Annotated in this window: 38 protein-coding genes and 4 pseudogenes; 26 read left to right on the top strand and 16 right to left on the bottom strand. The window is 65.2% G+C overall.

Annotation, left to right across the window (positions count from 1 at the left end):
* Nucleotides 1-136: 136 nt before the first annotated feature.
* A complete protein-coding gene (gene rnhA, locus FV242_RS17545) occupies nucleotides 137-802 on the bottom strand; it encodes a ribonuclease HI (protein WP_147910381.1) in 666 nt (221 codons plus the stop codon).
* Nucleotides 803-1386: 584 nt separating this feature from the next.
* On the opposite strand from rnhA, the gene FV242_RS17540 reads away from it, so the two are divergent.
* The 8 genes from FV242_RS17540 (at nucleotide 1387) to FV242_RS17510 (ending at nucleotide 9800) form a co-directional block, all read left to right on the top strand.
* Nucleotides 1387-2325, top strand: coding sequence for a MurR/RpiR family transcriptional regulator (locus FV242_RS17540; RefSeq protein ID WP_147939809.1), 939 nt, complete (start codon nucleotides 1387-1389; stop codon nucleotides 2323-2325).
* Nucleotides 2322-3299, top strand: coding sequence for an isoaspartyl peptidase/L-asparaginase family protein (locus FV242_RS17535; protein ID WP_147910379.1), 978 nt, complete (start codon nucleotides 2322-2324; stop codon nucleotides 3297-3299). Before FV242_RS17540 ends, FV242_RS17535 begins: the two co-directional genes overlap by 4 nt.
* A gap of 8 nt (nucleotides 3300-3307) precedes the next feature.
* Entirely contained in the window at nucleotides 3308-5209 is a 1902-nt protein-coding gene (locus FV242_RS17530) for a dipeptide ABC transporter ATP-binding protein (protein WP_147939808.1), read from the top strand.
* Nucleotides 5210-5242: 33 nt separating this feature from the next.
* Nucleotides 5243-6397 carry an ABC transporter substrate-binding protein gene (locus tag FV242_RS17525; RefSeq protein ID WP_246692752.1) on the top strand — a complete coding sequence of 385 codons (1155 nt, stop codon included), beginning with the start codon at nucleotides 5243-5245 and terminating at the stop codon, nucleotides 6395-6397.
* Nucleotides 6378-6791 carry a hypothetical protein gene (locus FV242_RS35530; RefSeq protein ID WP_246692751.1) on the top strand — a complete coding sequence of 138 codons (414 nt, stop codon included), beginning with the start codon at nucleotides 6378-6380 and terminating at the stop codon, nucleotides 6789-6791. Before FV242_RS17525 ends, FV242_RS35530 begins: the two co-directional genes overlap by 20 nt.
* A 108-nt stretch (nucleotides 6792-6899) precedes the next feature.
* A complete protein-coding gene (gene gsiC, locus FV242_RS17520; RefSeq protein WP_147910377.1) occupies nucleotides 6900-7820 on the top strand; it encodes a glutathione ABC transporter permease GsiC in 921 nt (306 codons plus the stop codon).
* Between the two features lie 7 nt (nucleotides 7821-7827).
* Entirely contained in the window at nucleotides 7828-8724 is an 897-nt protein-coding gene (gene gsiD, locus FV242_RS17515; protein ID WP_147939807.1) for a glutathione ABC transporter permease GsiD, read from the top strand.
* Nucleotides 8721-9800: a P1 family peptidase gene (locus tag FV242_RS17510; RefSeq protein WP_147939806.1), complete on the top strand. Its 1080-nt coding sequence runs from the start codon at nucleotides 8721-8723 to the stop codon at nucleotides 9798-9800. Before gsiD ends, FV242_RS17510 begins: the two co-directional genes overlap by 4 nt.
* Before the next feature lie 115 nt (nucleotides 9801-9915).
* Here the strand turns inward: FV242_RS17510 and FV242_RS17505 are convergent, their stop codons facing one another.
* From FV242_RS17505 to FV242_RS17485, 5 genes and pseudogenes are all read right to left on the bottom strand, one after another.
* Nucleotides 9916-10836 (bottom strand): acetamidase/formamidase family protein, encoded by a 921-nt coding sequence (locus FV242_RS17505; RefSeq protein WP_147939805.1) that lies wholly within the window; start codon nucleotides 10834-10836, stop codon nucleotides 9916-9918.
* Nucleotides 10837-10880: 44 nt separating this feature from the next.
* Nucleotides 10881-11726, bottom strand: a complete 846-nt coding sequence (locus FV242_RS17500) for an ABC transporter permease (protein WP_147910373.1) — start codon at nucleotides 11724-11726, stop codon at nucleotides 10881-10883.
* A gap of 1 nt (nucleotide 11727) precedes the next feature.
* A complete protein-coding gene (locus FV242_RS17495; RefSeq protein ID WP_246692331.1) occupies nucleotides 11728-12588 on the bottom strand; it encodes an ABC transporter ATP-binding protein in 861 nt (286 codons plus the stop codon).
* Nucleotides 12589-12598: 10 nt separating this feature from the next.
* A complete protein-coding gene (locus FV242_RS17490; RefSeq protein WP_147939804.1) occupies nucleotides 12599-13612 on the bottom strand; it encodes an ABC transporter substrate-binding protein in 1014 nt (337 codons plus the stop codon).
* A 351-nt stretch (nucleotides 13613-13963) separates the two neighbouring features.
* A pseudogene (locus FV242_RS17485) lies at nucleotides 13964-14974 on the bottom strand (integrase core domain-containing protein).
* 182 nt (nucleotides 14975-15156) lie between these two features.
* Here FV242_RS17485 and FV242_RS17480 point away from each other — a divergent pair.
* Both FV242_RS17480 and FV242_RS17475 read left to right on the top strand, forming a co-directional pair.
* Nucleotides 15157-16785: an inorganic phosphate transporter gene (locus FV242_RS17480; protein WP_147939803.1), complete on the top strand. Its 1629-nt coding sequence runs from the start codon at nucleotides 15157-15159 to the stop codon at nucleotides 16783-16785.
* Between the two features lie 5 nt (nucleotides 16786-16790).
* Nucleotides 16791-17834, top strand: coding sequence for a transporter (locus FV242_RS17475; RefSeq protein ID WP_246692750.1), 1044 nt, complete (start codon nucleotides 16791-16793; stop codon nucleotides 17832-17834).
* Between the two features lie 20 nt (nucleotides 17835-17854).
* On the opposite strand, the gene FV242_RS17470 is transcribed toward FV242_RS17475, so the two are convergent.
* Nucleotides 17855-19378, bottom strand: a complete 1524-nt coding sequence (locus tag FV242_RS17470; protein ID WP_147939802.1) for a carbohydrate porin — start codon at nucleotides 19376-19378, stop codon at nucleotides 17855-17857.
* Nucleotides 19379-19527: 149 nt separating this feature from the next.
* Here FV242_RS17470 and FV242_RS17465 point away from each other — a divergent pair, with 149 nt between their 5' ends.
* Nucleotides 19528-19782, top strand: a complete 255-nt coding sequence (locus tag FV242_RS17465) for a hypothetical protein (RefSeq protein ID WP_147939801.1) — start codon at nucleotides 19528-19530, stop codon at nucleotides 19780-19782.
* 177 nt (nucleotides 19783-19959) lie between these two features.
* Here the strand turns inward: FV242_RS17465 and FV242_RS17460 are convergent, their stop codons facing one another.
* The 4 genes and pseudogenes from FV242_RS17460 to rclC form a co-directional block, all read right to left on the bottom strand.
* A complete protein-coding gene (locus tag FV242_RS17460; RefSeq protein WP_187278463.1) occupies nucleotides 19960-20301 on the bottom strand; it encodes a hypothetical protein in 342 nt (113 codons plus the stop codon).
* Nucleotides 20302-20513: 212 nt separating this feature from the next.
* Nucleotides 20514-21350, bottom strand: a pseudogene (locus FV242_RS17455) (alpha/beta fold hydrolase).
* Between the two features lie 28 nt (nucleotides 21351-21378).
* Complete coding sequence (locus FV242_RS17450) at nucleotides 21379-22374, bottom strand: MBL fold metallo-hydrolase (RefSeq protein ID WP_147939800.1); 996 nt, start codon at nucleotides 22372-22374, stop codon at nucleotides 21379-21381.
* Nucleotides 22375-22498: 124 nt separating this feature from the next.
* Complete coding sequence (rclC, locus tag FV242_RS17445) at nucleotides 22499-23134, bottom strand: reactive chlorine resistance membrane protein RclC (RefSeq protein ID WP_281407075.1); 636 nt, start codon at nucleotides 23132-23134, stop codon at nucleotides 22499-22501.
* 218 nt (nucleotides 23135-23352) lie between these two features.
* Between rclC and FV242_RS17440 the strand changes: the two genes are divergently transcribed.
* The 3 genes from FV242_RS17440 to FV242_RS34625 all read left to right on the top strand — a co-directional run bounded on the left by FV242_RS17440 (nucleotide 23353) and on the right by FV242_RS34625 (nucleotide 25711).
* Entirely contained in the window at nucleotides 23353-24324 is a 972-nt protein-coding gene (locus tag FV242_RS17440) for an AraC family transcriptional regulator (protein ID WP_147939799.1), read from the top strand.
* Nucleotides 24325-24408: 84 nt separating this feature from the next.
* Nucleotides 24409-25191 (top strand): SDR family NAD(P)-dependent oxidoreductase, encoded by a 783-nt coding sequence (locus FV242_RS17435; RefSeq protein WP_147939798.1) that lies wholly within the window; start codon nucleotides 24409-24411, stop codon nucleotides 25189-25191.
* A 358-nt stretch (nucleotides 25192-25549) separates the two neighbouring features.
* Nucleotides 25550-25711, top strand: coding sequence for a hypothetical protein (locus tag FV242_RS34625; RefSeq protein WP_187278462.1), 162 nt, complete (start codon nucleotides 25550-25552; stop codon nucleotides 25709-25711).
* 295 nt (nucleotides 25712-26006) lie between these two features.
* Here FV242_RS34625 and FV242_RS17430 read toward each other — a convergent pair whose 3' ends face one another.
* A complete protein-coding gene (locus tag FV242_RS17430) occupies nucleotides 26007-26594 on the bottom strand; it encodes a hypothetical protein (RefSeq protein ID WP_147939797.1) in 588 nt (195 codons plus the stop codon).
* A 133-nt stretch (nucleotides 26595-26727) separates the two neighbouring features.
* Between FV242_RS17430 and FV242_RS17425 the strand changes: the two genes are divergently transcribed.
* The 4 genes from FV242_RS17425 (at nucleotide 26728) to FV242_RS17410 (ending at nucleotide 31794) form a co-directional block, all read left to right on the top strand.
* Nucleotides 26728-27198, top strand: coding sequence for a (2Fe-2S)-binding protein (locus FV242_RS17425; protein ID WP_147939796.1), 471 nt, complete (start codon nucleotides 26728-26730; stop codon nucleotides 27196-27198).
* A gap of 14 nt (nucleotides 27199-27212) precedes the next feature.
* Complete coding sequence (locus tag FV242_RS17420) at nucleotides 27213-29435, top strand: xanthine dehydrogenase family protein molybdopterin-binding subunit (RefSeq protein ID WP_147939795.1); 2223 nt, start codon at nucleotides 27213-27215, stop codon at nucleotides 29433-29435.
* 171 nt (nucleotides 29436-29606) lie between these two features.
* Nucleotides 29607-30722, top strand: coding sequence for an alpha/beta fold hydrolase (locus FV242_RS17415; protein ID WP_147939794.1), 1116 nt, complete (start codon nucleotides 29607-29609; stop codon nucleotides 30720-30722).
* Nucleotides 30723-30741: 19 nt separating this feature from the next.
* Complete coding sequence (locus FV242_RS17410) at nucleotides 30742-31794, top strand: alpha/beta hydrolase (protein ID WP_147939793.1); 1053 nt, start codon at nucleotides 30742-30744, stop codon at nucleotides 31792-31794.
* Nucleotides 31795-31988: 194 nt separating this feature from the next.
* Here FV242_RS17410 and FV242_RS17405 read toward each other — a convergent pair whose 3' ends face one another.
* Nucleotides 31989-32915, bottom strand: coding sequence for a LysR substrate-binding domain-containing protein (locus FV242_RS17405; protein WP_147939792.1), 927 nt, complete (start codon nucleotides 32913-32915; stop codon nucleotides 31989-31991).
* Between the two features lie 138 nt (nucleotides 32916-33053).
* Here FV242_RS17405 and FV242_RS17400 point away from each other — a divergent pair, with 138 nt between their 5' ends.
* The 3 genes from FV242_RS17400 (at nucleotide 33054) to FV242_RS17390 (ending at nucleotide 35849) form a co-directional block, all read left to right on the top strand.
* A complete protein-coding gene (locus FV242_RS17400) occupies nucleotides 33054-33968 on the top strand; it encodes an amino acid ABC transporter substrate-binding protein (protein ID WP_147939791.1) in 915 nt (304 codons plus the stop codon).
* Nucleotides 33969-33983: 15 nt separating this feature from the next.
* Nucleotides 33984-35051 carry a low specificity L-threonine aldolase gene (locus tag FV242_RS17395; RefSeq protein WP_147939790.1) on the top strand — a complete coding sequence of 356 codons (1068 nt, stop codon included), beginning with the start codon at nucleotides 33984-33986 and terminating at the stop codon, nucleotides 35049-35051.
* A gap of 417 nt (nucleotides 35052-35468) precedes the next feature.
* Nucleotides 35469-35849: a nuclear transport factor 2 family protein gene (locus FV242_RS17390; RefSeq protein ID WP_147939789.1), complete on the top strand. Its 381-nt coding sequence runs from the start codon at nucleotides 35469-35471 to the stop codon at nucleotides 35847-35849.
* A 267-nt stretch (nucleotides 35850-36116) separates the two neighbouring features.
* Here FV242_RS17390 and FV242_RS17385 read toward each other — a convergent pair whose 3' ends face one another.
* Nucleotides 36117-36329 (bottom strand): 4-oxalocrotonate tautomerase family protein, encoded by a 213-nt coding sequence (locus FV242_RS17385; protein ID WP_147939788.1) that lies wholly within the window; start codon nucleotides 36327-36329, stop codon nucleotides 36117-36119.
* 61 nt (nucleotides 36330-36390) lie between these two features.
* Nucleotides 36391-37161, bottom strand: coding sequence for an SDR family oxidoreductase (locus tag FV242_RS17380; protein ID WP_147939787.1), 771 nt, complete (start codon nucleotides 37159-37161; stop codon nucleotides 36391-36393).
* 102 nt (nucleotides 37162-37263) lie between these two features.
* On the opposite strand from FV242_RS17380, the gene FV242_RS17375 reads away from it, so the two are divergent.
* Together FV242_RS17375 and FV242_RS17370 are read left to right on the top strand one after the other, a co-directional pair.
* Entirely contained in the window at nucleotides 37264-37713 is a 450-nt protein-coding gene (locus tag FV242_RS17375; RefSeq protein ID WP_147939786.1) for a helix-turn-helix domain-containing protein, read from the top strand.
* A gap of 210 nt (nucleotides 37714-37923) precedes the next feature.
* A complete protein-coding gene (locus FV242_RS17370; RefSeq protein ID WP_147939785.1) occupies nucleotides 37924-38445 on the top strand; it encodes a DUF1993 family protein in 522 nt (173 codons plus the stop codon).
* A 783-nt stretch (nucleotides 38446-39228) separates the two neighbouring features.
* Here the strand turns inward: FV242_RS17370 and FV242_RS17365 are convergent.
* Nucleotides 39229-39876 (bottom strand): DUF2157 domain-containing protein, encoded by a 648-nt coding sequence (locus FV242_RS17365; RefSeq protein ID WP_147939784.1) that lies wholly within the window; start codon nucleotides 39874-39876, stop codon nucleotides 39229-39231.
* Between the two features lie 408 nt (nucleotides 39877-40284).
* On the opposite strand from FV242_RS17365, the gene FV242_RS17360 reads away from it, so the two are divergent.
* The 3 genes and pseudogenes from FV242_RS17360 to FV242_RS17350 all read left to right on the top strand — a co-directional run.
* The gene (locus FV242_RS17360; RefSeq protein WP_147939783.1) at nucleotides 40285-42186 is read left to right on the top strand and encodes an adenylate/guanylate cyclase domain-containing protein; all 1902 of its coding nucleotides are present in this window, start codon (nucleotides 40285-40287) and stop codon (nucleotides 42184-42186) included.
* Nucleotides 42187-42472: 286 nt separating this feature from the next.
* Nucleotides 42473-43113: pseudogene (locus FV242_RS17355) on the top strand (transposase); the annotation flags it as partial.
* Between the two features lie 66 nt (nucleotides 43114-43179).
* Nucleotides 43180-43351 (top strand): annotated as a pseudogene (locus FV242_RS17350) (IS256 family transposase); the annotation flags it as partial.

Below are 43351 nucleotides of genomic sequence, written 5' to 3'. Positions count from 1 at the left end.
ACATGCAGCAGCCCCTCATGGAAGCTTCGCCGACTGGCCGCTACTTGCCCAAAAAGCTTCTGGTGTCCGAGCGGCCGACGCATGTGATAAAGTCGGGATCGAGCCGGCGACCAATCGGCGTCGCAACCGGCCTCGTCTACTTTGCTCGGCTCGATCGCAGGCGGGCGACCTCGCTCGGTCCGATTTCGAGGTAGAACCGGATCGCATCGTCGATCAGAGCGTCGGGCGTAACACCCGCCGCCTTCGCGGCCTGAGCGACCTGGAGGCCGAGCGCCAGATCGACGCGCAGGGCGGCGCCTTGGCTCGGCGACGCTGGTGCGGCCGCAGGGGCAGGTATGGGCGCAGCACTGTTCCGCGACTCGAGCTTGCCGAGCTTCGCTTCGCGACGGCCCCGGTGGACGAGAGCGTCTGCGCGCTCATTAAGACGGTCGCCGGCATGCCCCCGGACCCAGGTCCATTTCACGTCGCGCGCCGCGTTCAGTTCGTCGAGGCGCTTCATGAGGTCGACGTTCTTCACGTCACCCGTCGTCGTGCGCCAGCCCTTCGCCTTCCAACCGCGCATCCACTCGGTCACCGATTTGACGACGTACTGGCTGTCGCACCGCATCTCGATCGCGGCCCCGGCCGGGAAATGCTCAAGACCCTTGATCGCAGCCGTCAGCTCCATGCGGTTGTTGGTCGTTGTGCCGGGCTCTCCGCCGCACAGCTCGACCGTGCCGTCCGGAGCGGCGACGACGACCCCCCAACCGCCTGGCCCGGGGTTAGGGTCGCAACCGCCATCGGCATAAACGATCGTTCGCATCGTAGCATCAGTCCTTCCGTATTGGGTGGTCGATCGCAGACTACCATCGCTTCGAGGCGCGCCGATGGCTGTCCAATCGCAGCGTTGTTCATTGCCGCGATGCGGTTGAAGCGAAATTCATAGCAGTGGATGTCAGGGTATGAGTTGGGGCAGCGCCCATGACGGATACTGATATTATAAAATAGTACAACTTTTATTCGTCTATATCTTATCGTTCAATCGCTAAATAAGCATTATGATGAGTTGCGGATATTTTTGTCGGCTGATGTTTGGGGGTAAACCAAGGTTTTAGCTAGAAAATTTCTTTTTTTCCAAGATGTTAGAACCCAGTGTCTGATCCGTGCGAGCCGATACCCCTAGATTGCGATGATGGACCGATCGATGGTCACCTGAACGCAGCCCACCGGCATCCGGTTGGCACTTGGAAAGTCATGTCTTCAAGTGTCAGGCGCGTTCGCCCTGCCCTCGACAGCGCGAAGATTTGTGCATCCGGCGCACTCAAAAGCGGCAGACGGCCGCTTGCGTATGATCGGAAAATTTCTCAAAAACGCAACGGAAGAGAATTTTTGATCGGTTGAGACGCCGTGGCCCTACAATCTGAGGACGCGTCCGTAACACACCGCATCGCGAAGGCTTTCCCGGCGCTCAGCGCGGCCCATCGGCAGGTCGCACGATTCGTCCTGGATCATCCGTTGAAGGTGGCTACCCTGCCGGTGAACGAGCTTGCCGACCTCGTCGGCGTCTCCGTCGCCACGGCTAACCGGTTCGCCCGCGCCGTCGGCTACGAGGGCTATGCGAAGTTCCGCGCTGCCCTGGTCCTCAGTTACGAAAAGGCCCTGGCACCGGTCGAGAAGCTGCGCGTCGGCCGGGATCAGCCTGCGACCGTACCTGAAATCCTCGACGGAGCCCTCGCCGAAATCATCCGCAACATCGAAGCGACCCGGCGGACGCTCGACGGCGCGACGTGTACCCAAGCGGTCCAGGCGATCCATCAGGCCCGGAGGGTGTACGTCGTAGGTTTGGGCAGCAGCAGCTGGCCGGCCGGGATCCTCGCGCGCAACCTCGACGTCAACCGCGAGGACGTCCATCTGCTGGCGACGCTGGAAGGCCCCGGCTTCGCCGCGCGGACCCTGCGCCGACTGACCCCCGATGACCTCGTCGTCGTCCTCGCCACGCCGCGATACTTCGCCGATACGGTGAGGCTGGCCCAGATCGCCCGGAGGCACGGGGCCACGGTGCTGGCGCTGACCGACGGGCCGCATTCCCCCCTCGTCGCGACCGCCACACTCGCGCTCTACGCGCAGACCGACTGCCATTACTTCGCTGCCTCGGATGCCAGCCTGACAGCGCTCGTGGAGGCCTTGGCAAGCGCCTTCGCGTTCGCCGCCGGGGACCTCGTCCCGGCCGCGACGCGGGTCACGGAAGCGGTGCTGCCCTGGCTCGATCGCGACTATGCCGCTTGGCCGCCCCAGGGTGGAGCCGACGACCTGTCAGAGACCCCGCAATCCGGAGCTGCCTCATGAGCGACCGCCGCCCCGTTCTCGTGATCCACGGTGGTGCTGGGACGATCGCGCAGGGCCAGGCAGATGCTGGCGCGGCACACTATCACGCGGCCCTCGCCGGCATCCTGGCGGCTGGAGCGGACTGCCTCGCGCGCGGTGGCAGCGCCCTCGATGTCGTGGGCCTCGCCGTCGACCTCTTGGAAGAGTGTCCGCTCTTCAACGCGGGCCACGGCGCCGTCTTCACCAGCGCCGGCACGCACGAGCTCGACGCCGCCGTCATGGACGGCGCCACGCTGCGCGCGGGCGCCGTCGCGAGTGTCACGCGGGTGCGCCGGCCCGGTCGGGCGGCCCGGGCCGTGATGGATGGGGGCGAGCACGTCCTCATAGCCGGTGGCGGTGCCGATGCATTTGCTGAGGGGCGAGGCCTTGAGATGGTCGAACCGGACTTCTTCTCCACGGATGCCCGCCGCGACCAGCTCCACCGCGCCCAGGCCGCCGGAAAGGTCGCCCTCGACCATGACGTGGCGTCCGGCCCGCTCGACGAGACGCGCAAGTTCGGGACGATCGGCGCCGTTGCGCTCGACCGGAACGGCCATCTCGCTGCCATGACCTCGACCGGGGGCATGACCAACAAGCGTCCCGGCCGGGTCGGCGACTCACCCCTGATCGGCGCGGGGACCTATGCGGATGACCGGACCGCCGCCGTGTCCTGCACCGGCACGGGCGAGGCTTTCATTCGCATCGCGGCGGCGCACGACGTCTGCGCGCGCATGGCCTACGGGGGGCAAGATCTCGAGACGGCGGCCCGTGCGGTGGTCCACGAGGCCCTTGCGGCGGTCGGTGGCCGTGGCGGGCTGATCGCGGTCGACGCCCATGGGCAAGTCGCGATGCCGTTCAATACTGAGGGCATGTATCGTGGCCTTGTCCATCCGGGCGAGACGCCGGTCACGGCGATCTTCAGTGATTCCCGTCACATATCGCCCCCCTTGCGCTGAGGTCCGTCATGCTGGCCACCGCATCCGGGACCGCTTCCCATTCCGTTCTGCCGGACCGCCAAGTCGTCGCCGTCGAGGGCCTGACAGTCCGCTTCGCCACCTCCGAACGCGTCGTGGAGGCGGTCCGCGACCTATCGTTCCATGTCGACGCGGGCGAGACCTTGGCGATCGTCGGCGAGTCCGGCTCCGGTAAGTCCGTGACCTCGCTGAGCTTGATGCGTCTCGTCGAACACGGCGGCGGCCGGATCGCGGCCGGGCGGATGCCGTTTCGGCGGCGCTCGGGCGAAATCGTCGACTTGGCGGGTGCTTCGAACGCTCGGATGCGCGCGATCCGCGGCGCCGAGATCGCGATGATCTTCCAGGAACCGATGACCTCGCTGAACCCGGTCTTCACGGCTGGGGATCAGATCGCGGAGTCGATTCGCGTCCATCAAGGGAAGAGCGCGTCAGCTGCTCGGGCCGAGGCGCTGCGCATGCTCGATCTCGTGCGTATCCCCGAGGCGCGCAACGTGCTCGGGCGCTATCCGCATCAGCTCTCCGGCGGGATGCGCCAACGCGTGATGATCGCCATGGCCCTGGCCTGCAAGCCCCAGTTGCTCATCGCCGACGAGCCGACCACCGCCCTCGACGTCACCATCCAAGCGCAGATCCTCGAACTTATCCGCAGCCTTCAGGCCGAGATGAAGATGGGTGTCGTCTTCATCACCCATGACATGGGCGTCGTGGCCGAGATCGCCGACCGCGTGCTGGTGATGTACCGCGGCGACAAGGTCGAGGAGGGGCCGGCCCCGGCACTCTTCGCAGACCCTCGCCACGGCTATACCCGTGCTCTCCTGGCCGCCGTCCCGCGGCTCGGAGCGATGGCAGGAAGCGATCTGCCGAAAAAATTCGATCTGCTGCGAGCCGAGCTTCCGGCGGATATGGCCCCGCCGGACGAGGCGCCGCCCCACGACACCATTCGCCCCGGCGCCGCACCGATCCTGCGGGTGCGCGACCTCGTCACCCGGTTCGACATTCGCGCCGGCCTACTCGACCGCGTTCGCCGCCGGGTCCACGCGGTCGAGCGGGTCAGCTTCGATCTCCATCCCGGAGAGACTCTCGCTCTGGTCGGCGAATCCGGGTGCGGCAAGTCGACGACGGGCCGCTCGCTCCTGCGTCTGGTCGAGAGCCAGAGTGGCCTGATCGAGTTCGATGGCGGAAACGTCCGCGACCTGCCTGCCGGACAGCTGCGCGGCCTGCGGCGGAATATCCAGTTCATCTTTCAGGACCCCTACGCGTCCCTCGACCCACGCCTGACGGTGGGCTTCTCGATCATGGAGCCGCTTCTCGTTCACCGGATCGCGACCCGCCGGGCGGCCGAAGCCCGCGTGGCTTGGCTCCTTGAGCGCGTTGGTCTCACCCCCGACCAAGCCCAGCGCTACCCGCACGAGTTCTCGGGTGGCCAGCGCCAGCGAATCGCCATCGCCCGGGCGCTCGCCCTGAACCCGAAGGTCATCGTCGCCGATGAGGCGGTGTCGGCTCTCGACGTGTCGATCCAAGCCCAGATCGTCAACCTGATGCTCGACCTCCAGCAGGAGTTCGGCCTCGCCTACCTCTTCATCAGCCACGACATGGCCGTAGTCGAGCGGATCAGCCACCGGGTCGCGGTCATGTATCTCGGTCAGATCGTCGAGATCGGCCCGCGCCGGGCGATCTTCGAGAACCCGCAGCATCCCTACACCCGCAAGCTGATGGCGGCGGTACCGGTCGCCGACCCAGCACGCCGCCACCTGCGTGCTGGCCGGCTCATGACCGACGAGATCCCGAGCCCGATCCGGGCGCTTGGCGACGAGCCGCCCGTGGCGCCCCTCGTAGCGGTCGGTCCCGGCCATTTCGTCGCCCGCCACATGGTCGGTGGCCTTGCCGCCTGACCCCGCCTCAATCCCGCCAGTAGGATCGCCCCCATGCCCCGAGGTCTGACCGTGTTCGAGCGTATTCTCCTTGCTTCCACTCTCCTGACCGTAGCGGTATCCCCCGCAGCGGCGGCGGGCGATCCGATCCTGGCGATCAGCGGCCAGCCCGAGACGCTCGACCCGTACAATACGAACACGACGCTCACGACGGCCGTCACCAAGTCGTTCTACGAGGGGCTCTTCGGGTTTGATAAGGACCTCAAGGTCCGCAACGTTCTTGCCCAGAACTACGAGATGTCTCCGGACGGTCTCGTCTACACGTTCACGCTGCGCGAAGGCGTGAAATTCCACGACGGCACGGCGTTCGACGCGGCAGCGGTCAAAGCCAATCTCGACCGTGTCCTCGATCCGGAGAACCACCTCGCCCGCTTCAATCAGTTCAACCGCATCAAGATGGTCGAGGTGCTCTCGCCCGCGAGCCTGCGCATCACCTTGAAGGAGCCCTTCGGGCCGTTCATCAATTCCCTCGCCCACGCCTCGGCGGCGATCATCTCTCCGACGGCCTTGAAGAAATACGGCAAGGACATCGCCTTCCACCCGGTCGGCACCGGACCCTTCACCTTCGTGGACTGGAAGCAGACCGATTACGTCAAGGGCGCAAAGTTCGCCGCGTACTGGCAGGCCGGGCTCCCGAAGGTCGACACCGTCACCTGGAAGCCTGTCCCGGAGAACGGCACCCGCGCGGCCATGCTGCAGACGGGAGAGGCCGACTTCGCCTTCCCGCTCCCCTACGAGCAGGCTAAGATGCTTGAGACCAACAAGAAGCTGAGGGTCGAGGCGCACGCCTCGATCATCGAGAGATACCTCAGCATGAACGTGCTGCAGAAGCCGTTTGACGACCTGCGGGTGCGTCAGGCGATCAACTACGCCATCAACAAGGATGCGCTCGCCAAGGTCGCCTTCAGCGGCTACGCCTTCCCCGCGCAGGGCATCGTCCCGCAGGGCGTGCTCTATGCCCACGCTATGAATCCGTGGCCCTACGACCCCGCCAAGGCGCGCCAGCTGCTCAAGGACGCGGGGCTACCCCAACGGCTTCGAGGCGAGCCTCTGGAGCGCCTACACCACGACCACCGCCCAGAAGGCGATCCAGTTCATCCAGCAGCAGCTCGGTCAGGTCGGCATCAAGGTGCAGACCCAGGCGCTTGAGCCCGGCCAGCGCACCGAGTGGGTTCAAACCGCTCCCGACCCGAAGACGGCCCGGGTCCGTCTGTACTATGCCGGTTGGTCGTCCTCGACAGGTGAGGCCGACTGGGGTCTACGGCCGCTTCTGGCGACGGAGGCCTGGAGGCCCAAGCTCAACAACACGGCCTATTACAGCAACTCTGAATTCGACTCTCTCCTGGCCAAGGCCCTGGTCTCGACCAGCGACGCGGAGAAGACCGACCTGTACGCCAAGGCCCAGGAGATCGTCATGAAGGATGCGCCCTGGGCGCCCCTCGTGACCGAGCAGAACCTCTACGCAACCTCGGCGCGGCTCTCCGGTGTCTACGTCATGCCTGACGGCAACATCGATTCCGGTGAGATCGCCGTCACGCACTAGACGCGTCCGGCCCCGGACCCGACGCGAGGCGGCATTCAAGGCTGACCGCCTCGCGCTGCAGGCGTTCGCGCATTCCTCACGAAAACCTTCGATCGCAGGCGCGAGCCTATGTTGACCTTCCTGCTCAAGCGGCTCCTCGGGCTGCTGCCCACGCTGCTGATCGTCGCGGTGCTGGTCTTCCTGTTCGTCCATCTGCTTCCGGGCGATCCGGCACGCCTGGCGGCCGGACAGGATGCCGACGCCCAGACGGTGGCGCTGGTTCGCACCGAACTCGGCCTTGACCGGTCGCTGCCCGAGCAGTTCGTCCGCTATTTCGCCCACCTCGCGCAGGGCGATTTCGGCGTCTCGATCCGCACTCGCCGCCCGGTCGCCGTCGAGATCGGCGAGCGCTTCATGCCGACGCTGCTGCTGACGCTCACCAGCATGGCCTGGGCCGTCGCCTTCGGCCTCATGATCGGCATCGTCTCCGCGGTCTACCGGAACGAGTGGCCCGACCGATTCGGCATGACGCTCGCCGTCTCCGGCATCTCGTTCCCCGCCTTCGCGCTGGGCATCCTCCTGATGCAGATCTTCTCGGTGGAGCTCGGGTGGCTGCCCACCGTCGGTGCGGCGACGTGGTGGCACTACATCCTGCCTTCGCTGACCCTCGGCGCCGCCGTCGCCGCCGTGATGGCTCGCTTCACGCGCGCCGCCTTCATCGAGGTGATCGGCGAAGATTTCGTGCGCACGGCTCGAGCGAAGGGGCTGAAGGAGCGAAGCGTCATCGCCAAGCACTGCCTGCGCAACGCCCTGATCCCCGTCGTCACCATGATGGGCCTGCAGTTCGGCTTCCTCCTCGGCGGCTCAATCGTCGTGGAGGCGGTGTTCAACTGGCCCGGTATCGGCCGTCTGCTCGTCGATGCCGTAAATCAGCGCGACTATCCGGTGATCCAGGCCTTGGTCCTGCTGTTCTCCCTGGAGTTCATCCTGATCAATCTGGTCGTGGACGTGCTCTACGGTCTCATCAACCCGACCATTCGCTACAGCTGAGCTGGCCGTGATCGAAACCGTCGTCCCCGCCGCGATTGCATCCGTCCCCAGCGGCGTGCGCACGCCGTGGTCCGAGTTCCTGCGCAAGTTCCGGCGCCAGCGTGTCGCCGTCGCTGCGCTCGGCTTCATCGCCCTCTTGGTCGTGATCGCCGTTCTGGCTCCCTGGATCGTCCCCTACGACGCCGTCAACGACTTTGACTACGACCGGATCAACGAGGGCCCCTCGGTCGCACACTGGTTGGGCGTCGATCCCCTCGGGCGGGATATCCTTAGTCGCATCATCGAGGGTGCGCGGATCTCCCTCGCTACAGGCTTCCTTTCGGTCGCCGTCGGCGGCTTCGTCGGTACGCTTCTCGGTCTGCTGGCGGGCTACTACGGCGGCTGGTGGGACCGGCTGGTCATGCGCATGTCAGACGTCCTGTTCGCCTTCCCGGGAATCCTACTCGCCCTCGGCGTCGTGGCGATACTCGGTTCCGGGCTCGTCAACGTCGTCGTAGCCGTGTCCGTTTTCAGCGTTCCGGCCTTCGCGCGGCTCGTGCGCGGCACGACCTTGGTCCTGAAGAACACCACCTATATCGAGGCCGCGCACAGCATCGGTGCTCCGGACCGGACAATCCTCCTTCGGCACATCCTCCCGGGTACGATCTCGGGTATCGTCGTCTACTTCACGATGCGGCTGGGCACCTCGATCATCACGGCGGCGAGCCTGTCCTTCCTCGGGATGGGCGCGCAGCCGCCGACGCCCGAATGGGGGGCCATGCTGAACGAAGCCCGGGCCGACATGGTCTCGGCGCCGCACGTAGCCCTGTTCCCGAGCCTGGCGATCTTCTTCACGGTGCTCGCCTTCAACCTCCTCGGGGATGGTCTTCGGGACGCCCTTGACCCGAAGATCGATCGCCAATGACGGCGCCCGCCTCTCCTCGCACGGCGCCGCGGGTCGGGCGCCTGCCGCGGGGCGCCCGCGACGCCATCACCGATGTGGCGGGCGTGACTGTCGGCCATTGCACGCTGGCCGACGGGGAGGTGCAGACCGGGGTGACGGTCGTCCTGCCGCACGGTGGCGATCTATACCGGGACCGGGTCCCGGCGGCCGGCGTGGTGCTCAACGGATTCGGCAAGTCCGTCGGCCTCATGCAGGTCGAGGAACTCGGTGTGCTGGAGACGCCCGTCGCCCTGACCAACACCTTCAGCGTGCCGGCGGTGGCGGCCGCCCAGATCCGGATCGCGATCACTGCCAATCCTGAGATCGGGCGCGGGTTGCCAACCGTCAACCCGCTCGTGTTCGAGTGCAACGACGGCCATCTCAACGACATCCAGCGCATGGCGGTCGAACCGGCTCATTATCGCGACGCGGTCGGCGCGGCCGGGACCACCGTGGCGGAAGGGTCGGTCGGTGCCGGGCGCGGGATGTCGAGTTTCGGGTTCAAGGGTGGCATCGGTACCGCCTCCCGGCGGATCCGCACGCCAGCGCGCGGCCGATTCACTGTGGGCACGCTCGTCTTGTCGAACTTCGGCAAACTGTCCCAGATCCGAGTCTGCGGCAAGCCGCTTGCCCCCTACCTCAGGACCGCTTCAGAGGACGAGGTAGTAGGCGCGGAAACCCCGGAGAAGGGATCGATCATCATGATCGTCGCCACCGATGCGCCGCTCGACGCGCGCCAGTTGCGTCGGGTCGCCCGGCGCGCCGGCGCGGGCCTTGCCCGGACCGGGTCGGTGTTCGGCCACGGTAGCGGCGACATCGCTCTCGCTTTCACGACCGCCTACACCGTGCCGCACGATCCCACACGCCCAGCGCCCATGCCCGTCCTACTTCACGACGCGGAGCTCGATCCGTTGTTCGAGGCCGCCGCCGACGGAATCGAGCAGGCGATCATCCATGCCCTGTGGCGGGCCGAGACGGTGACGGGTCGAGCCGGCCACATGCGACACGCGCTGACCGAACTTCTGCCCAGCTGGGCCGACATCCTCGGGCCTGATTGATGTGCGACCTGATCTCGACGGACATCGAGGGCGACGCCGGCATCTACAGGCCGAACTGCTTGGCTCGGTAGGATCGGATCCGGCGATTGACCGGATTGCAGGTCTGCGGCTCGACTCACTGGAAAGCCGCGAGGATCGCCTTCGGCACCTTGCAGATGTACGTGTATTTCGGATTGACCATCTGCGTGCAGCGCGCCTCGGCGATCTGTGCGAGCAGAAGGTAACCCTCCGGTTCGGGGATGTTCCACTCGTCCGCAAGCCAGTAGATCATGTCGGCGAACGCGATGCGCATCGCGTCCTCAAGCGGACGGGCGCAGCCGAGCGTGCAGATATGCGTGGGCGTCTCGATCCGCGGGTGGCCGAGCCGCGCCGGCGCGGGCACGAGGCTCACCCGCAGGGTCACGTTCGCACCGATTTCGATCGCCCCCATCCCAACCGCTTCGCCGTCGCCCTGGAGCGCGTGACAATCGCCGATGAAGAAATGCGCGCCGGCCTTCTCGACCCGCAGCATCACCATGTTCCCGGTAGTGACCTCCTGAACGTCGAGGTTGCCGCCATGCGTGCCGTTGTCGACCGTGAGGACTGCACCATGGACGGGCGCGACGCCGATGACGCCGGCCATCGGCTTCACCGGCAGCCGGAGCCGGTCATTCCAGATGACATGACCGTCGTTTACATCGACGATCTTTGTCCGGATGCCCCATTCCTTGCGGCGCACCCAGTCCGGAAACATGCCGTGCCCGGGCCAGAGGGAGCTGTAGCCGCGTTGGCCCAGTTCCATGTCAAGGATTTCGACCTTCAGCATGTCGCCCGGCTTCGCGCCCGCGACTTCGATCGGCCCCGTCGCCCCATTCACGAACGGGAAGGTGACGTCGGCCTCGGTCAGGTTCTGCCCGAGTTCCTTTATGACCCCGTCACCAATGTTGATCACGCATTCAACCGTGACGATCTCGCCGGGTGCGATCGTCGCGACGAAGGGCTCGTCGCCCGAGAGGGCGTATTTGATCGTTCCTTGTTTGCTGATGCGCTGCGTCACATGGAACTCCTTTGGCGATGTCGGTGGTATCGAGGGGGCGTGGGTCAGAGATGATCCCGCCAAGGCATGAGCGCCCGTTCGGCCCGGCCGACTAGGAAAGTCAGAACGAGGGCCAGCGCGATCGTGCCGACCAGCGCGGCGAAGACCTTCGGGATCGCGTAGAGGGATCCCGCTTGGAAGATTGCGTGGCCCAGCCCTACGGACGACGACATGAACTCGCCGACGATGGCGCCGATCAGCGCGAAGCCGACAGTGAGCTTCAAGCCGGCGAAGATGTCGGCGAGGCTCGACGGCACGACGAGCTTGGTGAAGATCTGCGGCTTTCGTGCACCGAGAGTCCGCAGGAGGTTGATCTGGTCCGGGTCGACGCCGAGCGCGCCCTTGTAGGAGGTCACGAGGGCGACCACGACGACGGACAGCGTCGACATCGCGACCTTCGAGGCGAGCCCCGTGCCGAACCAGATGATGATGATCGGGGCGAGCGCGATGATCGGGATCGAGCCTACCGCAACGATGAAGGGCTGGACGACCCGCGAGACGAAGGTCGAGTACCAGAGAGAAAGACCGGCGAGCGTGCCCACGACGTTGCCGATGAGAAACCCGAGCCCCGTTTCGAGGGCGGTGACGCCCGCGTCGCGCAAGAGCGTGCCGTCGGCAAGACCCTGCCAGAGGAACCGGCCGATCGCCGAGGGCGAGCCGAACAGGAAAGACGATTGCGGGCTTTGGCGCGTCTGCCATTCCCAGGCCGCCAACAGGGCCGCGAGCAGTGTGATCTGCACGAGCAGGACGAGCGCGCCCGAGCGCAGGCGTGGACCGTCGCGCAGCGGTGCAGATGGGACAGCCCAGCTCGTCCCGGCCTCCGTTGCCGGTCCGGTCACAGCATCCGACATTTCAGGACCTCGCTGCAGCGCGGCTGATCCCACGACCTGCGCCGCCGATCGTAGTGCGTGGGATATCGAGATCGGCCCAGATCTGGCGGACGTAGTCGCCAAACCCGACGCTCTCCCGGGCCCCGATCATGTCATCGGGCGCGCAGTCGAGGTCGATCGTGTAGGAGGCCTTGACGGTGGTCGGCCGCCCGCTCAGCACGAGGACGCGGTCGGCCACCGAGACGGCTTCCTCAATGTCATGCGTGATCAGAAGCACGGATTTGCCGCCGTCGCGCACGAGCCGCACCGTGTCGGCCTCGATCAGCAGCTTCGTCTGGAAGTCGAGCGCCGCGAAGGGCTCGTCGAACAGCAGGACGTCCGGATCGTTGATCAGTGTGCGTGCGAGGGCCACGCGCTGGCGCATGCCGCCGGATAGGGTCGCGGGATAGGCACCGGCGAACCCGTGCAGACCGAGCTGGTCAAGGAGCGCGCGTGCCCGCTCATCCGCTAACCCACGGGGCATCCCGCGCAGTTCGGTCCCGAGTTTCACGTTGTCGAGGGCCGTGCGCCAGGGCAGCAGGAGATCCTTCTGCAGCATGTAGCCGATCCCGCTCGGCGGCCGACCACGTCGGTCGAGGGGCAAGCCATTCCAGAGGATGCGCCCGGCATCCACCGGTGTCAGACCGCAGACGGCATTGAGGAGCGTGGTCTTCCCGCAGCCAGAGGGCCCGACAATCGCGACGATCTCCCGGCGAGCGAGCGCGAAGGTGAGATCGCCGACGACGGGCAGGACGTGACTGCCCGTCCGATACGCCTTGGCGAGGCGCTCGACGGCGAGAGGAGGCGTGGGGTTGGTCGCGGCGTGCAGGAGGCCTTCGGACACAGGGCACCAGTCAACCGGCGCGCTTCGCGGCCTTGTCGGCAAACGTATTGTCGACGATCTGATCGAAAGAGAGCGTGCCCTTGATATTTCCAAGATACTTTTGCATGTCCATTAGGCTTTCCCAGGCGTCCTTCTCCGTCACGACGCTGGAGGCTGGGATCTTGTACTTCAGCTCGGCATCGATTGCCGCGTCCACTACATCCTCAGGCAGGTCCGGAAACTCCAGCCGCGCGACCTTCTTGGCGTAGTCGGGATCGCTGTAGGTCCTGCGCCCAGCCTCCTCAAAGGCCGTCACTAGGGCCTGGACGGTCGTGGGATCCTTCTGCATGGTTGTGGGTAGGACCATGATCCCGGTGTTGCAGAAGGGCCCGACATAGTTCGAGAAATCGAACACGATCTTGGCGCCCTGCGCCACGGCCTGCGCCACGCCGGGCTGGAAGGCGACCGCGATATCGGCCGCGCCCGCGAGCATGGCGGCGATCTCGGATCCGGGACTTACCGGCACGATCGTCGCGTCGACGCCGAGCTTCATCCCGTTGCTCTCGACGAGACGCTTGGTGACGCTGAAGTTGGTGTTGGGCTCCGGCGATGTGGCGATCCGCTTGCCCTTGAAGCCCTTCGGATCGGTGAAGGCCTCGACCGTCTTCGAGACTGCAAAGTAGTGGGCCCGCTGAACGACGGTGCCGACGACCATCCCGGGACCGCCGTTCTCGCGCGAGATCACCGCCATCGTCGGATCGCCGATGGCGAAATCTGACGAGCCGCCGAGCACGGCCGCGAAGGTCTGCGTGTCGCCGCCGGCAGCACTCACCTGCATGTCGAGGCCGTTCTTCTCGAAGATGCCGGCGTGCATTCCGACGTAGAGATTGATGTAGCCGAGGTTGTGGACGGCCTCGCTGAAGCGGACGGTCTTGAGGCCCGCGGCGCGCGCGGCCGTCGGCGCCAGCGGCGCACCGACCGCTAGGCCGGCCAGACCTTTCAGGATCGAGCGCCTACCAAGCAGTGGCGACCAGGATTGAGGCATACGAACTCCGCGAGACGCGAGGAGGCGATCGGTCGATTGCCGCAGACGTGCGATGGCGTCGGTTCACGATCGTACGATTGCCGCCGCCGGCCACTGTATGAAGCAAGTTAGCTGCCAGACCACGCGAGTGCTCCCGGCAATAGGGGGTACTCGATCTTGGATCTGCTCCGTATGCGTGGGATCCATTGCGCACGTCTGCTCGGCGGCGCTAAGGAAGCCTCACTCGCGTGGTCGATTTGCGTGGTTGTCGCGACAATCGATCGTCGGTCCTGATCGGCCCCCCACAAGGTGGTCCAAGGTTCAGGTTGGTGCGCGGTAGGCCTTGAGTTGACCCCGTTTGTGGTCCACGGCCTAAGCAAGTTCCCGGGCGGTGACAGCTTGGTTGGCGAAGGCTCGGGGCGTCAAGCCGCCCAGGGCCGTGTGGGGTCGATCTTCGTCAAAGTGGCACCTCCATTCCTCGATGCGCTCCCGGGCATCGGCCAGCGACAGGAACCACGAGGCGTTCAGGCATTCCGCCCGTAGGCGGCCGTTGAACGACTCGTTTGTGGCCGTTGTCGGTTGGCTTGCCCGGTCGTGAGAAGTCGATCTCGGCCCGTTCAGGTACGCCCACTGGTCGAGCGTGCGCCCGGCAAACTCCGGCCCATTGTCGACCCGCAGGCTCTTGGGCCGCCCCCGCAGCCTGACCGAGGCGTCCAGAGCCTCGGTTACCTGGAAGGCGCGGAAGTTGGCTCTCGGCGTGAGTGAGAGCGCCTCTCGCGTATGGCAACCGACCACCGTCAGGATCCGGAACGGACGTCCGTCGAAGGTGCGGTCGGACATGAAGTCCATCGCCCAGACCTCGTTGGGTCCGCCGATGGCCGGCCGGCCTTGCCGGTAGCGCCGAGCCCGCTTGCGTTTGGGCCAGCCGGCGGTAGCCGTAGCGCACCCGCGCGGCAGCCAGCTCCTTCAGCCGCACCCGCAGCACCACCTACGGGTCCGAGCGCTTCCTGTAACGCTGGGGCGAGCGACCGAGTCCGGTGGCCTGGCAGGCCCGACGCTCGCTGATGCGGTAGGCCGCCTTAAGGTGGCCGGCGACCTCACGGCGAGCGGCGGGCCTTACCACTTTCGCTTGAGCACATCCTGCAACATGGAGCGGTCCAGCGTCAGATCGGCGACCAGCCTCTTCAGCTTACTGTTCTCGTCCTCTAATTGCTTGAGCCGGCGGATCTCCGGCACGCCCATGCCGACGAACTGCTTCTTCCAGCGGTAAAACGGCGGCTCGGACACGCCCATCTTACGGCAGACCTCATCCACCGTCGCACCGTTCTCCGCCTGCCGCAGGGCGAAGGCGATCTGTTCGTTCGTGAAGCGTTGGCGAGGCATGGCATCCACCCTCCTTCAAGGTTCAGGATGCCCGAAACACTTGCGTTCAGCGCGGACCGGTTTGCTGGGTCAGGGTCACCCGAATTCCGCACGCGGGATAAGCACGAGAACTCTGGACCGTCACCTCATCGTCACGCGGCCAATTTAATCCCCGATCGGCGAAATAAATTCTCAAGGTGTTCATGTCCGACGCAATCCTGGCACCGACCGGTACGGTTGGACATGTGACGGCCGGTAAACCCAAGCTCGATCATGGCATCCATCCCGGTGGCGTGATCGCCTTCCTGCTCGCGCTCGTCGCAGGGCTCGGCTACGCGGTGTTCAGCCTGATCGCCGACATGAACGCCGTCCACCAAGAGCCCCTCGCACTAGGCGCCTTCGCTCTCCTTGGCCTCGCTCTGCTGATCGCCCTGGCCTTCGAGTTCGTGAACGGATTCCACGACACCGCCAACGCGGTGGCCACCGTGATCTACACCCACTCAATGCCGCCCCTGGTGGCGGTGATCTGGTCCGGGACTTTCAACTTCCTGGGCGTTCTGCTGTCCTCAGGCGCCGTCGCCTACGCCATCGTCACCCTGCTGCCGGTGGAACTGATCCTGCAGGTCGGCTCTGGCGCCGGATACGCGATGATCTTCTCCCTGCTCATCGCCGCCATCCTCTGGAACCTCGGAACCTGGGCTCTCGGACTACCGAACTCCTCATCGCACGCGCTGATCGGCTCGGTGCTCGGCGTCGGTCTCGCCAACCAATTGATGGGCGGCCAGGACGGCACCTCTGGGGTCGACTGGACGCAGGCGCTCGGCGTGTTCAAGGCACTCGCTTTCAGCCCGATCTGCGGCTTCGTGGCTGCCGCCTTACTGCTCCTCGCACTCAAGTTCACCGTGCGACGCAAGGACCTGTACGAGGCGCCCAAGGGCGAGGCGCCACCTCCGCTGTGGATCCGCGGCCTCCTAATCCTGACCTGCACGCTGGTGTCGTTCTTCCACGGCGGCAACGACGGTCAGAAGGGCATGGGCCTGATCATGCTGATCCTGATCGGCGCTGCCCCCACCGCGTACGCCCTGAACCGGACCATGAACGCCGACGCGACCCCGGCCTTCGTCCAGACCTCCGAGGCCGCCAGCAAGGTGTTCTCGACCTACGCCGACGGGGCGGCACGTCCCGACGCCGCCCAAGCCCGGAAGACCGTGGCCGAAGCGCTGAAAGCCAAGGCGCTCAACAACCCGGAGGTGTTCGGTGCTCTCTCGACGCTCTCGAGCGACATCGCGGTGTCGGTGAAGGGCTACGGCTCGCTCCAGCAAGTTCCGGCTGGCGCAACCTCGAACGTGCGCAACGACATGTACCTCGCTTCCGACGCGATCCGCCTCCTCCCGAAGTCCGGGGCCGCCCTTTCCGAGGCCGATGCCAAGACGCTGAAGGGCTACACCGAGCTCCTCAACGAAGGCACGCGCTACATCCCGAGTTGGGTGAAGGTCTGCGTCGCCCTGGCGCTCGGCCTCGGCACCATGGTCGGCTGGAAGCGCATCGTCGTCACGGTGGGCGAGAAGATCGGCAAGACCCACCTCACCTACGCCCAGGGCGCCTCGGCCGAGATCGTGGCTGCTGGGACGATCGGGCTCGCTGAACTCTATGGTCTGCCGGTCTCGACCACCCACATCCTATCGTCGGGCGTCGCCGGCACCATGGCGGCCAACGGCTCGGGCCTGCAGATGTCCACGGTGCGCAACATGGCGCTGGCCTGGGTGATGACCCTGCCGGCCGCGATCCTCATTGCTGGGACGCTGTTCTTCATCCTGCGCCACGTGTTCTGAGCCGGATGGAGGCCCGTACCGCGACACCCGCTCGCCGTCTGTGCGACGAGCCGGCGCTTCCAGGACTTCTCTGGGCGATGCGCTTCGACGAGGGTGGCCGCGGTCATCTCGTCGGCCACGGTGAGGCGCTGCCAGCCCCGGGGATTTTCGGTGAGACGTTCACCTGGCTGCACTTCAACCTGAACGACGCGCGCCTGCCGGCCGTAATCGAGGAAGGGCGTCTCGGCCCCTCGCGTCTCGCAGCCGCGGCCTTCGCCAGCGATCCGCACCAGCGCCTCATCGTCGAGGCAAGTTATATCGGCGGCGTCGTGGCCGATCTCGTCCGAAAGGCCGGTGAGAGCCCCAGGATCGACGCCGGCGGGCGCCTGCATTTCGTCATGGGCCCGCGCCTCCTGGCGAGCGGCCGACGACATCCCGTCCTCGGACCGGACCTCGCTCGTGACGCCGCCGTGGAAGGTCGCGGCATCCTGGCCCCGATCCATCTGCTCGATGTCATCGTCGACCGGGTCGTGACATCGATGGCCGATACCGGTGCTCACCTGGCCGACGAGCTCGACGAGATCGAGGACCACATCCTCGACGAGCGTGTGCGCGGCGAGCGACGGCGGCTCGGGCCGATCCGCCGGGACGCGGTCCGGCTGCACCGGCAGTTGCTGGGACTGCGCGCTGTGTTCCATCGCCTGGAGACCGCTTCGGCCGACGAAGAGGTCCCGGATGCGGCCATCGCCGCGGCCACCCGGATCGCGCAGCGGCTCGACGCGCTTGATCGCGACATGGTCCTGCTCGCGGACCGCAGCCGTCTGATGCAGGAGGAACTGTCCTCCTATCTCGCGCAGGCCTCGAACCGGCAGCTCTACATGCTGTCGGTGCTCACCGCGCTGTTCCTGCCGCCGACGCTCGTGACCGGGCTGTTCGGCATGAACACCAAGGGCCTGCCGCTCACGGACAACGAAACCGGCTCCACCGTGGCCATCGCCATCGCCTGCCTCTCGGCGGTCGTCGCCTATGCGCTAATCCGCGTCCTGGGCATCCGGCCGCCGCGAGATTGAGCCGACGAACCGTGCCCAGCTCAGTAGCGGCTGATGGCGCGAAGGCCAAACACCGTGGCGTTGCGCACTCGATTGCCGTCGGGATCGCGGGGGTTGGCGATTCCGCCTCCCGGGTGGACGACGTACTGCACAGTCGGCTGCAGCGCGATGCCGGGAGCGAGCACGGCCTGATACGTCGCCTCTAACAGAAGCTCGGTACTGCGCCGGGGGGTGGGTGCCGAACTTTGGAGCGCGGCAATCGCATCGAGCCGCCTCGCCGTTGGGGAGATGTGCGTGACGCCGAGGCCGAAACCAAGGGTGTCGTCCGAGCGCCCGGGGAATAGGCCGCGATAGGCGATGCCGGCGTCGAGGTAGAAGTCTACGAGGTTGCGGTCGGCAGGAGAGGCCGAGGCCCTCAGGAACACGCTGGCACCGTCGTTGGGATCGTTCGGCTCCTGATAGATCGTCTGGTCGATCACACCGTAGACGCCAGAATCACCGGAGACCCGTCGGCCGAGTCCGCTCACCGGGTCTGGCATGATTGCATCGACGCGACCGAACCGGTGCCAGCCCCCGAATGTCACGGTGCCGGGCAGGCCCGTGTCGCCGGGATGGGCGTTGTAGGCGTAGGAGACCTCGGCGATGGCCAGCGGCGGATCGGAGACCGGAAAGCGGACGCCGTTCGGATTGCGCCGTTGCGGGTCGACCCCCGAGCGTGGGTTGCCTCCACCGGGCGTCCCGTCGATCAGACTGGCCTGAAACGAGAGCTCACGGGTCGGCACGTATTTCAGGCGAACGGTCGGCGCCGAGAGCGGGTAGGCCGGCCCTCCGTCGGTCATGTTCGCGGCGAAGATTGCCGGCCAGCCGAAGGTGCCGTTGGTGAATAGGATGCTGGTCTGGCTGACCATGTACTCGGTGTCGGCGGAGAGCTGGCCGACCCGGAGAAACAGCCGGTCGTCGAACAGGCTCTGCTCCAGCCAAAGTTCGGACAGGCGCGAGGCGGGCAGGGCCTCGATCTCGCTGATGGTCATGAGGTTGCCGACGCGCGAGCGAGAGGTGCCGCTGCCCTGGATCTGGTAGACCGTGCCGTGGGCCGTGGCCCCCTTCCATCCAGCCAGGGTGTCGAGATCCACGTCGACGTCGAGGTCAAGCAGCGTCAGGCCCGTGGAGCCGCGCCGCAGTCCGCCACGAACATCGCGGTAGGTCTCCGCCACCGTGATCAGTCCGAAGGTGATCCCGTGTCGCTCTAGGAATGCGCGGTATCCGCCCGGGTCGCCGGCGGGCCCGAGCAATGGCTGGAACGAGGTCGTCACCTCCGCCGCCCGGCCGGCCGAGAAGACGGGCTGGGCAACCGAGGTCTGCGGATCGCCGCCCGCGCCGGAGGGCGAGCCGATGGTGATGCCTTCAGCTGCAAGCCGTGCAGCCGTGGCTTGTTCCTCGCGTCCCTCGGTCTGGGCCGCGCCTAGGTTTGGGGGCAGCCAGAGGGCAAGCGCAACGACGGCAAAGATGGTGGTGCGGCGGGAGGAACGCACCTCGATCTCCGATCCGGTTGGAAGGCTGAGCATCGACACAGCTTCATCACCGTTCCACGACACGCAGGTTTCTGAAACAATTTACGGCTTCGCGTCGGCATTTATGAGCGTTCATGCCTTCGTCACGGCACGGGCCTAGGAGAGCCGCCTCGCCGCCCTGGCGCCGTCAACCAGCCCTGACCATGCCGAAGCACCTCTGCATCGATCCGCACGACCCCTACGCCCAGGATGAGGTCATGGTAGAGTTCGAGCGGGATGGAACGGGTTTCCGCCTCGTCGCAGTTGTAGACGAACGCGACGAGGATATCCTCGCCGATCTCGTCGAGGCGCAGCAGGACGACCTACGGCGCGAGCTCGCCGACGCCGATTGCGCCCTGGCCGGCCCCATCCCGCCGCCATCTTGCCAAGACACCGGCTTGTCGCTGGCATCGCACTGATGTTTCGGGATCACCGAGACGACGAGGGGATGGACCGCATCCTCGCGGGGATGGACGACCGCGACCGTCGAATGCCGCTGTACATCACCGGCTCCCTGATCGCCTGGCGGTCGTCGAACAGGTTGGCCAAGAATTGCTGGCCTGACGGCCGACCGCCGAACGGTAGGTCCTTGAGCGTCAAAACGGGCGGACGTCGACTAACGCTTGATGCGCCTTGGCGGCCGAGGCCAGCAGCTTCCTTGTCCGTGCCTCGATGTCCCCCGTGGTCACACCCGCCGCGAACAGCGCCGATCCGGTTCCGGCTTCGGTCCCGGTAAGTCCGTCGAGGATCTCGTGGCCGGTGGCGATCTCGTTGAGGTCGCCGCGGTCGTCCTTCAAGTCTTCACAGGCGGGCGGGAATGATTTGTGACGCTTGGCGGCCTTCTTGCCGGCGTTAAAGGCCGGCAAAGAACTGGGTGCCGTAGCGCAGCTTCTTGGCTGCAGGCCAGGGCCTTCTTCCCAACCATCACAGACCTTCATACGGACTATCTGCAACGGCAGTATCTAGATGTAAGCAGCCTGTCCGAAGTAGGGGGCCCAATGGCATCTATGCCCCCATACCGGGTGCCTGGAGGGCTGCCACATGGAAGAATGCTCCAAATTTTGGAAAGCCTCTGCTTTTTCACACAGCCTCGGTGGCAAGCGGAAGTCGGCACGAAGTCCGGAAGCAGACCTTCGGCTCCGCGTCCACCTCACGCCCTCACGAAGGCGAGGAGGTCGGTGTTGAGTACGTCCGCATTGATCGTCAGCATGCCATGGCCATAGCCGGGATAAGTCTTCAGCGTGCCATTGCGCAGCAGCTTGACCGACTTCGGCGCCGCCGCGATGATCGGCACGATCTGATCATCCTCGCCGTGCAGCACCAGCGTCGGAACGCCGATCACCTTCAAATTCTCTGTCTGATCGGTCTCTGAGAACGCCTTTATACCTTCGTAGTGCGCCAAGGCAGAGCCCATCATGGCTTGCCGCCACCAGTTCTGGATCACGCCCTGCTGGACCTGAGCGCCATCGCGGTTGAAGCCGTAGAACGGTCCCGATGGGACGTCGAGGAAGAACAGGGCGCGGTTGCCCGCGAGCGCTTGGCGGAAGCCGTCGAATACTTCGATCGGCAGTCCTTCCGGGTTCGCTGCGGTCTTCAGCATCAATGGGGGCACGGCGCTCACCAGCACCGCCTTGGCCACGCGACCCTGAGGCTCGCCGTATCGCGCGACGTAGCGTGTGGCCTCGCCACCGCCAGTGGAGTGGCCGATGTGGACGGCGTTCCTGAGATCAAGATGCTCGACCACAGCGGCGGCGTCGGCCGCGTAGTGGTCCATGTCGTGCCCGTCCGAGGCCTGCGCCGAGCGGCCGTGGCCGCGGCGGTCGTGGGCAACGACACGATAGCCGTGCTTGAGGAAGAACAACATCTGTGTGTCCCAGTCGTCGGCGGAGAGCGGCCAGCCGTGATGGAACATGATCGGCTGCGCGTCCTTCGGACCCTAGTCTTTGTAGAAGATCTCGAAGCCGTCTTGGGTTGTGATCGTGGCCATGACGCTTCTCCTCAATCCAAAATAGTTCTCAAACACCCTCATAGACTAAACGGGTGAAGAGCGCTGGACTGATGACGGACCGGTACCATTTCGCGTCGTGCGCTGCGGTCGGGTGGGCCGCGACAGTCGCCTCTAAGGATAGGCCTCGCCTCTTCAAGCCGGCGACGTTCGCACGCACGTCCACCAACATGTCATGGAAGTCGCGCAGCTGTGCGCGAGTACCGACAGGCGCTCCATGGCCAGGGATGACGATAGTCTGGTCTGTCGTCGCGGCTATGTTCGCTTCAGCTGCAGCGATCGTCCCGTCGATGTTGCCACCCGTGGAGTAATCGATGAACGGGTAGATGCCGTTCCAGAACGTGTCGCCCGTGTGCAGGATGTCGGCCTCGACGAAGCGGACGGAGATATCGCTGTCCGTGTGTGCGGAGCCGTAATGCTTCAGCATCAGCGTGCTGCCGTTCAGCTTGGTCTCGTGCTCGGACGAAAACACCTGCGTCGGCAGCGCGTTGGGCGGTGCCGCGGGGAAGTCATGGTCCCAGTCGTCCACGCGCTGCGCGGCCGCGAGGTGCTTGCGGGTCTTCTCGTGGGCGAGGATCTCCGCCCCTTCCGCGTTCAGCCAAGCGTTGCCGTCCGCGTGATCAAAGTGCCAATGTGTGTTGATGAGATGGGTGATCGGCGCGTCGCCGAGGTCGTTCAGCGCCGTCAGCATCTGGGCGCGCGACACGCCGATCCCGGCGTCCACCAGCAGCTTCCCGTCCGGCCCGGTCAGAACCGCGACGTTGCCGCCAGACCCCTCCAGCACGGCGACACCCCCGCGCAGCCTATGGGCTGTGATCGGCGAGCGGGTGGCTTCGAACATAATCGTGTCCACAATGCCGCGCGCCTGCGCGAACGCAGAGCGGGGTGAGAGCCAGCCGCTCGCCGTCGGCAGAGCAGAGGCGGACAGACAGCAGAGGCAGAAGCCGCGGCGTGATAGGGAGAACGTTTGTCTCGCGGCGCCGGACGCAGGTTCACGGGCGGTCATAGTCTGTGCTCCGAAGGTCAGGTTGTGGGGGGCCTCACATCAGGCAATCGTTCCGCTCCGGAGAGCTTCCGCACTGCCTCGCATCGCCAAAACGAGCGCCGCGCACGAGCGGCGCTCGCGGGTCCTAGGTTCGGGATGCGGTCGCGAGGGTAGCGCCCAGGCTGGCACGATCCACCGAGGTCTGAACCGTGTGTTCGAGTACGGCGCGGGCCCCGTCGGCCACCACGAGCCAAGCTCCAGCCATCAGAACGATGTCCTTCAGCACGAGGCGCCCCCCGCCGGACAGGTACGGGAAGCCGTGCTGCGCATCGCCCAGCGCCGCCACCCAGGCTTCGGGCGTCGTCACCAGGAACGACAGCGTGACCACCGGCGTCAGGAAGGCGAGCGCCGCGCCTACGAGACCCCAGCGGCGCGAGACCAGCCCGACGAGGACCAGAAGGCCGATGGCGATCTCGACGCTCCCGAGGCCGTTCGAGAACGCGTAGGTGTCGTTCGCCGCCTGCCAAGCGCGCTCGGCGAGCTTGAGTTCGCCCTCGTGGGTGAGGTGCTGCGCGTACTGGTCGGGGTGCCTGTAGAAAAACGACATCAGCGGGCTGTTGGCCACGAACGGGGTGATGCTGTCGGCCTCGTAGGGAGCGAACTTCAACCCCCCGATCCAGATGAAGATGGTGGCGATGGCGACCCGCACGGCGTCCAGGCCGATGCGGTTGGATCTTTGCCCCGAGACGATCCCGAGCACCTGACGGATCTGCGTGTTCATGACGTGGCTCCTTGGTTCAAAAGGTCGGATGCTTGCCAAATTGGCGGCGTTCGACCTTCATGGACGCGGGTCGGGCGCTGCCGTTCACGGCTGGGATTGGGTGCGGACATGACCGCCTGCTTCGATGCCGCAAAGATGATCGCTGGCGCCGGGTCTCGCGATGCCGGCCCGGCGCAGGATGATGACCGCGCGGATCAAGCGCGCCGCGGAGGGGCGCCATGGCGGAGCGGATGACGGATGACACCCTGAGCGGGCTCGCGCCGCTCCTGCGTGTGCGCCCCGTGCTCGATGATGTGTGCCGCCTGGGCGGGGCTTGGACGTCCCCGCACGAACCCGAGCCGAACGGCCACGCCTACTTCCACATCGTCACGCAGGGCTGCGCGCTGCTCGACCGCCACGGGACCGGCGTGCTGCGGCTCGAAGCGGGTGACGTCCTGCTCCTGCCGCACGGCGACGCTCATACCACGCGCGCGGTTGAGAGTGCCGGGCATGCGCAGTCCGTGACCACGGTCCGGCGGATCGGCGAATTGCGGCTGAAGACGACCGTTGGGGTCGAGCCAGACGTCGAGCTGGTATGCGGCCGGCTGAGCTTCGAAGGTGCGCCCCAGAGCCTGATCTTGGCGGCGCTGCCCGACACGATCGTGCTGCGGGTCGGCCTGCAGCCTCTGGCCAGCCGATACAGCCCCCTCGTCGCCGGCATCCGCTCGGAGCTGACCGATATCCGCCCCGGATCGATCGCAATCGCGAGCGATCTCGCTAGCGCGCTGTTCATCATGCTGCTGCGCGCCCACCTCGAAGCCTCCGCGTCGGCCGAGGGCCTGCTCCGGCTCATCGGGCAGCGCGTGACGGCGCAGGCGGTGCTCGCGATGGTGCGCGATCCGGTGCGCGCCTGGACGCTGGACGAGCTGTCCTCGATCGCCGCCGCCTCACGGGCGAGCTTGGTGCGCGCCTTCCGCAAGGCGGTGGACATGGCGCCGCTGGAATTCCTCGCCGACCTGCGGCTCGGGCTAGCCCGCCACCGCCTGCGGACAGACACCAGCTCGCTCGACCAGATCGCGGTCGACGTGGGCTATCAGTCCCAAGCCGCGCTCAGCCGCGCGTTCTTGCGCAAGTACGGCGTCCGTCCGGGCAGCCTGCGTCGGGATGCGGGCGCGCGGATCACGCAGGCGGACAGCTCACAGGCCGGTTGATCCGGCCGGTCATCGGATCGCGCCGGGCCGGCATCAACGGGCGATGCCGCCCCGGCTACCTTCCCCGCATCGGAGGAGGCAGACATGACCGCGATCAGGCGCAACGACAGGTTCACGAACCAAGTGGTGGTCGTCACCGGCGGCACGAGTGGGATCGGGCTCGCAACCGCCACGGCGTTCGCGGCGGAGGGAGCTTCGGTGTTCATCACCGGCCGGCGCCAAGACGCACTCGACGCCGCGGTCGCGGTGATCGGCGGCGAGGCGACCAAGGGCGAAGTGACGGGCGTGCGGGCCGACATGAGCCGGCTCGCCGACATCGATCGGCTCTACGAGACGGTCCGGCAGAACCACGCGCAGATCGACGTCGTCTTCGCCAATGCCGGCGGGGGCAGTTTCGCCCCGCTCGGGGCGATCGACGAGGCGCACTTCGACACGATTTTCGCGACCAACGTGAAGGGCGTGCTGTTCACCGTCCAGAAGGCGCTCCCGCTCCTACGCGATGGCGCGTCCGTCGTTCTCACAGGTTCGACCACCGGCTCGGCCGGCACGCCCGCCTTCAGTGTCTACAGCGCGACCAAGGCGGCGGTACGCAACTTCGCGCGCAGTTGGATCCTGGACCTCAAGGATAGGCACATCCGGGTCAATGTCGTAAGCCCCGGCGTGACTGACACGGCCGGGCTGACCGATTTGTTCGGTAGCGGCGAACAAGCCGAGGCGGTCAAGGCGGGGATGCTCGCAAATATCCCATCGGATCGGATTGGCCGATCGGAGGACGTTGCTGCGGCTGTCCTGTTTCTGGCCTCGGACGCGACCAGCTTCGTTAACGGTGTCGAGCTGTTCGTCGATGGGGGGATGGTCCAGATCTGATCCCCCCTCCCCTCCCCAATGCAGACGCATGAGAAGGCCAAACTTGGTCGCTCTGGAATGATGAGACACCCAGGAGCAGACCTTTTGAAAGACTGCAATGGGTCGTGAGCGGGTGCGACGGCAGTGTCTACTTCTGCCGCCGCCCGGAAGGGGACCATCGCAAATCCACTCATCACAGACTTGCATACGGACAACCTGCAACGACGGGATCTGGCCGAAAGCAGCTGGCCCGCTTCGTAGTAGGTTAAATGGAAAAGCGGACGTTCTCTACAGCGATCCGCGACAATAACGTTCGTGCAGAAAAAGGTCTGCATCGACCCCCGCTGCCAACCACAATGGGCTCTGCTCGCAGGGCTTGATGAAGCGCACCGTGCGCGTCCGGGCCGGCCTGTGGCCGGTGATGGTGGTCAGGAGCTTTTATCTGCCGATCAATGGCCGCTATGCCCTAGCTGGGGCGGCGATCGTGCACGCCCGCATGAGGAGAAATGAGCATCTCGTAAAGATCGTTCTGAGCGTCTGACGCACAGTCCCAAGCGTCGGTCCCGGACAAGCCGGTCCCTCGCGGGGCGGCCGCTTCTCGACCGGATTGCGGCGTTTCGCCGGGAGATTGCCGGAGCCCCGATGTCTAGCCGGCAAGATGTGGCGGCCGCCGTGGCGCTGATTGGTACAGGGCGCGGGGCTCTTCACGGGCGTATCCAACGCCGGTGCAGAGCGTCGAGTAGTGCGCCGCGTGAGAATCCACAATCTCGGCCGGCGGGCGCCGATGGATCAACGCGTTGCCAGATCAGAGCGCCTCGTATTCTGGATTATGGCGTTCAGCTGGGCGGCAGGATCATCGCGGTATCCGGGTCGGAGACGTCGCCCTCCTGCTGTTGATCGAGGGTGAGCTTGGCCGCGAGGTCCGGCACCTGCCCGTTCGCCAATTGCTGCGCGGCCGCGACTTCCTTGTCCCGTGCCTGCTCCGCCGTGAGCTCGCCGCGCACCACTGCCCGAGCTAAGTTCAGGCTCAGGACATTCTCGGCCTCGCTGGCGCCGTAGACGGTGAGCGTGCCTCGCGTTCGGTCCGGAATGACGCTGCCGTTGAAGGTCGCGACGGCGCTAAAGAGGTTGAGCGGAACCTTGTAGGGCAGGCTCTGCTCCAGCACGTCGCTGTGCTTGACCGGGAAGTCGTGCTCGGCTCCGACCTTGTGCACCACCGTCCGCATCCACGGCCCGTTGCGGTACCAGATCAGCAGCGTCGCCGTATGCTCCTGTGGTGCGCCGTACTTGTCAGCAACGGCCTCAGCGGCCTTGCGGGACGGCTCGGGCCAATCCTGCGCAAGGCGCTCGGCCGCCCTCGCGGGCCCCGCGGACAGCGCAAGGAAGAGAGCGAGGATGCATCGGCTGCGGTTCTGCGAAGGCATGTACTTCCCTGACGGCGCCGGGGGCAGCACGGCCTCCTGAAGCGAATGGGAATCGCTGTCACGCCGCCGCGTTGCTCCGGATCTACGCCGGGTATAGGCCGAGCACCCGAGAATGGTTCCAGGGAGACGCCCGATGGCGCAGCCGATATCGCTGGACGTAAACGGGCGCCCGGCGCCCTTGAGCGTGGACGACCCCGATACGCCGCTCCTCTACGTGCTGCGCGATGATCTCGGCCTCCACGGACCGCGCTTCGGCTGCGGGCTGGGCCAGTGCGGTGCCTGCACGGTGCATGTCGATGGGCAGGCGGTGCGCTCCTGCATCACCCCGGTCTCGAGCCTGAAGGCGGGGGCTAAGATCGTAACGCTCGAAGGGCTCGGCAGCCTGGACAAGCCGCACCCGGTGCAGGCGGCCTTCATCGCCGAGCAGGCGGCGCAATGCGGCTACTGCATCAACGGCATGATCATGCAGTCGGCCGCCCTGCTCAACGAGACGCCGAAGCCGGACGCGACTGCGATACGGCAGGCGCTCGCCCAGAATCTCTGCCGGTGCGGCACCCATCAGCGGATCGTGCGCGCCGTCCAGCGCGCCGCCGGCACGCTCTGACGGAGGTTGTTGCCATGAACGCACCCGTCTTTTCCCGCCGCAGCCTGCTTCTCCAGGGCGGCGCCCTCGTCGTGGGCTTCTCGCTGTCCGGCCGCGGCGCCAGCGCCCAGACCTTCGCGCCGGTCGCCACCAACGGATTCGCGAAGCCCGTCGCCCCGGACCGCGTCGACAGCTTCCTGGCGCTCGGCGCCGACGGTCACGCCACGATCTTCTCCGGAAAGGTCGATCTCGGCACCGGAGTCGAGACCGCCCTGACGCAGATCGCGGCCGAGGAACTCGACCTGCCGCTCAACCGCGTGACCGTTGTCCAGGGCGATACGGCGCTGACGCCGGATCAGGGACCGACCTATGGGAGCCTCTCGATCCAGAAGGGCGGCGTCGAGATCCGGCAGGCGGCGGCGACGGCCCGCGCGCGCCTCGTGCAGATGGCCAGCCAGCGCCTCGGCGTACCGGCCGACGCGCTGGTGAGCGAGAACGGCACGGTCCGCCCGAAAGCTGGTGGCCAGGGCCTCTCCTACGCCGACCTCGTGAGGGATGGGCGTCTCGACCTCAAGGTCGATCCGGCGGTCAAGACCAAGGACCCGGCGCAGTTCGCCCTCGTCGGCAAGCCGGTGGCGCGGATCGACATCCCCGAGAAGATGACCGGTCGCTTCACCTACATGCAGGATTACCGCGTGCCCGGCATGGTGCATGCGCGGGTGGTCCGTCCCCCGACCATCGGGGCGGATTTGCAGGTCGTGGACGAGGCCTCGGTCGCGGACATCCCGGGACTGATCAAGGTCGTGCGCCAGGGTAACTTCCTGGCCGTCGTCACCGAGAAGGAGTGGGCGGCCGTGAAGGCCGCCAAACAGCTGAAGGCGACGTGGTCGAATTGGCAGGGCCTGCCCGAGCAGGACAAGCTCTGGCAGCACGTGCGGGCCACGAAGGTCACCAAGGACGACGTCACGAGCAGCACGGGTGATGCCGAGGCGGCGCTCGGCCACGCGGCCCGGAAGCTCGAAGCTACCTACGACTTCGCCATCCACACCCACGGCTCGATCGGGCCGTCCTGCGCCATCGCAGAGCTGAAGGACGGGTTCCTGACCTGCTGGACGGCCTCGCAGATGACGCACGCCCTGCGCAAGCAGCTCGCGGCCATGACCGGCCTCGCGCCGGAGGCGGTGCGCTGCATCTACGTCGAGGGTTCAGGCTGCTACGGCCGCAACGGCCACGAGGACGCGGCGGGCGACGCCGCCCTTCTCGCCCACGCAGTCGGCCGCCCCGTGAGGGTCCAGTGGTCGCGCGCCGACGAGCACGGCTGGGATCCGAAGGGACCGCCGACCCTGATCGACCTGCAGGCCGGGCTCGACCCGCAGGGCAACGTCGCCGCATGGTCCTCACAGTTCCACATCCCGGAGGGAGCGGCCGGCAACGTGCCGCTGGTGGCGGCCTCACTGGCCGACCTGCCGCACGAGACCACGATGGCGCCCGGCAACATCATCGGCAACTCGGCGCTGCCCTACGCCTTCCCGAACGTGCGCACGGTCTGCCACCGGCTGGCCTCGACGCCGTTCCGGCCCTCCTGGATCCGCACCCCCGGGCGGATGCAGAACACCTACGCCAACGAGGCCTTCCTCGACGAATGCGCGGCGGCAGCCGGCGCCGACCCGCTGGAGTACCGCCTGCGCGCGCTTAAGGATCCGCGCGGCATCGAGGTGCTGAAGCGGGTTGCCGACCTCGCCAAGTGGCAGGCGCGCCCCTCGCCGGTGAAGGACGTCGCCGGCGACGTGCTGCGCGGCCGCGGGATCTCCTACGTGAAGTACGAGCTCAACCGTACCTACGTGGCCGGCGTGGCCGAGGTCGAGGTCAACCGCAGCACCGGGCAGGTGCGGGTGCCGCGCTTCTTCGTGGTCCAGGACTGCGGCCAGATCATCAATCCGGACGGCGTGCGCAACCAGCTCGACGGCAACGTCATCCAGACCGTCAGCCGGGTGCTGCTGGAGGAGGTCACCTTCGATCGCGGCGCCGTCACAAGCCTCGACTGGTCGAGTTACCCGATCCTGACCTTCCCGGACGTGCCCGAGGTCGTGATCAACCTGATCGACCGGCCGAGCGAGAAGCCGTGGGGTGCCGGCGAACCGTCTGCCGCCATCGTGCCGGCAGCGGTCTCGAACGCGATCTTCGACGCGACCGGCGTGCGCGTGCGGTCCGTGCCGTTCACCCCGGCCAAGGTGAAGGCAGCCCTGCAAGGGGCCTGAAATGCGAATGGGCAGGATCGTCGGGGCGCGGCGCCGGTCCTGCGGCGCGGGCCCGGATCGCAGTCTGCCGGACGCGCCGCGGACACCGGGTGGTGCCGCACCCGGCGCTCCGGAACGGTGGCGGGGTTCGACCCGAGGCAAGCATCAACACGTTCGAAGGCGAGACTTCCGATGCGCATACCAAACCGCAGGCCGCTGAGATGGGCCCTGACCGCGGCGCTGCTGGTCGCCGGCCTGTCGCCTTCCGCCGCACATGGTCCGAACGACCCACCGCACCGGCTGGAGTCGCTCGGCGACCTGCCGCTGGAGAGCGGCGAGACGATCCGCGACTTCGCAATCTCCTACGTTACCCACGGGACGCTGAACGCCGACAAGTCGAACGCGATCCTGATGACCACCGCGATCGGCGGCAACCATCATCGGATCGACTTCCTCATCGGTCCCGGCAAGGCCCTCGACACGGACCGGTACTTCGTCGTCGCCACCGACGCGATCGGCAACGGGCTGACCACGAGCCCGAGCAACAGCACGAGCCAGCACGGCACCGCCTTCCCGCACTTCACCATCCGCGACATGGTCGAGAGCCAGAAGCAGCTCCTGGACCGGCTCGGGATCACCCACGTCGTTGCGGTGGCGGGCGCCTCGATGGGCGGCATGCAGGCACTGCAATGGGGCGTCAGCCATCCCGGCTTCATGGACGCCTTAGTGGCGTTGACCCCGATGGCGCGCACCGCGCCCTGGTCGATCGCCGTCAACGAGGCGACCCGCAAGGCGCTGATGCTCGATCCTGCCTTCAAGGACGGCGCCTACGAAAGGCAGCCCGAGCAGGGCTGGCGGCTGCGTGCCGACATCCTGCAGGTGCTGGCTGCCCGGACCCCGGAGGCCCTACGCGGGATCGCTCCGCAGCCCCTCGACATCTTGCCTTGGATGCGCGCACAAGAGGAGGCGGTGCTCAAAGCTGGCTTCGACGCCAACGACTGGATCGCTCAGACCTGGGCCTACGACCGCCACAACATCGGCCAGACCCCCGGGTTCGGCGGCGATGTCCGGAAGGCGCTCGCCGCGATCAGGGCCCGTACGCTGATCCTCACCGGCGGCAACCTTGACCTGTACAATCCAGTCGAGGAGGCCCGCGAGGCCGGCGCCTATATTTCGCAGGCGAGCGTCGTCGCCGTGCCGTCCGTGCAGGGTCACACGACGGCCACGGCGACCAAAGCGGCGGACGTGGATTTCATGAACCGGACCGTCCAGGATTTTCTGGGCACGGCCGCGCCGCGCGGTCGTTGAGACAGCGAGAGGTCAGACGATGATCGGACAGACGGTGATCGCGATCGGCGCGGCTCTGGCGGCGCTCGCCGCCGGCCCTGCTGCGGCGCAGCAGCAGGCCGCCCCGCTGCAGGTGCCGGCCAAGTCGGTGCCGGTGCCCACCGACGTCAGCCCGCAGATGGGCAAGATCATCGGCCAGCCGCTGCGGCCGAACTGGGACATACACCCGAAGGACGGTGCGGCCTGGAAGCCCGTCGCCGAGGCCAGCGCGGGGGCGCTCAAGAAGCTCGTGCCTGGCATGATCGAGCGCCTGCACGTGAAGGTCGAACGCACGACGATCGACGGGGTGCGGGCCTTCATCGTGACCCCAGAGGTCGTCCCGCCGGAGAACCGCGACCGGGTGCTCGTCCACGTCCACGGCGGCTGCTACGTGCTCAACCCCGGCGAGGCCGGCCTGCCGGAGGCGCTGTTCATGGCCGGGTTCGGCCACTTCAAGGTGATCTCGGTCGACTACCGCATGCCGCCGGAGGCCGTCTATCCGGCCGCCCACGACGACGCCATGACGGTCTGGAGGGCCGTGACGCGGGCGACGGATCCGCGGAAGACCGCGATCTTCGGCACCTCGGCCGGCGGCGCGCTGACCCTCGCCATGGTGCTGCGGGCGAAGCAGGAGGGGCTGCCCTTACCTGCCGCCATCGCGCCGGGCACGCCGATGTCGGACACCACCAAGGTCGGCGACAGCTTCGTGACGAACGCCATGCTCGACAACGTGCTCGTCTCGCCGGACGGCTTCTGCGACGACGGTGCCAAGGTCTACGCGGACGGCCACGACCTCAAGGATCCGATGCTGTCGCCCGTCTACGGCAACTTCAAAGGTTTCCCGCCCACCATCCTGACCACCGGCACGCGAGACTTGCTGCTGTCGAACACGGTTCGCGTGCATCGCAAGCTGCGAGAGGCTGGCGTGGAGGCCTTCCTTCAAGTTGGGGAAGGCCAATCCCATGCTCACTACATTCGAGACGACACCGCGCCGGAGTCCCGAGCGGTCTTTCAAGAGATCGCGCGCTTCTTCGACAAGCATCTGGCGCGGTAGCTTCCCGCGTGGGGCGGATGGCCGCTTCTGCTTACGGGATCGTGTAACAGCCAGCTCTAAGACTGTTGTGGGCGCAAAGCGGCCGGCCGGATCCAGCCGATGACGGAATAGTTGCTCTCGGCGGTCGATGCAGCTGGCTGTACACAAGGCCTCTTTAACATGATCATATGAAAATTTGAGACGCTATAAAGAAGTCAAACGCCTCCAGGAAGCCGACTCAATTCCTCCAGCATCATCTCGAAAGCAAGCTTGCTGAACGTTTCGACAAGCCGACTTCGAGCATGATCCGGCGGAAAAAGAAGAGCAAAACGTACGGGCAAAGAGGGCACAAAAGGCCGGATCTCTATTTCTGAAACTTTCGCCTCTTCATAGGCTGCTAAAGGGTTCATCAAGCTCATACCTAGTCCGGCGGCTACTAACACACAGATTGATGCGCCCAGCCCGGCCTCGACAGAGACTATGGGTTCGACACCCGCGGCTTCGAACACCTCGTCGATCTGCGTCCGCAGCGTGCTTCCCAGGGGCGATGCGATAAACGGCGCATCATGAAAATCAGCCGGCTCCAAACGTTCAAGCGCGGCGAGCGGGTGGGCCGGGGGCAGCACGGCTACACAATCCATCGTCAAGACGTGCTCTGGCGCTGGATCGGTGGCATCACCGTAGATCATCGTGAGCGCCACGTCGCAAAAGCCGGTGGCGATCCACTCGCTCACTGCCGCGTCGTCGCCGGAATAGATCGCGATAGCCACCTCCTGATGCTCGGTCTTAAATCGGGCCACAGCCCGCGCGAGCAACCCACCAGCCAGACGTGGCATCGCGGCGACCCGCAGACGCCCGGAACCGAATGAGCGGATGCGAACCGCCGCAGCTTCTAGGCTCGACAAACCGACGAAGGCTCGCTCGACTTCGGCGGAAAAGCGCATGCCGTCGAGTGTCGGCGCGAGCCGGCCGCCGGCACGCTCAAACAAGGGAAGACCCGTTATCGCCTCGAGTTGCGCGATCAGGCGGCTCACCTGTGGTTGCGAGGTATGCAGGCGCTGAGCCGCCGCTGTCATCGAGCCGGCCGCTATGACAGCCCGGAACGCCTCGACATGCCGGAAACTCATCAGCCGCTTGCGCATATCAAATCCGAATAGACGACCGGCGAATTGGAATTGGACGACGTATGCGCCCCGCACGATAACACCATACTATCGCCTCTGCGGATCGCTCACAGGCACCCGTCTCGCTACCTTCGCACAAGCATGAGGACCGAAGCGATGTTGAAATCCTGTTTCGCACTGCTCAGCGTCGCGGTTTGGATAGGAACTGGAGTTCCGGTATCGGCCGAAGGCGAAAGTCGACTGGACAAAATTCGAATGTCTGGACGTATCAACATCGGTTTTCCCGATGCGTCGCCGCCGTTTGCCTTCCTTGACGGATCCGCCAAGCCGGTGGGCTATTCATTGGAGATATGCGAGCACGTGGCCGCGGAGCTCAAGCCCGCGCTGGGGTTAGCCAAGCTCGACGTAGGCTACGTTCCCGTCATGTCGGCGACACGGATCCCACTCATCAACAACGGCACGATCGACTTGGAATGCGGCACAGCGAGCAACCTGCCGGAGCGGCACAAGCTCGTGGCGTTCGCCCCGACAACCTTCGTCGCACAGATCGTGCTCGTGGCGCGTAAGGAGACGCCGGTCGACGTGAACGACCTCGCTTCGTTCCGTGGAAAAGCGATCTCAGCTCAGGCCGGAGGTGAGACGCAACGCGTCGTCACTCGCCTCAATGTCCGCGACAAGCTCGACATCCGGATCATGCCAGCCAAGGACACGGCGGAAACCTTCCTGCTGTTGGATAGCGGTCGCGCCGCCGGCTCAGTCAACGACGATGCGCTCGCGCACGCGACCGTGGCGGGCGCCAAGCGCCCAGGCGACTTCAAGATAGGCGTCAAGGGCCTCGAATTCGCACCCTATGGCATCCTCGAGCCCAAGGACGATCCTGACTTCAAGGCTCAGGTCGACAAAGCGGTTGTCAAGCTGATCGAGGACGGTACCGTAGCCAAACTCTATACTAAGTATTTCGAGTCCCCGATCCCGCCCAAGGGTATCAATCTCGAACTTCCGATGAGCGAGATCTTGAAGCGCGCACTCGTCAAGCCGACCGATTCCGGCGACGAAGCCGATTACCGATAGCCGGCACACCACACCATGGCCTCTTCCATATCCGTCGACTCCAGCCCCCACGCCACCGCGGTCGACCTGCGCAGCGATACCGTCACGCGGCCGACCGAGGCGATGTACGAACGCATGCGCACCGCTCCGCTCGGCGATGACGGTCTTGAGGGCGACCCGACCGTGCGCGAACTCGAGGCGACTACCGCCGCGATGCTTGGCAAAGATGCCGGCTTGTTCGTACCCACCTGCACCATGGCCAATCTCCTGGCGATCCTCGCGCAGGTACAGCGCACCGAGCAGATCCTGCTGGAAGCACAGGCTCACATGGTCACCACCGAGCGTGGGGCAGCTACCTTCACCGGGGCCTTCCTACTTGGAATCACGGGTTGCCGCGGGGCGATGGATCTCAACCGGTTAGAGGACGCTTTACGGCCTTCCGCCAGCCCGCTCCGGACGGCGATGATAGCGCTGGAGACCTCGCACAACGCGGCTGGCGGCGCGGTACCGCCCGTCTCACACATGGCGGCCGTGGCGGAGATGGCTCGCTCGCGCGGTATCCTTGTCCATCTGGACGGGGCGCGACTGTTCAATGCCGCCACCTATCTCGGGCTCGCACCGGCAAAGCTTGCGGTCCATGCCGGTACGGTGTCGCTATGTCTGTCGAAGGGCTTGAGCGCCCCGGTGGGCGCGGTTCTGACCGGTCCGGATGCCGTGATCGCCAATGCACGACGGATCCGCAAAATGATCGGCGGAACGCAGCGTCAACTCGGCATTATGGCCGCGGCTGGCCTGGAAGCAGTGACGGTGATGGGCGCGCGGCTAGTCGACGACCACGCAAGCGCCCGCCAACTCAGCGATGGGCTGAACGCGCTGCATCCCAGCATCTCTGCAAGTGTGCCGCAGACCAACATCGTTCAAGTCGATCTATCGCGCACCGGCCGAGGTAGCGAGCTTTGGGTCACCGATTTGGAGGCCGCGGGTGTGAGAGTGCGCCCGCTGGGTGAAACCCGGCTCCGGCTCGTCACCCATCGTCACATTGGGCCAGCCGAAATTGACAAAACCGTTGCATTTTTCGGATCATGCTTGAATTGTGTAAATTAAAATTTAACATTAACCCCTGGTTATTTTCTGCATAAAATTATGCTTCATAGAAGATTTAGTTTCTGAAAATCACATAACATAAATTCGCATTCGCCATATGAATTTATTATGATATTTTTTTTTAAAAAATATTCAAGGCGTCTTCTTTGTTAAGACTAATTTCGAAGGAGGAGCTTTATAACTGGCCGGTTCAGTTAGTCAGTCGACTGGCCCTGCAGAAAGTAGCATGTCCGCGTCAGAGAAGTTCGATCGAAAAGGCGGACGGGCTCCAACCGTCCCAAAATTGACTTGTTGATGGCTGGCCTGATGCTCAAAGCAGTTGTGGGTAGCGCTCCGGTCTCAACGGTGGAATGAACATGCTTTCACAGCAGGCCGCTCGAACCGCCGGTTAAGTTGGATAGGCGCAGGAGGTCTTCCATGAACGATCAAGAGATTAAACGCGCTCTCGACCAGCACTGGGCAGCCTCGGACGCGTACGATTTTGAGGAAGAGCATCAGATCTATCTCGACGACGCAGTGCTTGAATATCCTCAATCCGGCGAGCGCATCAGCGGGCGGTACAAGATCCAGGCATCTCGTACGGCGCAACCTAATAAGAAACGGTTTGATGTGAGACGGATTGTCGGCTCTGGCGATTTATGGGTGACGGAGTACGTGCTCACGTATGACGGTAAGCCGTCCTACACCGTGAGCATTATGGAGTTTCGCGACGGGAAAGTTGTTCGGGAAACGCAATATTTCGGTGACCCCTTCCCACCGGGACCGTCGCGTTCGCAGTGGGTTGAACAGATTGTTTGACTTCGAGCCCCGGACTGGCAGTGGGAGCCGCCGAGATGCGAGAGTTCGCTTTCTGGGTTCGGCGGTCGATAGCAGACCAGCAGATATCCACCCAATTGCGTCGTAGGAGGGATCGTACATCCTCGGAAGCAGCCGTAAGAATTCTATCGTTCAGGCCGTGAAGGACGGCCGGAGTAGTGTAGTTACTGACTCATTTAGATTTTCGTGCAAAACTTGCGCCTAAACCATTTTTAAGGGGCGCCAATTCCATCGGCGGCCCACCTGCGATCAGTCCTTCGCGCGATTTGCATCCGGTATGACGAACACTTCATCAGATCGGGCGTAGCCGCCATCCTTGACCTCTTCGATCAAAACCATGGTGTGTGGTCGAACGGCTTCGCTGAAGTAATCGACGAACAGGTTGGTCACCTTGTGGACGATCTCTTCCTTCTGCGCCCGGCTGAGCGCAGCCTCCGGGACCTTGATGTTAGCGAACGGCATCAGAGTTCTCCGCGGTGGGTGAACTGAACGGCGGCGTGGTAGGCGTCCCGGCCCACTGGCCTCAGCGCTGCTTCTCGCGGGCCTTACGAACGGCATCGTTCAAAATCGTCACAGCCTCGTCGAAGCGGTGCTCCGCTTCGGCGTTGCGCTGGAAGGCAACGCGCTGCACGAGGATTTCAGGCGGCGTCGGCTGGTGCTGGAACAGAGCCATGACCTCATCGATGAAGTCGGCCAACGGCAGGTAGCCTTCTTGGTTGGCTTGGCCGGGCGTCAGATCGGTCTGAACCGCCGGAGGCACCAGTTCGATCACCTCAACCCTGCCCTTCAGGACTTCGCGCAACGAAACCGTGTAGCTGTGAATGGCGGCCTTCGTCGCCGAGTAGGTCGGTGTCGCCGCCAGGGGAACGAACGCTAGTCCGGAGGACACGTTGATCAGCACGGCGTCAGGGCGCGCGAGCAGATGCTCGATCAAGGCGTCCGCAATCCGGATCGGGCCGAGCAGGTTGGTGGTTATCGTCGCCTCCGCGTCTGAGAGGTCTCGGGTCTGATCCAGCGTCTCGAAGCGCATGATCCCGGCGTTGTTGATCACCACGTTTAGGGCCGGGTGCTCGGCTACGACCCGCTGCGCGAATGCGGCGATGTCCGCGGCGTCCGAGATATCGAGCGGCAAGGCGTTGATGCCGGGGCGGCTGCTGGCGACCTGTTCCAGTGCCTCCACCCGACGCCCGGCGATGATGACGGTGTTGCCTAGATCGTGAAAGCGATGCGCAAGAGCCTCCCCGATCCCGGAGCCGCCTCCGGTGATGAGGATGGTGTTGCCTGAGATGTTCATGACGGCGACCTTCGTTGTTGTCGCCGACGAAATTATCGATCACGCTCTCCAGGCTGAAGTAGGCACCGAAAAGATTTGTACTTACCGAAAGGAGAGCGTTGGATGCGTAGGGCTGCCCCAGATCCCATCATCGAGGCCCAACGGAAGGGACCGATCCCGAAGGACGTCGATCCGACGATCGAGGTGCTGGTGAACGACATCATCGCCAAGGTGGCCGACAAGTGGACTATGCTGATCCTTGAGGCTCTGGACGAGCATGGCACCCTACGGTTCACGCAACTCGGCAAGGCGGTGGGTCGGATCAGCCAAAAGATGCTGACGCAGACGGTCCGGCAGATGGAACGGGATGGTCTCGTGCGACGCACCGTGCATCCGGTGATCCCGCCGCACGTGGATTACACGCTGACGCCATTGGGCGAGAGTTTGGGGGCGGCGTTCTGTGGTGTGTGGATCTGGGCTGAAACCCATCACGCTGAGATCAAGCACGCACGTCGGGCGTTTGCGGCGGCGGGTGAACCGTCCGATGTGTCCGCATGCATCAAGACACCGTGAAGGCAGAGGGCCGATATAAGTGGCTTGCGGACCCTGCCCTTTCGCGGAAGCGGAGGTGCTGCATCCGACCCAACCTAGCCGCCCGGACCCCTCCCGTCGCTTCTCCGAAGCGGCCGTTCGTCGGCGGCCTAGTAACTTCGTCCGACGCACTCTTTTGAGGTGTGCGCCTTCTCACCGCGTCTTTCATAGCAGGTGCCTTAGGGAGCCCAGATGAGTATCAGCATCCACGACGTCAGCGTCCCCGTCTTCGTCAACGCGCTTCGCAACATGAGCACTTGGCTCGACAAGGCGGCATCGGAGAAGCCAGAAGCCGAGCTGCTCGTCCGGCGGCTGGTTCCCGACATGAAGCCTCTGCCTGCCCAGTACCAAATGGCATCCGACAGTGCGAAGAATGCGGTGGCACGGCTGGCTGGGATCGAAGCGCCCTCGATGCCCGACGTCGAGACGACCTTCGCCGAACTCAAGGAGCGCTGTGCCAGGACGATCGCCTTCGTTGAAGGCATCGATCCGGCGGCGCTGGCCTCAAGCACGGAGCGGGAGGTGGAGCTGAAGTTCCCGAATGGCATGGGATACCGCTTCAGTGGGCAGGCCTATCTGACCGGCTTCGCGCTTCCGAACTTCTTCTTCCACGTGACAACAGCCTACGGGATCCTCCGGGGCGCTGGCGTGAGCCTCGGCAAGCCGGATTTTCTCCAGCATCTTGGCCCCCCGAATATCCACGCGGCGCAGTAGTCGTTCCGGCTCCCAAAGCCCCAGATCCGATCCGCGCGACCGGGTGAACGCGCGCATGACGCCTTCGCCTCGGCAGTTTCTGCGTCCTCGACCGAGCCTTACCGCTGCCGGTGCATTTACTCCTGTTTCCTCCTCCGAACGGGAGCCCCAAGGTCGAGCCTACAAGTGAAAGGCTCGCCTGATCGTCCATGGTCAGCAGCCCTACAATGTCGAACTGCCTCTCAGCCGACTGCGCACCTATTACCTCTGCATGTGCTGGCAGCGGGTTGGGGTGACCGAGATAGATCCTCACCACAGGCGCGCGGTCTTGGCGAAGGTTTTGCCCGCCACCATAATCCCGTCGATTATCGCACTCCCGTCTGACGCTACGCGCGCCTCCACGAGAATTTCCTTACGCGCCGTGCGATGAGCTTGGCAGGCACACCTTGCGCTCCGTACCATCGCTTGATGCCGTAGTTCACGACGCCCGTTAGACAGACGGAACGCTGGCAAGTGGTGGGGTCGGTGGGCTGACCGCCGTTCCTGGCCCGAATGCCGAGCAGAGCCCCCTGGCGCACCAGCGTGCCTGAACTCAAGTGGCCCTTGATGAACGGAACGTCACCTGTCGGAAGCTCGAACAGCACCTCGGCTGCCCGGTGGATGCCCTCGGCATCGACCGAGAGCCGAAGATAAACGGTACGCCCGGCCTCAAGCCGACAGCTCTCGCGGGCATTGAGATCGCAGCTCGGTGGCTTCGTTCCTGCGCCTGTCCCCTGGATGCGTCCGATCTCGTATGCGAGGACGCTATATTCGCGCCGGCAGCCAGCCCGACAGGCTTGCGAGGAACAGCGCCGGCCCCACCATCCAGAACCAAGACCCCGATCCTGAGGCGGCTTCTCCCCGCATCAGGGCAAGGTCGAGCCCACCCAGGCCCGCGTCGGTTGCGATGAGCGCAATGCAGGCGATGAGGGCCGCCCCCCCCGAGCGTGTGACGAGCGCCGTCGATAGACCGAAAACCGCGATAGTCTCGGCGAAGCCGTGGGGATCCGCGGCGACGTGGAAGGTCTGCCCAACCAGGGCCAGCGTGGCCGCCGCGATGGCGAGGGACAAGGTTGCCAGCCCATCCACGAGCCTGCGTATCGAGCCGGCTTGGTCGCGGGCAACGCGCCGCGATGCGAGGTAGGTGGCGGACACGGCCGCGGCGTTGGCGAGGAATAGAACGATCAGCCGAGCGGACGGCGACATCGTGGACCAGTTCGCCGTTACGAACGCGATGATGGATGGCGCTACGAGCAGGAGGATGCACAGGGCAAGGGCGGTCTGAAAATGCCGGAGACCGCGAGGCGCGAGGGCATGGGCGGCAATACGCTCAGCCTGCTCCGGCTGGATCAAACCGCGTTCTTGCCAGTCGCGAAGGTCGCGCCGCAGGCGTGCGGAATAGGACAGCGGCATGTGCGACCTTCGGATCCTGAGGCGAATCAAACAGCCCAAAATCTTACGTCATGGTCTCTGAAATCCGAATCTTTCGGCACAACCGCATCAGATGATTGTCAATTTGTGAATGAACTACCCCGTCCTGACCTGGGATGAGACCACGGACGGTCAATTCAATAGCCTTCATGAATGAGAGCGACGGAATTGCCCCTGCTTGCCTCGACGCTGAGACCCGGCGTCTTGGACAGCACGAATCCGCCGGTAGGCGCTTTAAAGCAGGCGTCTAATTGGCCATTGTCGATAGACCGAATATTGAACGTGGCCACGGAGCCTGTCGAAAATATCTGCACGAGACTTTAGCCGCCACGTTCGATAAAGTCTTCGCAGCGAGCAGTACCTCGGCCGTCGAAGCACTAACGGATCGCGATGAGCGAGAACACGGAGCGGTCCACCGCATCGGAATGGTCGGTTCCGGAACGTCGGCTTGCCGCGATCTTCGCCGCCGACATAGCTGGCTATTCCCGAGCGATGCACGCCGACGAAAGCGGCGCGATGCGGGCTCTCCAGGCCATGCGGATGATCGTCGACCGCCTTATCCTGGCGCGGCGAGGACGGATCGCCAACACGGCCGGGGACAGCGTGTTGGCCGAGTTCGCATCTGTAACGGACGCTGTGTGCTGCGCCGTGGCGATCCAGCGGGCGCTTGCCGAAGCCGACGGCGACGCAGGACAGTTTCGCCTGCGCATCGGGATCCATATCGGCGACATTATGGTGCATGCCGGCGATCTTTTCGGCGACGGCGTCAACATCGCGGCGCGCTTGCAGACGGCAGCCGATCCCGGTGCGTTGAGGCTTTCCGAGGCGGCCTATCTTCAAGTGCGCGGCCTTCCGGATATCCGCTTCATCGATCTCGGTCCGCAGCGCCTGAAGAACATCGCCCGGCCCTTGCGCGTGTATGCCGTGCCCCCACCGGATGGACAGCCATGGCGCAACGTCCAGGCACGCCGCGCCCGCGCAGCCCTTCGACCGACCCTCGGGGCGGCCGCCGTTCTGGCCGCCGCCGCAGGGCTGGCTATGGCCTGGCCTCACCTCGTCGGATCCGAGCAGTGGGAAGCACCGCGCGTGCCTGCGCGACCGAGGCTGTCGCTCGTTGTCCTGCCGCTCACAAATCAGAGTGGCGACACGGACCAGGATTATCTCGCCGAGCAGCTGGCCGAGGATCTCTCCGCCGACCTCGCCCGCGCCCCCGGCACCTTCGTGATCGCTCACGGCACGGCCCAATCTTACAAGGGGCGGCAGTCCGAACCGCGCACGATCGGTCGAGAGCTCGGCGTGCGCTACGTCGTGCAGGGCAGTTTACGGCACAGCGCCGAGCAAGTGCGTTTCGCCGTGCAACTCACGGACGTCGAGACTGGCGCCTCCCTCTGGGCGGACCACTACGACAGACCGCGTGCCGCTGTCGGCGCCACGCAGGATGTCCTCGTCACACAGGTCGGCCGCGCGCTCGGTGTTCGTCTCTTAGAAGCTGCGACACGCGCGCGCTCCGGTCAGCCGGTGGATGCGGTGGATCTGGTCATGCGCGGCCAAGCCCTGCTCAACCGGCCTTTTGCACGCGAGAATCATGCGCAGGCCCTCCCTTTATTCGAGCGGGCCCTCAAGCTCGATCCGGAGAATGTCGACGCACGACTTGGAATGGCCGAGGTGCTCGTCGATGGGGCGCTGAACGGCTGGACTACCGAACGGACTGCCGACCTCGAGGTGGCCGAGCGCGCCATTGCCTCGGTGCTGCAGGGTGATCCCACGCACCCGTTTGCGCATTACCTGCGCGGTGAGACGTTGCGCGCCCGATCCCGCTACTCGGAGGCGCTCGCCGCGTTCGACCGGGTTCTGACCCTAAATCAGAGCTTTGCGCGAGCCCACGCCTATCGCGGCCTCATCCATATTTTCCTCGGTCGGGCAGAGGAGACGGAGCGCGACATTGCGGCTGCGATCCGCCTCAGCCCAAAAGATCCTTTGCTCGGCGCTTGGCTCGCACGGGAAGGGCTGGCCAAGCTTCATCTCGGGCAGGATCAAGAGGCGATCGCACCGCTACGCCGCGCGGCGGCCGTAAACCCGCTGTTCGACTTCCCGCATCTCTATCTCGCCTGTGCCTTTGCACGGCTGGATCGGGATGCCGAAGCTCGGGCGTCCCTCGCCGAGTTTCTCAAGCTCCGGCCAGGCTACACCCTTGCCCGCTATCGAGGTCTGACCTCCACAGATCCGAATTTCCTCGCCCAACGCGAGCGCATCTACGACGGGCTCCGACGCGCGGGTTTGCCAGAGCGGTGAACGCATTCAACGAGCCCATCGAATCGGTGGGTCCAAGTCGGCAAGCAGCTGCTTTTGGCCGAAAGCAGCATGTCGGCTTTTGAAGCGACATGTCGCAAGAGCGGACGCTTTCCGACTTACTAGTGTCAACCGCTTGGACCACCGATAGTATATCCTGTAAGCCGTTATTTGGTGTCAGTCAGACACCTTCGGCGCGATGGGACAAAAGGCCGTTCGCGGGCGGTTGAACTGCACCCCGTTTTAACCGGACAGGCGGCATAGCTCACGAAAGCATAGGTGTTGGCCTATGGGTAAGGCTATGTCATCCGATCCGGCCGCCCTGCCGGGTGCACAGCGAGATCCTGATCGGCGTTCAGCGTTGTCAGCGCTGGTCCACCAGTGAGAAGATTTGCCTCGTCGAGGAGAACCAGCAGCCCGGCTCGTCAGTGTCGTTTGTGGCCCGTCGCTACGGCATCTCGCTCAGCCTGCTGTTCTTATGGAAGCGGCGCATGCTGGTGGGCGGCCATGAGGCCATGCAAGCCTACGAGGAGGTCGTCGGCACCAGCCGCGTGCGTGAGTTTGAGCGACGCGTGCGCGACATCGAATGCCTGCTTGGGCGTAAAACGATGGGAGTCGAGAACCTGAAGGAGGCGCTCGACCTCGCGCGGGCAAAAAAAACCGATCTCGCCGCTTAGCTCCAAGGGCGGTTCGCGGCGAAGGCGGTCCTGACACGCTCGGCGTGGCCCGCTCCCACCTGGTCGAGCGACTTAGTCGACCTGTTCAGCCGCGCGGCCCCGCTAGTGTTCGGACCACATCGAGCTGCGCCTTCGGAACGGTGCGGTCGTGCGAGTGCTATTTGCCATTGACGCCCGTAACCGAGAAATTATTGCGTGGCCGGCGACCACGGCGGGCGTCCTGGCCGAGATGGTCTGTGAACTGATGATCGCCCGCTGAGAGGGGACTGTCAGGAATTTCGTGTGGGGGCGGCCATAGTGGATCCGAAGGAGGTTCCCGATGGCACGACGCAAAGCACCCCACGTCCCTGACGCGATCCTGGACCAGCTCCTGGCCGGGGCCGATCCGAAGACGGCGTTCGAGTCCGACGGCTTACTGGACGCACTGAAGAAGGCCCTGGCCGAGCGTGCGCTCAACGCCGAGATGGACCACCATCTGGCGGGCGAGGAGG

Origin of the sequence: Methylobacterium sp. WL64 (genome assembly GCF_008039945.1) — a bacterium.
In the GTDB taxonomy this organism is placed as follows: Bacteria; Pseudomonadota; Alphaproteobacteria; order Rhizobiales; family Beijerinckiaceae; genus Methylobacterium.
The sequence above is the reverse complement of the archived record's forward strand: the minus strand, read 5'-3'. Positions and strand labels throughout refer to the sequence as shown.

Coding starts and splice junctions, on each gene's coding strand:
- FV242_RS17435 (WP_147939798.1), top strand. CDS start 24,409: ATGACCGCGATCAGGCGCAACGACAGGTTCACGAACCAAGTGGTGGTC.
- FV242_RS17500 (WP_147910373.1), bottom strand. CDS start 11,726: ATGTCGGATGCTGTGACCGGACCGGCAACGGAGGCCGGGACGAGCTGG.
- FV242_RS17490 (WP_147939804.1), bottom strand. CDS start 13,612: ATGCCTCAATCCTGGTCGCCACTGCTTGGTAGGCGCTCGATCCTGAAA.
- FV242_RS17415 (WP_147939794.1), top strand. CDS start 29,607: ATGCGCATACCAAACCGCAGGCCGCTGAGATGGGCCCTGACCGCGGCG.
- FV242_RS17525 (WP_246692752.1), top strand. CDS start 5,243: ATGCCCCGAGGTCTGACCGTGTTCGAGCGTATTCTCCTTGCTTCCACT.
- FV242_RS17370 (WP_147939785.1), top strand. CDS start 37,924: ATGAGTATCAGCATCCACGACGTCAGCGTCCCCGTCTTCGTCAACGCG.
- FV242_RS17475 (WP_246692750.1), top strand. CDS start 16,791: ATGGAGGCCCGTACCGCGACACCCGCTCGCCGTCTGTGCGACGAGCCG.
- FV242_RS17390 (WP_147939789.1), top strand. CDS start 35,469: ATGAACGATCAAGAGATTAAACGCGCTCTCGACCAGCACTGGGCAGCC.
- FV242_RS17400 (WP_147939791.1), top strand. CDS start 33,054: ATGTTGAAATCCTGTTTCGCACTGCTCAGCGTCGCGGTTTGGATAGGA.
- FV242_RS34625 (WP_187278462.1), top strand. CDS start 25,550: ATGAAGCGCACCGTGCGCGTCCGGGCCGGCCTGTGGCCGGTGATGGTG.
- FV242_RS17385 (WP_147939788.1), bottom strand. CDS start 36,329: ATGCCGTTCGCTAACATCAAGGTCCCGGAGGCTGCGCTCAGCCGGGCG.
- FV242_RS17360 (WP_147939783.1), top strand. CDS start 40,285: ATGAGCGAGAACACGGAGCGGTCCACCGCATCGGAATGGTCGGTTCCG.
- FV242_RS17420 (WP_147939795.1), top strand. CDS start 27,213: ATGAACGCACCCGTCTTTTCCCGCCGCAGCCTGCTTCTCCAGGGCGGC.
- FV242_RS17380 (WP_147939787.1), bottom strand. CDS start 37,161: ATGAACATCTCAGGCAACACCATCCTCATCACCGGAGGCGGCTCCGGG.
- FV242_RS17450 (WP_147939800.1), bottom strand. CDS start 22,374: ATGACCGCCCGTGAACCTGCGTCCGGCGCCGCGAGACAAACGTTCTCC.
- FV242_RS17410 (WP_147939793.1), top strand. CDS start 30,742: ATGATCGGACAGACGGTGATCGCGATCGGCGCGGCTCTGGCGGCGCTC.
- FV242_RS17470 (WP_147939802.1), bottom strand. CDS start 19,378: ATGCTCAGCCTTCCAACCGGATCGGAGATCGAGGTGCGTTCCTCCCGC.
- FV242_RS17430 (WP_147939797.1), bottom strand. CDS start 26,594: ATGCCTTCGCAGAACCGCAGCCGATGCATCCTCGCTCTCTTCCTTGCG.
- rnhA (WP_147910381.1), bottom strand. CDS start 802: ATGCGAACGATCGTTTATGCCGATGGCGGTTGCGACCCTAACCCCGGG.
- FV242_RS17405 (WP_147939792.1), bottom strand. CDS start 32,915: ATGCGCAAGCGGCTGATGAGTTTCCGGCATGTCGAGGCGTTCCGGGCT.
- gsiC (WP_147910377.1), top strand. CDS start 6,900: ATGTTGACCTTCCTGCTCAAGCGGCTCCTCGGGCTGCTGCCCACGCTG.
- FV242_RS17530 (WP_147939808.1), top strand. CDS start 3,308: ATGCTGGCCACCGCATCCGGGACCGCTTCCCATTCCGTTCTGCCGGAC.
- FV242_RS17535 (WP_147910379.1), top strand. CDS start 2,322: ATGAGCGACCGCCGCCCCGTTCTCGTGATCCACGGTGGTGCTGGGACG.
- FV242_RS17440 (WP_147939799.1), top strand. CDS start 23,353: ATGGCGGAGCGGATGACGGATGACACCCTGAGCGGGCTCGCGCCGCTC.
- FV242_RS17425 (WP_147939796.1), top strand. CDS start 26,728: ATGGCGCAGCCGATATCGCTGGACGTAAACGGGCGCCCGGCGCCCTTG.
- FV242_RS17480 (WP_147939803.1), top strand. CDS start 15,157: ATGTCCGACGCAATCCTGGCACCGACCGGTACGGTTGGACATGTGACG.
- FV242_RS17375 (WP_147939786.1), top strand. CDS start 37,264: ATGCGTAGGGCTGCCCCAGATCCCATCATCGAGGCCCAACGGAAGGGA.
- FV242_RS17460 (WP_187278463.1), bottom strand. CDS start 20,301: ATGAAGGTCTGTGATGGTTGGGAAGAAGGCCCTGGCCTGCAGCCAAGA.
- rclC (WP_281407075.1), bottom strand. CDS start 23,134: ATGAACACGCAGATCCGTCAGGTGCTCGGGATCGTCTCGGGGCAAAGA.
- FV242_RS17465 (WP_147939801.1), top strand. CDS start 19,528: ATGCCGAAGCACCTCTGCATCGATCCGCACGACCCCTACGCCCAGGAT.
- FV242_RS17365 (WP_147939784.1), bottom strand. CDS start 39,876: ATGCCGCTGTCCTATTCCGCACGCCTGCGGCGCGACCTTCGCGACTGG.
- FV242_RS17510 (WP_147939806.1), top strand. CDS start 8,721: ATGACGGCGCCCGCCTCTCCTCGCACGGCGCCGCGGGTCGGGCGCCTG.
- FV242_RS17395 (WP_147939790.1), top strand. CDS start 33,984: ATGGCCTCTTCCATATCCGTCGACTCCAGCCCCCACGCCACCGCGGTC.